Source organism: Massilia sp. TSP1-1-2 (assembly GCF_049896185.1).
GTDB lineage: Bacteria > Pseudomonadota > Gammaproteobacteria > Burkholderiales > Burkholderiaceae_D > Telluria_A.
On record NZ_JAFCTU010000028.1, the window covers coordinates 1 to 56,961 of the forward strand.

Annotated in this window: 51 protein-coding genes (1 of these 51 only partly in view); 15 read left to right on the plus strand and 36 right to left on the minus strand. The window is 62.1% G+C overall.

Going from position 1 to position 56,961, the window contains the following annotated elements; translation table 11 throughout:
* Positions 1-75: 75 nt before the first annotated feature.
* The 16 genes from ACP7BV_RS20525 to pstS all read right to left on the minus strand — a co-directional run bounded on the left by ACP7BV_RS20525 (position 76) and on the right by pstS (position 17,785).
* Positions 76-1,737 carry a hypothetical protein gene (locus ACP7BV_RS20525; protein ID WP_426106425.1) on the minus strand — a complete coding sequence of 554 codons (1,662 nt, stop codon included), beginning with the start codon at positions 1,735-1,737 and terminating at the stop codon, positions 76-78.
* Positions 1,730-2,962 carry an aKG-HExxH-type peptide beta-hydroxylase gene (locus ACP7BV_RS20530; protein WP_426106426.1) on the minus strand — a complete coding sequence of 411 codons (1,233 nt, stop codon included), beginning with the start codon at positions 2,960-2,962 and terminating at the stop codon, positions 1,730-1,732. The genes ACP7BV_RS20525 and ACP7BV_RS20530 overlap by 8 nt, the downstream gene beginning before the upstream one ends.
* Positions 2,963-3,023: 61 nt before the next feature.
* Positions 3,024-4,250, minus strand: a complete 1,227-nt coding sequence (locus ACP7BV_RS20535; protein WP_426106427.1) for an aKG-HExxH-type peptide beta-hydroxylase — start codon at positions 4,248-4,250, stop codon at positions 3,024-3,026.
* A 72-nt stretch (positions 4,251-4,322) separates the two neighbouring features.
* Entirely contained in the window at positions 4,323-5,534 is a 1,212-nt protein-coding gene (locus ACP7BV_RS20540) for a radical SAM protein (protein ID WP_426106428.1), read from the minus strand.
* A 73-nt stretch (positions 5,535-5,607) separates the two neighbouring features.
* A complete protein-coding gene (locus ACP7BV_RS20545) occupies positions 5,608-6,849 on the minus strand; it encodes a DUF6895 family protein (RefSeq protein WP_426106429.1) in 1,242 nt (413 codons plus the stop codon).
* Positions 6,850-6,853: 4 nt separating this feature from the next.
* Complete coding sequence (locus ACP7BV_RS20550; RefSeq protein ID WP_426106431.1) at positions 6,854-8,098, minus strand: aKG-HExxH-type peptide beta-hydroxylase; 1,245 nt, start codon at positions 8,096-8,098, stop codon at positions 6,854-6,856.
* Positions 8,099-8,135: 37 nt separating this feature from the next.
* Positions 8,136-9,368 (minus strand): radical SAM protein, encoded by a 1,233-nt coding sequence (locus ACP7BV_RS20555; protein ID WP_426106432.1) that lies wholly within the window; start codon positions 9,366-9,368, stop codon positions 8,136-8,138.
* Positions 9,369-9,592: 224 nt separating this feature from the next.
* Positions 9,593-9,775, minus strand: coding sequence for a hypothetical protein (locus ACP7BV_RS20560; RefSeq protein ID WP_426106434.1), 183 nt, complete (start codon positions 9,773-9,775; stop codon positions 9,593-9,595).
* Positions 9,776-9,983: 208 nt separating this feature from the next.
* On the minus strand, positions 9,984-10,163 hold the full coding sequence (locus ACP7BV_RS20565; protein WP_426106435.1) for a hypothetical protein: 180 nt from the start codon (positions 10,161-10,163) through the stop codon (positions 9,984-9,986).
* An 874-nt stretch (positions 10,164-11,037) separates the two neighbouring features.
* Positions 11,038-12,327 (minus strand): phosphate regulon sensor histidine kinase PhoR, encoded by a 1,290-nt coding sequence (gene phoR / locus ACP7BV_RS20570; protein ID WP_426106436.1) that lies wholly within the window; start codon positions 12,325-12,327, stop codon positions 11,038-11,040.
* Positions 12,328-12,444: 117 nt separating this feature from the next.
* On the minus strand, positions 12,445-13,134 hold the full coding sequence (locus ACP7BV_RS20575; RefSeq protein ID WP_426106437.1) for a response regulator: 690 nt from the start codon (positions 13,132-13,134) through the stop codon (positions 12,445-12,447).
* A gap of 5 nt (positions 13,135-13,139) precedes the next feature.
* Positions 13,140-13,847: a phosphate signaling complex protein PhoU gene (phoU, locus tag ACP7BV_RS20580; RefSeq protein WP_426106438.1), complete on the minus strand. Its 708-nt coding sequence runs from the start codon at positions 13,845-13,847 to the stop codon at positions 13,140-13,142.
* 28 nt (positions 13,848-13,875) lie between these two features.
* Entirely contained in the window at positions 13,876-14,670 is a 795-nt protein-coding gene (gene pstB, locus ACP7BV_RS20585) for a phosphate ABC transporter ATP-binding protein PstB (protein WP_426106439.1), read from the minus strand.
* 16 nt (positions 14,671-14,686) lie between these two features.
* A complete protein-coding gene (gene pstA / locus ACP7BV_RS20590; protein ID WP_426106440.1) occupies positions 14,687-15,544 on the minus strand; it encodes a phosphate ABC transporter permease PstA in 858 nt (285 codons plus the stop codon).
* Complete coding sequence (gene pstC, locus ACP7BV_RS20595) at positions 15,541-16,542, minus strand: phosphate ABC transporter permease subunit PstC (RefSeq protein WP_426106518.1); 1,002 nt, start codon at positions 16,540-16,542, stop codon at positions 15,541-15,543. The genes pstA and pstC overlap by 4 nt, the downstream gene beginning before the upstream one ends.
* Before the next feature lie 199 nt (positions 16,543-16,741).
* Entirely contained in the window at positions 16,742-17,785 is a 1,044-nt protein-coding gene (gene pstS, locus ACP7BV_RS20600) for a phosphate ABC transporter substrate-binding protein PstS (protein WP_426106520.1), read from the minus strand.
* A gap of 239 nt (positions 17,786-18,024) precedes the next feature.
* Between pstS and ppk1 the strand changes: the two genes are divergently transcribed.
* Entirely contained in the window at positions 18,025-20,094 is a 2,070-nt protein-coding gene (gene ppk1, locus ACP7BV_RS20605; protein ID WP_426106442.1) for a polyphosphate kinase 1, read from the plus strand.
* A 29-nt stretch (positions 20,095-20,123) separates the two neighbouring features.
* A complete protein-coding gene (locus tag ACP7BV_RS20610) occupies positions 20,124-20,594 on the plus strand; it encodes a SixA phosphatase family protein (protein WP_426106444.1) in 471 nt (156 codons plus the stop codon).
* A 523-nt stretch (positions 20,595-21,117) separates the two neighbouring features.
* Here the strand turns inward: ACP7BV_RS20610 and ACP7BV_RS20615 are convergent.
* The 8 genes from ACP7BV_RS20615 to ACP7BV_RS20650 all read right to left on the minus strand — a co-directional run bounded on the left by ACP7BV_RS20615 (position 21,118) and on the right by ACP7BV_RS20650 (position 29,617).
* Entirely contained in the window at positions 21,118-22,488 is a 1,371-nt protein-coding gene (locus ACP7BV_RS20615; protein ID WP_426106446.1) for a glutamine synthetase family protein, read from the minus strand.
* Positions 22,489-22,772: 284 nt separating this feature from the next.
* Positions 22,773-23,297: a peptidoglycan-associated lipoprotein Pal gene (gene pal / locus ACP7BV_RS20620; RefSeq protein ID WP_426106448.1), complete on the minus strand. Its 525-nt coding sequence runs from the start codon at positions 23,295-23,297 to the stop codon at positions 22,773-22,775.
* Positions 23,298-23,417: 120 nt separating this feature from the next.
* Positions 23,418-24,350: a serine hydrolase gene (locus ACP7BV_RS20625; protein ID WP_426106450.1), complete on the minus strand. Its 933-nt coding sequence runs from the start codon at positions 24,348-24,350 to the stop codon at positions 23,418-23,420.
* 62 nt (positions 24,351-24,412) lie between these two features.
* Positions 24,413-25,762: an ATP-binding protein gene (locus ACP7BV_RS20630; RefSeq protein ID WP_426106452.1), complete on the minus strand. Its 1,350-nt coding sequence runs from the start codon at positions 25,760-25,762 to the stop codon at positions 24,413-24,415.
* The gene (locus ACP7BV_RS20635) at positions 25,738-26,400 is read right to left on the minus strand and encodes a response regulator (protein WP_426106454.1); all 663 of its coding nucleotides are present in this window, start codon (positions 26,398-26,400) and stop codon (positions 25,738-25,740) included. The genes ACP7BV_RS20630 and ACP7BV_RS20635 overlap by 25 nt, the downstream gene beginning before the upstream one ends.
* Positions 26,397-27,626 carry a YbdK family carboxylate-amine ligase gene (locus ACP7BV_RS20640; RefSeq protein ID WP_426106456.1) on the minus strand — a complete coding sequence of 410 codons (1,230 nt, stop codon included), beginning with the start codon at positions 27,624-27,626 and terminating at the stop codon, positions 26,397-26,399. Before ACP7BV_RS20640 ends, ACP7BV_RS20635 begins: the two co-directional genes overlap by 4 nt.
* Entirely contained in the window at positions 27,619-28,833 is a 1,215-nt protein-coding gene (locus ACP7BV_RS20645; protein WP_426106458.1) for a cation:proton antiporter, read from the minus strand. Before ACP7BV_RS20645 ends, ACP7BV_RS20640 begins: the two co-directional genes overlap by 8 nt.
* Positions 28,826-29,617: a hypothetical protein gene (locus tag ACP7BV_RS20650; protein ID WP_426106460.1), complete on the minus strand. Its 792-nt coding sequence runs from the start codon at positions 29,615-29,617 to the stop codon at positions 28,826-28,828. Before ACP7BV_RS20650 ends, ACP7BV_RS20645 begins: the two co-directional genes overlap by 8 nt.
* 741 nt (positions 29,618-30,358) lie before the next feature.
* Between ACP7BV_RS20650 and ACP7BV_RS20655 the strand changes: the two genes are divergently transcribed.
* Entirely contained in the window at positions 30,359-31,609 is a 1,251-nt protein-coding gene (locus tag ACP7BV_RS20655) for a putative Na+/H+ antiporter (protein WP_426106462.1), read from the plus strand.
* A 248-nt stretch (positions 31,610-31,857) separates the two neighbouring features.
* Here ACP7BV_RS20655 and ACP7BV_RS20660 read toward each other — a convergent pair whose 3' ends face one another.
* The 3 genes from ACP7BV_RS20660 to alr are packed head-to-tail and all read right to left on the minus strand — an operon-like array spanning position 31,858 to position 34,691.
* Positions 31,858-32,178 carry a PilZ domain-containing protein gene (locus ACP7BV_RS20660; RefSeq protein WP_426106464.1) on the minus strand — a complete coding sequence of 107 codons (321 nt, stop codon included), beginning with the start codon at positions 32,176-32,178 and terminating at the stop codon, positions 31,858-31,860.
* A 37-nt stretch (positions 32,179-32,215) separates the two neighbouring features.
* The gene (gene radA, locus ACP7BV_RS20665; protein ID WP_426106466.1) at positions 32,216-33,592 is read right to left on the minus strand and encodes a DNA repair protein RadA; all 1,377 of its coding nucleotides are present in this window, start codon (positions 33,590-33,592) and stop codon (positions 32,216-32,218) included.
* Positions 33,585-34,691, minus strand: a complete 1,107-nt coding sequence (alr, locus tag ACP7BV_RS20670; protein ID WP_426106468.1) for an alanine racemase — start codon at positions 34,689-34,691, stop codon at positions 33,585-33,587. The genes radA and alr overlap by 8 nt, the downstream gene beginning before the upstream one ends.
* 128 nt (positions 34,692-34,819) lie before the next feature.
* On the opposite strand from alr, the gene lplT reads away from it, so the two are divergent.
* Positions 34,820-36,082, plus strand: coding sequence for a lysophospholipid transporter LplT (gene lplT, locus ACP7BV_RS20675; RefSeq protein WP_426106470.1), 1,263 nt, complete (start codon positions 34,820-34,822; stop codon positions 36,080-36,082).
* Between the two features lie 186 nt (positions 36,083-36,268).
* On the opposite strand, the gene ACP7BV_RS20680 is transcribed toward lplT, so the two are convergent.
* From ACP7BV_RS20680 to tsaB, 4 genes are read right to left on the minus strand one after another with little or no spacing between them, the layout of a single operon-like run.
* On the minus strand, positions 36,269-37,228 hold the full coding sequence (locus ACP7BV_RS20680; protein WP_426106471.1) for a DUF1853 family protein: 960 nt from the start codon (positions 37,226-37,228) through the stop codon (positions 36,269-36,271).
* Entirely contained in the window at positions 37,212-38,108 is an 897-nt protein-coding gene (locus ACP7BV_RS20685) for a uracil-DNA glycosylase family protein (protein ID WP_426106472.1), read from the minus strand. Before ACP7BV_RS20685 ends, ACP7BV_RS20680 begins: the two co-directional genes overlap by 17 nt.
* Positions 38,105-38,575, minus strand: a complete 471-nt coding sequence (gene rimI / locus ACP7BV_RS20690) for a ribosomal protein S18-alanine N-acetyltransferase (RefSeq protein ID WP_426106473.1) — start codon at positions 38,573-38,575, stop codon at positions 38,105-38,107. Before rimI ends, ACP7BV_RS20685 begins: the two co-directional genes overlap by 4 nt.
* Positions 38,572-39,273, minus strand: coding sequence for a tRNA (adenosine(37)-N6)-threonylcarbamoyltransferase complex dimerization subunit type 1 TsaB (gene tsaB, locus ACP7BV_RS20695; protein ID WP_426106474.1), 702 nt, complete (start codon positions 39,271-39,273; stop codon positions 38,572-38,574). The genes rimI and tsaB overlap by 4 nt, the downstream gene beginning before the upstream one ends.
* Before the next feature lie 67 nt (positions 39,274-39,340).
* On the opposite strand from tsaB, the gene ACP7BV_RS20700 reads away from it, so the two are divergent.
* Positions 39,341-39,766, plus strand: a complete 426-nt coding sequence (locus ACP7BV_RS20700; RefSeq protein ID WP_426106475.1) for a thioredoxin family protein — start codon at positions 39,341-39,343, stop codon at positions 39,764-39,766.
* 53 nt (positions 39,767-39,819) lie between these two features.
* On the opposite strand, the gene ACP7BV_RS20705 is transcribed toward ACP7BV_RS20700, so the two are convergent.
* Entirely contained in the window at positions 39,820-42,936 is a 3,117-nt protein-coding gene (locus ACP7BV_RS20705) for a bifunctional diguanylate cyclase/phosphodiesterase (protein ID WP_426106477.1), read from the minus strand.
* Positions 42,937-43,114: 178 nt separating this feature from the next.
* Between ACP7BV_RS20705 and ACP7BV_RS20710 the strand changes: the two genes are divergently transcribed.
* The gene (locus ACP7BV_RS20710) at positions 43,115-43,621 is read left to right on the plus strand and encodes a DUF1993 domain-containing protein (protein ID WP_426106478.1); all 507 of its coding nucleotides are present in this window, start codon (positions 43,115-43,117) and stop codon (positions 43,619-43,621) included.
* Positions 43,622-43,938: 317 nt separating this feature from the next.
* Here the strand turns inward: ACP7BV_RS20710 and ACP7BV_RS20715 are convergent, their stop codons facing one another.
* Together ACP7BV_RS20715 and ACP7BV_RS20720 are read right to left on the minus strand one after the other, a co-directional pair.
* Positions 43,939-44,151, minus strand: a complete 213-nt coding sequence (locus tag ACP7BV_RS20715; protein WP_426106479.1) for a DUF1289 domain-containing protein — start codon at positions 44,149-44,151, stop codon at positions 43,939-43,941.
* Positions 44,132-44,701 carry a DUF1415 domain-containing protein gene (locus tag ACP7BV_RS20720; RefSeq protein ID WP_426106480.1) on the minus strand — a complete coding sequence of 190 codons (570 nt, stop codon included), beginning with the start codon at positions 44,699-44,701 and terminating at the stop codon, positions 44,132-44,134. Before ACP7BV_RS20720 ends, ACP7BV_RS20715 begins: the two co-directional genes overlap by 20 nt.
* 438 nt (positions 44,702-45,139) lie before the next feature.
* Here ACP7BV_RS20720 and ACP7BV_RS20725 point away from each other — a divergent pair, with 438 nt between their 5' ends.
* The 4 genes from ACP7BV_RS20725 to ACP7BV_RS20740 all read left to right on the plus strand — a co-directional run bounded on the left by ACP7BV_RS20725 (position 45,140) and on the right by ACP7BV_RS20740 (position 50,152).
* A complete protein-coding gene (locus ACP7BV_RS20725; protein WP_426106522.1) occupies positions 45,140-46,516 on the plus strand; it encodes a transglycosylase SLT domain-containing protein in 1,377 nt (458 codons plus the stop codon).
* Positions 46,517-46,888: 372 nt separating this feature from the next.
* A complete protein-coding gene (locus ACP7BV_RS20730; protein WP_426106481.1) occupies positions 46,889-48,295 on the plus strand; it encodes a DEAD/DEAH box helicase in 1,407 nt (468 codons plus the stop codon).
* A 253-nt stretch (positions 48,296-48,548) separates the two neighbouring features.
* Complete coding sequence (locus ACP7BV_RS20735; RefSeq protein WP_426106482.1) at positions 48,549-48,971, plus strand: hypothetical protein; 423 nt, start codon at positions 48,549-48,551, stop codon at positions 48,969-48,971.
* A 77-nt stretch (positions 48,972-49,048) separates the two neighbouring features.
* Positions 49,049-50,152 carry an OmpA family protein gene (locus tag ACP7BV_RS20740; protein WP_426106483.1) on the plus strand — a complete coding sequence of 368 codons (1,104 nt, stop codon included), beginning with the start codon at positions 49,049-49,051 and terminating at the stop codon, positions 50,150-50,152.
* Positions 50,153-50,362: 210 nt separating this feature from the next.
* Here the strand turns inward: ACP7BV_RS20740 and senA are convergent, their stop codons facing one another.
* Complete coding sequence (gene senA / locus ACP7BV_RS20745) at positions 50,363-51,571, minus strand: selenoneine synthase SenA (RefSeq protein ID WP_426106484.1); 1,209 nt, start codon at positions 51,569-51,571, stop codon at positions 50,363-50,365.
* 24 nt (positions 51,572-51,595) lie between these two features.
* Between senA and senB the strand changes: the two genes are divergently transcribed.
* From senB to selD, 3 genes are all read left to right on the plus strand, one after another.
* Positions 51,596-52,570: a selenoneine biosynthesis selenosugar synthase SenB gene (senB, locus tag ACP7BV_RS20750; RefSeq protein ID WP_426106485.1), complete on the plus strand. Its 975-nt coding sequence runs from the start codon at positions 51,596-51,598 to the stop codon at positions 52,568-52,570.
* 25 nt (positions 52,571-52,595) lie between these two features.
* Positions 52,596-53,729, plus strand: a complete 1,134-nt coding sequence (locus ACP7BV_RS20755; protein WP_426106486.1) for a GGDEF domain-containing protein — start codon at positions 52,596-52,598, stop codon at positions 53,727-53,729.
* 113 nt (positions 53,730-53,842) lie between these two features.
* The gene (selD, locus tag ACP7BV_RS20760) at positions 53,843-54,901 is read left to right on the plus strand and encodes a selenide, water dikinase SelD (protein WP_426106487.1); all 1,059 of its coding nucleotides are present in this window, start codon (positions 53,843-53,845) and stop codon (positions 54,899-54,901) included.
* A gap of 113 nt (positions 54,902-55,014) precedes the next feature.
* On the opposite strand, the gene ACP7BV_RS20765 is transcribed toward selD, so the two are convergent.
* On the minus strand, positions 55,015-55,146 hold the full coding sequence (locus ACP7BV_RS20765; RefSeq protein WP_426106489.1) for a hypothetical protein: 132 nt from the start codon (positions 55,144-55,146) through the stop codon (positions 55,015-55,017).
* A gap of 137 nt (positions 55,147-55,283) precedes the next feature.
* Between ACP7BV_RS20765 and ACP7BV_RS20770 the strand changes: the two genes are divergently transcribed.
* Together ACP7BV_RS20770 and leuA are read left to right on the plus strand one after the other, a co-directional pair.
* Entirely contained in the window at positions 55,284-55,655 is a 372-nt protein-coding gene (locus ACP7BV_RS20770; protein WP_426106490.1) for a DUF1428 domain-containing protein, read from the plus strand.
* 359 nt (positions 55,656-56,014) lie between these two features.
* Positions 56,015-56,961, plus strand: partial view of a 2-isopropylmalate synthase gene (gene leuA, locus ACP7BV_RS20775; protein ID WP_426106491.1) — the 5' portion only. 724 nt of this gene lie beyond the right edge of the window; 947 of the gene's 1,671 nt are visible here — the first part of the coding sequence; its start codon is at positions 56,015-56,017; its stop codon lies beyond the right edge, outside the window.

A 56,961-nucleotide genomic window follows, 5' to 3' on the forward strand; every position in this document is an offset into this window, starting at 1 on the left:
CCTTGCTCCGCTTTTGTTCCTTGCCTCATGGCGATTTCGGAACATTTATAAACAACGAACTTCCAACTCAGGACACTAGCGCGGCGCCAGCAGGCGCGCGCGCACCGCCTCGATGTCGGCCGCATACCAGCGCGGCTGCGGCGGGACGGAACCGCAGTCGAGCAGCGCGCCGCTGCCATCGGCAAAGGCGAGCGGCAGTTTCGCCCGCTTGCGGCAGATGCTGCTCAGGCGCTGCCAGGTACGCGGATCCTTGAAGACGGGCAGGCCGGCGATCCGTTTCAGGTAGCTGGCGCCGCGCAGATGGCGGCAACTGTCCAACTGGTCGAAAATCACGCCATCTTGCTGCAGAAAGTAACTGCTCGCGCCGCAATCGCGCACCATCAAGCCTTCCACGGCGTGCTCTACCAGCACGTCTTTTTGTGCCTGGTTGAGCGGCCCTGGGCGGGCCAGCTTACTGTGCGAGAACAAATCGCGCCAGGCGCTGTGCATGCTTTGCTGGCTTCCCAACAGCGCCGGCAGCCAGCGCGCCGAGCACGGCGCCAGTGCGCCGCATTCGACCGTCCGGGCAAAATCGGGCTGTGCGCCCGCAGCCAGTTCGCGGTAGAACTGATTGATGCGCTGCAAGGCTGTCCCCGGACCCTGGCGCGAGCCCAGCGCGTAGACGTACAAGGGCAAACCGCAGCGGTATTCAAGGCGCCGTTGTGATTTTATCGCGGCCGCTACCTCGCCCCAGGGCGCCGCTCCCACGGCGAGCAGGCACTGCGCCAGCGCAGTGTCGAGTTCGCGCTTCGCCTGCGCCGGGCTGAGCCAGCCTTTTTCCAGGGCCAGCAGCCAGCGCAGCAATTCGGCGCCCCCTTCGTGGATCACCCTCGCTTCAGGGTAGACATCGACCGCGTCGCGCATCTGGAAGCGGTGGCTGAACTCATGCGAGACGAACATGGTTGCCAGCCTTTGGGTGTAGGCATCGGGCGTGCGCGGCCAGTTGTGCAGCACCAGGCGCACCACGTCCGACGCATCGCCCTCGACCCGCGGGCCGCCGGCGCCGGAGGGACGCGCCACGGCCAGCACCGGCATCCGGAACGGCGCGTCCGGCAAGGCGCGCCGATAGTAGGCGATGGTCTGCTGCGCCACCGTGCGGATTGCCGCGATGTTGGCGTCGCCCAAGGCGGGATCGAAATAGCTCAGCGGCATGTCGGGCACGCTTTCCAGCACGGTGCCCGAACGCAGCAGCAGCACCCCCACATCGCCCGCCCCTTCCAGCGCCGGCGTAAAAGCTTGGTAAAGCTTGCCGCCCAGTGCGATGTGCGCCGCCTTGAAACTGTACTGTAATGGGCCGCAGCGCTGGTCGAGCGCAAAGTTGCTGGTGTGAGTGAACGCGGCCTGCCCTGCGCCGAAGGAAAACGCGGCCGGGTAGCCGCTGGTCTTTTCCGTGCTCAAGGGCACCCGGAACCGGATCGCATCGCAGTCGGTGGTGCCGCGCGTCAATGCGCGGGCGTCAGCCGCGCCGCAGGCGTCTTGTGCGCGCCAGCCGGCACGCTCTTGCGCGGTCTTGTCGAATCGAAGGCTGGCGCAGTGCGGCGGCAGGCGATAGGTGATCAGCAGTGCATCCTCGGCGCCGGGCGCCGGCGCCTGGTCCGTGGCGAACGCCACGTCGATGCCGACCTGCGCCCCCGCCCTGGCTGTCAGCAGGCAGATGGCGAGGCCCGCGCACAGGCGCTTCCAGCAAGGCTTAGCCATCGTGGACGGCAGGCGCGGGCACCGGCGCCGGGCAGATCTCATGGCCGTGCCGGCGCAGCAACGCAGCCTGGGTCTGGAACAGGCGCACGCCCGCGTCGCTGAGCTGCGCGTTGCCATGCAGGTGGCGCGCCAGGCTGCGCGTATGGGCCAGCGTCGCGCCCAGTTCGGCGCTGTAGCGCGGCGCCGCGCTGCGACGCAACAGGTCGCACCATAGCAGGCTCATGTTGGCGCTCGCGTGAAACGCCAGCAAGATCAGGTAGAGCGGACGGTGCTGGCGTTTCAGGGAGGAGTAATAGAGTGCATCGTCGTGCCCGTTCCGGACCAGGGGGATGACGCTGTTTAGCAAAAGAAAGTGCTGGTGACTGACTTCGTGCACGATCGCTTCGGCCAGCGCCTCGCGGTTGAGCGGAAAGCCACAGCTGACGATGCCCGCATGGAAAATATTACTGCCGCTATTGTGCTGGTCCGGCTCGACCATCGGCGTGGCGCACACCCCGCGCAACATCGGCGCGATCCAGGCCAGGTAGGCCGGGTCAGCCTGGTCCAGCAAGGCCAGGGCGTCCTCCAGCGCGGCCGCCGGCGCGCGCAATGCGCTGGGCGACGCGCCCGATTGCCTGCGCGGCCAATCGATCACGATCTGCGCATTGGCGTCAATACCGGCGCCGTCCCAGCGCTGCAGATAGATGTGCGCCAGCGCGTCGCTTTGCAGAAAGCATGGCGCACTGTAGCGCCATGCGGCGTCGATTGGCGCGCCGCCTTCCAGGCGCCATCCGTGCGCGCCGTGCAGCAACGCCAGCGCCGACAGGTTGGCGCGTGTGAGCACCACCCGCCGCGCGCTGGCCTCCACCGTTACCGCGCCGTAAAGCTCGAACACATGGCCGCCCATGCTAAAGCGCTCCGGGGCGCCCAGCACGCAGTGCCAGCGCGCGCCGATACCGCGCGCATGCAAGGCCAACAGCAGTTGCATCACCGCCTCCAGCATGGCGGCCTGGCCCAGATGCTTGAGGACGACACCGATCTCCGGTTGCCACCAGAGCACATCGGCGGCCAGCTTGAGCTCGCCAAGCCGGCAGGTATCCCACAACGCTTGCGCGCTCGGCTGTGCGGCCAGTCGGGTGCGCAGGCGCTTCATGACGGCGATCTGGAACGCCCCCGCCAGGGCAGCGCCGCCGGCGCCGCCGTCAAACGTGTGCGGCGACGCCGCCTGCATCACCAAGTGCTGCATCGTTGCCATCCTCCATGACACCTGCATGCGCAAAGCCAGGCACAGCGCACCGCTCGCACGGCTATGCCTCGCCCATCACGATCCCGCGCTCGCGCAGCAGGCGGCACTGCGATTCAAACATGCCGACCCCGGCTTCGGTCATGTCGTCCGAGGTGCGCAGCACCTTGACCAGTCCGTGCCCGTGCTTGAGCATCAAGGCCATCTGGTCCCGGTTGGCCGGGTCGGCGTCGCCCGTATTGGTAATGAAGTCGTGCCAGAACAGCACCATGTTCGCCACCGCATGAAACGTCAGCAGGATTTTTTCAATGTTCCGGTTCTTGCCTTTAAAGGAAGAAAAATAAATTTCCTGGTTCCGGCCGGCCTTTACCAGCGGCACCACTGCGTCGGCCAGCATGAAATGCTGGTGGCTCATTTCATGGACGATGACTTCGGCCAGGAACGGGGTCGACAAGGGAAAGCCACAGCTAAAGACGCCTGGATGCCATGAAAAACTGCCGCTCTGGCGCTGATTGTTGTCCACCAGCGGGCCCGGACCCATGCCGCGGAACAAAGGCTTAATCCAGGGCAGGTAATACGGCGCCGTTTGCGCGAGCAACTGCATGGCTGCGGCGATTTGCGGCGCCGACCGCGCCGCGAACTGCGCCATGTCCCCTTCCAGCTGGCGTACCGGCCAATCGATAATCATTTCCGGCACATCGTCGGCGCTCGGTTCGATATACGACTGCAGGTAGACGCTTTCAAACCCGCTCTGGGTCAGAAACACGGGCGCACTATACTTCCAGGCCAGGGTCGTGGGGCGTTCGCCCTGCAAGCGCCAGTTGCCTTCCTGGCGCTCGAAGACGAGCTTTTCCAGGCCACTGTCGTGCCGCACAATGGCGATCTGATCGGCACTGGCCTGCACTGAAAATGCGCCGTCGACGTCGAACAGATGGCCTGCCATGCTCAAGCGTAGCGGCGCCGCAATGCGGTGCCCCCAGTGCGCACCCACGCCCAGCGCGTGCAGTGCGAACAGGCCGTGGATGACGGCGTGTTCGACATTGTTCGCGCTCATGCAAGCCAGTACCGCGCCAATTTCCGGCTGCCAGCAACGGGCCGTGACGGGCAGCGCGGAGTCGCTCAGTGTCTTGTACAAGGCGAACAGCTCGGCCGATGCGCGCGATCCGTCCGCTTCGGCCAGCTTGGCCAGGCGCTTGGTGACGCCTTTGTGGTATGCCGTGGCCAGCATATCGAGGTGCTGGTCGGTCCCGTACAGGTGTGGGGCGTAGCTGCCGATAACCAATTCTTTCATCGCGATGCTCCTCCAGTTTCTAGTCAGATGGTATCAAAGGGTGCTGCTACTCGTCTGCGCTACTCGCCTGCACTACTCGTATGCCATTTCCAGGCGCTGCTCCATGGCGTCGGCGCCGATGCCGCCCTTGATCAGACTGTCGGCGAGGTAGGCGTACACGCGTTTGAGCGACTTGCAATAGACAGAGGGGTTGTCAAACCCGCGCGCCCCGGAAAACCGGTTCTGCGGCGCGCCGCCGCGGCAAACGCTGCGCCACACGCAGCTCTGGCATGGCTGGGGCAACTGCCGCTGCGCCCGCGCCAGCTCCTGCCACTGGCTACTGGCGGCCAGCTCGGGCAACGTATTGCGCCCCACCTGAAAGCCCGTTTCCCGAAAGCGCGGCGCGAGCGTGCGCACGATGTCGTCCGGCGCGATGTCACCATTGCTCGACACCGTCATCAGCACGAAGGGATTGTATTTCCCCAGTGCCGAGGCGCGGCAGACTTGATCGTCCAGCAGCGGCCCGATGATCTCCTTGATGAAGCGAATCTCCACCCCGCGCCGGGCCCCGTCGGTCAGCCAGGCGTGGCAGATCTCGATCATGTAGTCGCCCACCGCGTCGATGAACGCAGCCGTCGCCTCGGGCGAATCGTGGTTCACATCGGGCATCAAGAAATTGATGTTGGTCGTGGCCAGGTCGTTCACAAAGTGGGCGTAAGTCTTGCGGGCCGACTGGCCGGGGGCGATCACGCACAACACCCCGGGGTTGGGCATGCGCCCCTCGTTCCCCGCCGCGTTCATCACATCCCAGCCGCGCCGCGTTTCGGTGTACGTGCCCCGCCCCTTTTTGGTAATGCGCGTCAGGTTATGAATCTCTTCCGGTCCATCGAAGCTCACGCCCATCTGGATCTGGTAGCGCACAAACAGTTCGACCCATTCCGGATCGACCAGCACGGCATTGGTCTGCATCATGAACTGCAGCTTGCAGCGGTGCGCCAGCGCCTCTTCCAGCCGCGTGCACATGCCACGGAACGTTTCCTTGCGCAACAGCAGTGGTTCGCCGCCATGAAATCCGATGTTCACCTGCTGCACAGCGCTATTGTCGATGGCTTCGCCCACGAATTCAATCAGGCCGTCGATGGTGTCGCCAAGGATGGTGGCGGGATGAATTTTAAACGTATCATCCCCGGCAAAAAAGAAGTAACAATAGGGGCATGCAAGGTTGCAACGTTCCGTCACTTTCAGCACGATGTAAAGCGATGTCGCGTTTGCCGCAATGACTGCCGGTGCGCCGGATGTGTCCACTGAAACTCCTCGTCGGTTAAATTGCACTGCTTGCCAGCCCGGCTGCGCCGGACCGCTGCTCTGTTGCGAACACTCATGCGCCATGGCCGTGCTCCTGGTAGCGCCGCAAGAATGTTTCACACGCGAGATCGACCGGCGCGAGTACGGCGCGCATGTCGATCTGCGCGTTCGATGTCGACATCTTGTGCATCTCATCGACCAGGTGGCCGAAATGACCGTCCCGGCGCTGGTTCAGGCGCACGAAGGCGGCCACGGCGGCCATCAGGCCGGCATCGAGGGGCACCTGCGCGTCCAGTCCGTTCAAGTGCGCCAGGCCGCTGACCAAATGGTATTGATGCAGCGCCGACAGGCACGATCCCATCGCCATCGCGCCCTCGCGCTCGCGCGCAGCGCTGTCGCGCCAGGCGGCGCTGCCGAACTCTTCCAGCAGCAACAGCGCCAGGCCCGCCACCAGCATGGCGTGGAACTTTTCGGCCCACTCGGCTTCCTCCGGGCACACCGCGAGAAAAGCTGCCACATCGATGCTGCGCTTGCGGCCCACGGTGCAGCCCTGGGTCAGCAACTCGGTGAGCAACTGGTCGAGCAGGATGAACGATTCGGCGCCCGGCTCAATGCCGTGTATCAGTTGCACCATGATTAGTTCAAGACCGAGATCAAGATCGTTGCAGGCCAGCGCGCGGCACAGCGCGCCCTTGACCGACAGCGCCAGGCCTGGATGTGTGGCGCCGGCGCAGTCCGGTAGCAGGAACTGATAGAACGCGGCGTGGGTCACGGCATAAAAGGCGTCCCGGTCGCCATATATGGGAGAAGGCGGCAGCGCCAGCGCCGACACCTTGAACAGATCGGCCGGGTCGAGCGGCGGCGCCACGGCGGCGTAGTGACACCCCAGCACCAGGTCAAGCTGGCGGAAGACCGTGCTGTCGAGGCTCCAAGCATACGGTCCGCTCAATGCCTGCCGCACGACGCTGACCTGGCGCTGGTCGAGCAGGCCGCTGTGCACCGCATAGCCCAGTGCGCAGGAATACATCAGCAGCCGTTCCGGGCGCCGCAGCGCCATGCTCACGTAATCGTCATTGATGCCCGCAGCGACGAGGTGGCGTATTTTTCCAATCGATTCAAGCTGGCGGTGCGGCAAGCGCTCTTGCCACATCAGGTACAGCGCCAGTTCGTTGAAGCATTTGCGGCGAAACAGCAGTTCGCCCGGGCTGTTTTGCTTGACAGGGTCGACCCGCGCGGCGGCATCGGCCAGCCAGGCTTGCACGGTTTCACGCGCCAGCCTGATGCGTTTGAACAGTTCCTGAGATGGCGTCTCCATCGGTTCAGGCCGCGCAGCCGAGCAGATCACCGCGGTTCAACAAGCCGCGCTCCTTCAACAGATCGCGCTGGGTCTCGAACATGGCTGCGCCGGCCGCGGTCAGCCCCGCGCTGGAAGCGATGACCGAACCCAAGCTATCGGTGTGATACAGCAGCTTGGTCAATTCGTCGGCGTACAGCGCAACCGATACGCCCGAATTGGCGTGCAGGTCATGCCAGAACAGCGCCATGTTGGCGGTGGCGTGATACGCCAGAAAGATTTTTCCCAGAGGCCGTTGCTTCATCTTGAATGAGGAGTAAAACAAGGGCTGCTCGTCCTGTTTTTTTACAAGCGGCGTGACCGCGTCCAGCAACAAGTAATACTGATGACTGAACTCGTGCACCAGGATTTCCGCCAGGTACGCCGCCTTCAGTGGAAAGCCGGCGCTGATGACGCCCAGATGATTGGGGAAACTGGCGCTGACCCGGACCCCCGGCTCATACACCGGACAAGCGGCAATGCCACGCATCACCGGCCGCAGCCACGGCAGATAGCGCGCGCCGGCAACGTTGAGCATGTCGAGCGCCTCGCCCATTTGGGCGGCCGCCTGCTGCGCCAACTGGGTGCAGTGCGCATCGGCCGGCTGCGGCGGCCAGTCGACCATCAGGTCGTCGCCGGGCTGGTGGCCGCCAGGTAGCAGCCATGGTTGCACATAGCATGTCTCAAAGCCGGCGTAGCCGACAAAGGCGGGGGCCGCGTAGTCCCAGGGCGCCTCTGCCGTCCCCTCAAGGCGCCAGCGACCACCCTGATGCGCGAACCGGAGAGGCGCGCAGGCGCCGTCCGCAACGCTACAGTGCAGGCGCGCGCCGTCGCCCGCCACCTCCACCGTCCCATGCAGGTTGAAGATATGCCCGCCCATGCTGACCCGGAGCGGCGCGGCCAACGACAGCGACCAGGTGCCGGGCACGCCGAGCGCGTGCAGCGACAGCAGTGCGTGCACCACCGCTTCAAGCGGCTGGCCTTGTTTCATGCGCTCCATGCAGGCGCCCAGCTCGGGCTGCCAGCAATTCACGGTGCGCAGCTCCGCGCGGCCCAGCATCTCGGTGCAGCATGCGAACAAGGCTTGCGCGGCCGGGTCGGCAGCGACACAGCGCGCCAGGCGCTTGATGACGCCTTTGGCAAAGGCTTCGGCAAAGGCCGCGAGCGACGCATCGCTCTGGTAAGCCTGCGGCGCGCTGCTGGACTTGATCAACGATATCAACGAACTCATGTTTTCCCTGACTGTGTTCTCTGGCGCGACTGTGCGCTTACGCCCATTGGGTTTCCAGGCGGCGCTCAATGTGTTCGATCGGGTAGCCCGATGCCACGACCTGCTTGGTCACGTGCGCAAAAAACCGTTTCAGCGAAGGGCAATAGACGGACGGGTTGTCGAAGCCGTTTTTCTCGGAGAAGCGGTGCTGGTAGGCGCCGCCGCGGCAGATATTTTTCCACACGCAGCTCTGGCATTGTTGCGCCAGTGTGCGCTGCGCACCGTCGAGTTCCTGCCATACGGGACTGTTTTGCACTTCGTCATACTGGCTGTGTTCTACGTTAAAACTGAAGGTGCGAAAGCGCGGATCGAGCCCGCGGATCACGTCGTCGGGAGAGATTTCGCCATTCGACGACACGACGAACTGGCCGAGCGGCTCGTATTTCGATGTTGCCGACCTGCGGCACAGCTCGTCGTCCATGAGCGCGCCGATGATTTCGTCGATCCAGCGCACCGTCACTTTGATTTTGCGGCTGGACAGTTCGGCCCAGGCATTGAACACGTCGATCAGGAAATCGCCGCACCCGTTGATATAGCGTTCGTTCGCGTCAGGCGAATCATGGGTCATGTCGGGCAGCAGAAAGTTGACACCGGTAACTTGCAACTCTTCCGCGAAGTGTTTCAGGATTTTCGATCCGGACTGCTGCGGCGAGACGACGCACAGGATGGTCGCCGACGGGATCACGCCGTCCGCCATGGCGCGGTTGAGCAGGTTCCAGCCGCGCCGCGTCTCGGCGTAGGTGCCCTTGCCTTTTTTGGTAATGCGGAAGATATTGTGGACGGCTTCATCGCCGTCGATGCTGACCCCGACGCGTACTTGAAAGCGCGAAAATACAGCGACCCACTCGTCGTTGACCAGTACCCCGTTGGTCTGCACCACCAGCATCAAGTCGCACAGGGGATCGAGGGCGGCGCGGAACTGCGCGCACAGCTCGGCAAATTTGTCGACCTTGAGCAGCAGCGGTTCGCCGCCGTGCAGGCCGAGCCGCACTTGCCACACGCCCGTCTCGATCACTGCCTTGCGGATGAACGCGATCACCTCGGTAACGGTACCGCCGGCGATGACGGGCGGGTGCGCCTTGTAACTTTCATCACCACTGAAAAAGAAATAGCAGTAGGGACAGGCCAGGTTGCAGCGCTCGGTGACCTTCAGGATCACACTGAGGAAATGCGGTTTAGCGGGAGCTGCCAGGTTGGCGTCGCAGCGTTCGGACAATGTCAAATTATTCAACAGAAACCTCTGAGAAATGAAATAGTCAACCACGCCGCGAACCGACGACGCCTCATGAACCCGGCTCGGTGGCCAGTCAGAACGACTTATAGGTAGTGCCTCTACAGCGCGCATGTCCGGGCGGCGGCCGGTCAGTCGAATGAGCCCGGCAGTCCCGGGGCGCCCGGGTGACATCCCTGCCTTCAGGCGGAAACGGCAGAGATGCCATTTCCGCCGCTTGCTAATTATTCAGCTGTTGGCGAACGCGTTGCGTTTTTCGAGTGGGTGGCGCCGATCTGCGAGTAGCCACCGCCGGCCACGTTATCGAGCTCAGCTTCTACGATGTCGCTCAGCGACTCGATATCGACTGCATTGACGTCTTTGTTCTCTTCTTTCGAGTCTTTGATTTCTTTGTTCAGATTGGACATCTTGAATCTCCATAAGTAAAAAAAACAGGCCGCGGCCCGACGTAATTCCCGTCACAGAATGCGATGGGAAGATTGCTCATGCAAAGCATGTCACCACCTGGGAACCGCCCGCATCGCGACGCTGCCCGCGAAGGCAAACGGGCGCTGTTCAGCCGGCATCCCATCCTGATGGCGCAAGCAACGTGCGTCGCTTGCGCCGGCAGACTTGTTATTCAGCTTCCATCGATACTGCATTTTTCGAGTGCGTCGCACCGATCTGCGAATAGCCGCCACCGGCGACGTTGTCCAACTCCGCTTCCACGATGTCGCTCAACGACTCGATGTCAACGGCGGTCACTTCTTGATTGCTTTCTTTCGAGCTGTCGATTTCTTTGTTCAGATTGGACATCTTGTATCTCCATGTGGTGAAAAAAAGGCCGAAGCCCGGCGCAGACCCGGCGCGTAATGCGACGGGACTATTACTCAATACTGAGCAATTCGAAATAAGGAGTTAGGGTGTCGCCGCGCCGGATGGTGTCGACTGGCCGCGGCCGCGCTTGGCGTGATTTCTTTTTTTACACAAACTGGACATCTTGCTCTCCATTGCGGTGAAAAAAATAGGCCGGAGCCCAACACACTTGCATCGCAGGACGCGATGAAGGTAGTGCTTGAAACGAAAGCGGTGCGACTCCAGGACACTCGGCACTGATGAGAGCTGCGCACGTTTTCCCTAGAAGGCAAGGCCGTGCGATTGCGCTCAATGCTCGAGCAATTCCAGGTGGGGGAAGGATTACAGTGTCAGCGCGACGGCGTAGATCGATCGGCGGGAGCCGCTGTTGGCGCGAATTCTTTTTTTACACAAACTGGACATCTTCATCTCCATTGCGGTGAAAAAAACAGGCCCGAGCCTGACGCCACTCCCGTGCCCGATGGACCGAGATTGCGGCTGAACGCTCAATTCGACAACGCATGCCCGAGGCGTGAGGCCCGCGCTATTGCGTTGCTATCTACTCATGTGAATGAAACTTTAACATTGGTACTTACATAAATCAAGAAGGTTAAATAGAAATTTTTTTCATTTAACAACGCGATTTCTGCCAGTAAAAATGTCAAGATTACCTTCCAGGCAGCATTGCTACTCTGCGAAATATTAGGCTGAAAAATCTTATGATGCAAGCATTTTATTTATATAACATTTCCGCGTACACCAATGGAATTCGGGTCGCAGTTGTGGTATGGACACGCCCCTCATGCGCGGGCACCCGACAACATGGCGGCGACGCTTATGCGACGGCGCTTTGCGCAAGCGTGACGATGAAGCTGCTGCCCTTGCCCGCTTCCGACGTGATGGTCAGCACACCGCCATGGCGCAGCAGCACATGCTTGACGATCGCCAGCCCCAGCCCGGTGCCCTGCGTCTCGCGCGAGCGACTCTTGTCGACCCGGTAAAAGCGCTCGGTCAAGCGGGCAATGTGCACCTGTTCGATGCCGATGCCGGTGTCCGAAGCGATGAACTGCGGCCCCTCCGCCGAATTTCTCCAGGTCAGATGAATGCGCCCGCCCGCCCCCGTGTAGCGCACTGCGTTCGAGGCCAGGTTGCCAAAGGCGCTGCGCAACTCCTCGGCGCTGCCCTTGATGTCGGGCCCCTCGACGCTGAACGTGACGTCATGCTTGCCGGCCGACAGCGCCCGCGCTTCGTCGGCGACGTCGTCCATCATCTGCTGCATGTTCACCCGCTCAGGGCGCAGCGGATAGTCGACCGATTCCAGGCGCGAGAGCGTGAGCATGTCTTCGATCAGGCGCTGCATGCGCCGGCCTTGTTCGGTCATCAGCTTCAGGTGCGAGGCGCGCGTGGGCGCGTCCAGATCCGGTTCGAGGGAAGCGATTTCCAGAAAGCCAACGATCACGGTTAGCGGCGTGCGCAGTTCGTGCGAGGCGTTGGCGATGAAGTCGCGCCGCATTTCCTCGATGCGCTGGGTTTCGGTGGCGTCGTGCGTGACCAGGATCTGGCGCCGGTTTTCAAACGGGATGATCTGGCAAATCAGCTTGCGGTCGCGCAGCGCCAGCGTCAGCGGCTGCTCGTAGCGGCCGAGGATGATGTAGTCGATAAAGGCGGGATGGCGGATCAGGTTGGTCACCCGCATGCCCTTGTCCTTTTCCAGCGTCAAGCCGAGGTGGCGCTCGGCGGCCGGGTTGCACCATTCCAAAAATAGCACGTCGTCCATGATCGCCACGCCGTCGGGCAGCAGGTGCATGGCCTGGCGAAAGCGCGCCAGCCATTCGGTCAACTCGGACTGGTTGCGTTCATCGTCGCGGCGCAGGCGGTACAGGCGCGAGAAGATGTTGGTCCACGAGCCCCAGCCGTCAGGCAGCGTGGCACTGTGCGGGTGGTCGAGCCATTCGCCGAGCTGGTTCAGGTAGTTGAGCTGGGTGACCAGCATCACGAACATGGCGACCAAGGCCAGGCCCAGGCCCCAGGCCGCGCCGAACAGCCAGCCCGCCACGGCGGCGCCGAGCAGGGTAAAGGCCAGGCGCAGCAGTGCGGGGATCCAGAAGGTGAGTTTGGGGTTCATGGGGGCTTAAGTAAAATCATCCGCCATATCGTCCTCGCGAAGGCGGGGACCCATAGAACATTTGCTCAGAGCAACCGTTCTATGGGTCCCCGCATTCGCGAGGACGATGTGAGGGCGCTATTTTTGGGACAGCATGTAGCCCACACTGCGCACGGTGCGGATCAAGCCTTCGGCTTCTTTCAACGCCTTGCGCAAGCGTAGCACGTGGACGTCGACGGTGCGCTCCTCGATCACGGCATGGTCGCCCCACACTTTGTCGAGCAACTGGCTGCGCGAGAACACGCGTTCCGGGTGCGCCAGCAAAAACTTGAGCAGCTTGTATTCGGCATGCCCGATATCGATCTTGCAGTCTTCGATAAACACGGTGCAGCTGACCGGATCGAGCTTGACGGCGCCGGCGCTCAGCGGCGCTTCGGCATGCTCCGGACTCTTGCGCCGCAACAGCGCCTTCGAGCGGGCCAGCAGTTCGCGCGGCGAAAACGGCTTGGTGACGTAGTCGTCAGCGCCCGTGTTCAAGCCGGCGATCTTGTCCTCTTCCATGCTCTTGGCGGTCAGCATGATCACGGGAATGGCTTCGAAATTGCGGTCGGCGCGAATCCGCGCCAGCAAGCGCAGGCCGGTCTGGTCGGGCAGCATCCAGTCCAGCAGCACCAAGTGCGGCGCCTTGTGCAAAATAAATTCCCAAGCGTCGGCCACGTTTTGCACCGAGCACACATTCCAGCCCGTTTCGCGCAGCGAGAAGGTCACCAGTTCGATAATGGCAGGCTCGTCTTCGACGATCAGGACGGTAGTTTTTTCAAGCGCCATCGTACTCAAGCCGCCGGTTGGTCTGGAACGGGCGCGGCCAGCTTGGTATGCCGAATATCCTTGCCTTCAACGACGTAGATGACGTATTCGGCGATGTTCTTGGCATGGTCGCCGATCCGCTCGATGGCCTTGGCCACCCACAGCGTGTCGAGCGCCGACGAAATGGTGCGCGGGTCTTCCATCATGAAGGTGATCAGGGTGCGCATGATAGACTTAAATTCGTAGTCCACCACGGCGTCCTGCGCGATCAGTTGCAAGGCTTGCTTGCCGTCCAGCCGCGCAAAGGCGTCCAGCGCATCGTGCAGCATGTCGGACGTGGAGGTAGCGATCGCGCGCACCATTTCATAGTGATTCAAGCCGGGCACGCCGCGCGAGTGCAAGCTCTTGGCCGTGCGCGCGATTTTCGACGCTTCGTCGCCGATGCGCTCCAGGTCGGTCAGCACCTTGACGGTGGCCATCACGGTGCGCAAGTCGTTCGCGGTCGGCTGGCGGCGAACAATCAGGTGGCTGCAAGCATCGTCGAGGGCCACTTCGAGCTGGTTGACTTCGTCGTCGTCGGCAATCACCTGGTCGGCGCGCTCCGGGTTACCAATGCGAAAACAGGTCATGGCCTCAAGGAACTGGCGCTCGACGATGCCGCCCATCAGCAATACCTTGGAGCGGATGGTTTCTAGTTCGTGGTCGTACTGTTTGGATGAATGCTCGCCAATCATGCTGCTCTCCGTATTATTTTGTAGTCAATCAGCCGAATCGGCCGGTGATGTAATCCTGGGTTTCCTTGCGCGCCGGGTTCATGAAGATCTGGTCGGTCTCGCCGAATTCAACCAGTTCGCCCAGGTACATATAGGCCGTGTAATCCGAGCAGCGCGCCGCCTGCTGCATGTTGTGGGTGACGATGGCGATCGTGTAATCCTGCTTCAGTTCGCTGATCAGTTCTTCCACCTTGGCCGTCGAGATCGGGTCCAGCGCCGACGTCGGTTCGTCGAGCAGCAGCACGTCCGGCTTGACGGCAACGCCGCGCGCAATGCACAGGCGCTGCTGCTGGCCGCCCGACAATGACAGGCCGCTCTTGGTCAGCTTGTCCTTGACCTCGCCCCACAGGGCGGCTTTTTTCAGCGCCCATTCGACGCGCTCGTCCATTTCGCCCTTCGACATGTTCTCATACAGGCGCACGCCAAAGGCAATGTTATCGTAAATCGACATGGGAAACGGGGTCGGCTTCTGGAACACCATGCCGACCTTGGCGCGCAGCATGTTCACGTCCTGGCTGGCGTCGAGGATATTCTTGCCGCGGTAAATGATAGAACCCTCGGCGCGCTGGCCGGGATACAAGTCGTACATGCGGTTGAGCGTGCGCAGCAGGGTCGACTTGCCGCAGCCGGACGGTCCGATGAAAGCGGTTACCTGCTTGTCGTGGATGTCCAGGTTGACGTTGGTCAGGCTCTGCGTTTTACCGTAGAAGAAATTCAGGTTCGAGATCTCGATCGTCTTGCTCTTTGGCGACTCGGTAGGGATCGGTTTTGGCATTGGGCTCATGGCAATTTTCATCGGATTAATGCGGGGTTTTCTGGCTGAACATCGTGCGCGCCAGAATATTTAGCAGCAGCACGCTGAAGGTCAGCAGCAAGGCGCCGGCCCAGGCCAGTGCGCGCCAGTCGTCGTACGGGCTCATCGCAAACTGCAGAATCACGACCGGCAGGTTGGCGATCGGTGCGTTCATGTCGGCGCTCATGAACTGGTTGTTCAGCGCCGTGTACAGCAGGGGCGCCGTTTCGCCGGTGATGCGCGCCACGGCCAGCAACACACCGGTGATGACGCCGGCGCGCACCGCCTTCAGGCGCACCAAGGTTGCCACTTTCCAGCGCGGCGCGCCCAGCGCAAAGGCGGCTTCGAGCAGGCTGTTGGGCACCAGGCGCAGCATATTGTCGGTGGTGCGCACCACCACGGGCACGGCGATCAGCGAGAGCGCGATCGAACCGGCGTAGCCCGAATAGTGCTTGGCCACGTCGACATACATGGCCCACACGAACATGCCCAGCACGATGGACGGCGCCGACAGCATGATGTCGGTAACGAAGCGGGTGACCTGGGCGAAGCGGTTTTCCTCGCCGTATTCGGCCAGGTAGACGCCGGCCAGCACGCCGATCGGGGTGCTGATGAACGTCGACAGGCCGACGATCATCAAGCTGCCAAAAATGGCGTTGCGGATGCCGCCTTCGGAACCGGGCGCCGGCGTGTCCTTCAGGAACAGGTCGAGCGACAAGGCGCCAAAGCCTTTGATCAGCAGCGTCGAGAGAATCCACAGCAGGAAAAACAAGCCCACCAGCATCGCACCGACCGACAGGGCGATGCCGATGCGGTGGCGCAGCAGGCGCTTCCGATAGACGGGATTGACAACAGCTTGCTTCATTTCACGCCTTCCTTGCGGGCCATCGCGGCCAACATCAGTTTGGCCGCCGACAACACGGTAAAGGTAATGATGAACATGATCAGGCCGAGCGCGAACAGCGAGGCCACGTGCATCGGGGACTGCGCTTCGGCAAATTCGTTGGCCAGCGTCGAGGAAATGCTGTTACCTGCCGAAAAGAGCGACCACGACAGCTTGTTGGCATTGCCGATGACAAACGTCACCGCCATCGTTTCACCCAGCGCGCGGCCCAGGCCCAGCATGACGCCGCCGACCACGCCGGTCTTGGTGTATGGCATGACGATCTTGCGCACCACTTCCCAGCGCGTGCAGCCCAGGCCGTACGCCGATTCTTTCAGTACCGCAGGCACGATCTCGAACACGTCGCGCATGACCGAGGCGATAAACGGGATGATCATGATTGCCAGAATCAGGCCCGCGGTGAGGATGCCGATGCCCATCATGGGGCCGGTGAACAACTGGCCGATGATGGGCAGCGGGCCGAAAGTCGATTTCAACACTGGCTGGACATACTCGGCAAACAGCGGTGCGAACACGAACAGGCCCCACATGCCGTAGATGATGGAGGGCACGCCGGCCAGCAGTTCAACGGCCGTGCCCAGCGGACGGCGCAGCCAGACGGGGCAGATTTCGGTGAGGAACAGGGCAATGCCAAAGCTGATCGGGAAGGCGACGATGAGGGCGATAAAGGCGGTGGCCAGGGTGCCGACGATGGCAATTGCCGCGCCGAACTGGTCATTGACGGGGTCCCACTCGACGGTGGTGAGGAAACCGAAGCCGAATTCTTTGAAAGCGGGCGCTGCGCCAATGAACAGGGAAACGATGATCCCGAGCAGGACGATCAAGACCGAAGCGGCGAACAGCAGCGTAATTTTGTGAAACAAGAAATCCTGGAGGCGCTGGTTGCGCATCGTCTTGTGCATGGCGGCTTGCTCGGCGACGAACTCGGCTGAGCGCGGCGCGGGCTTGGCCAAATCCATGGGGACGCTTAAGTTGGAACTAGTCATATTCATTTCATCGATGTCCGAACGTCAAACAAACCACCACATCGTCCTCGCGTACGCGGGGACCCATGGAACACTTGCTCGTAGAAAGAATATTTTTCAACGGACTTTAGGTTCCATGGGTCCCCGCTTTCGCGAGGACGATGTGGTGGCTGAAGCGATTTTTCTTGCGTGATTACCAGATTGCCTTGCCCGAAGCATCTTTCAAATTTGCTTTCCATGCCTCAACTACCAACTTGGTGACCGAATCAGGCAGCGGTACATAGTCCAGCTCGGCAGCAGCAGCGTCGCCGTTCTTGAACGAGTAATCAAAAAACTTCAACACTTCCTTGCCCTTGGCGGCGTCAACTTGCGCCTTGTACATCAGGATGTACGACACACCCGTGATCGGCCAGCTGGCCTTGCCTGCCTGGTCGGTCAGCACAATGCCGAAACCTGGCGTCTTGGCCCAGTCAGCCGATGCGGCGGCCGCTTTGAAAGCGTCGTCGTCAGGCTGCAGGAAGCTGCCATCCTTGTTTTTCAGCTGTGTGTGTGCAATTTTGTTCTTCTTGGCAAACGCCCACTCGACGTAACCGATCGAACCCTTCATGCTTTTCACGTTGGCAGCGACGCCTTCGTTGCCCTTGCCGCCTACGCCAACCGCCCATTTCACAGCTGCATCGGCGCCGATCTTGGTCTTGAATTCAGGGCTGACTTTTGACAGATAGTCGGTGAACAGGAAGGTGGTGCCCGAACCGTCGGCGCGGTGCACAACGGTGATTTCATCGGCCGGCAACTTCATGCCCGGGTTCAGTGCGGCGATCTGGGGATCGTTCCACTTGGTGATCTTGCCCATGTAGATGTCGGCGACAACCGGACCGGTCAGCTTCATGGCGCCAGGCGCGATGCCGTCCAGGTTGATGACGGTCACGACGCCGCCCATGATGGCAGGAAACTGCATCAGGCCCGCTTCGTTCAGTTCTTCTGCCTTCAAAGGCTTGTCGGACGCGCCGAAGTCGACCGTTTTGGCCTTAATCTGCTTGATGCCGGCGCCGGAACCGACGGACTGATAGTTCAAGCCGTTGCCGGTTGCCTTCTTGTAGTTCTCCGCCCATTTGGCATAGATAGGGTACGGGAAAGTCGCACCGGCGCCGGTCATGTCGGCGGCAATAGCGGAGGACAGCGCTGCAAAAGCGGATGTGCCAACAATGATGGATGCTACCAACTGTTTCAAACGCATATCAAATCCTTGGGTTGGGGTTGATGACCAAACAATACTGCTTCGGCCGATGCTGCGCAGTCTAGCCGGTGATTGTGACACGATTATGACACGCAAAAAATACATGCAAATCATAAATTTCCCGAGCATGGTACCCTTCATTGACACATTCATTACCGTGGGCTCATGTCACGGGTCACGGTCCTGTCATATTCATAAATTACACTAAGGTGGGCAAAATTACCGGTAAATTTAAAGAGATGACAACAAAAGCGCCACTTGAAGTAGCGAAAAGCGCCGTATTCCTGGACCGCGAATTGTCGCAACTAACATTCAACCGCCGCGTGCTCGCGCAGGCCGAAGATAATTCGATACCGTTATTGGAGCGTCTTCGCTATTTGTGTATCGTATCAAACAACCTCGATGAATTTTTCGAAGTGCGCGTGGCCAGCCTGCTCGCCCAGGGCAATCTGGCTGAAAATCCCATTCTTGCGGCCAATCTGGCGCGCATCAGTGGCGAATGCCACTTGCTGGTCAAGCAGCAATATGCCGTACTGAACAACGAAGTGTTGCCCGAACTGCAGGCCCAGGGCGTGCACCTGGTGCGCCACAGCGACCGCAACGAAGCGCAGCGCGCCTGGGTCAAGGATTATTTCGAGCGCGAAGTGCGCCCGCTACTGACCCCGATCGGACTCGACCCGGCCCATCCGTTCCCGCAGGTCGTGAATAAAAGTCTCAACTTCATCATTTCGCTCAGCGGCAAGGATGCGTTCGGCCGCGGCAGTGCGATTGCCATCGTCAAGGCGCCGCGCGTGCTGCCGCGCGTCATTCGCCTGCCCGACAACCTGTCCAAGAACAGCGGCGCCTCGTTCTGCCTGCTATCGTCGATCATCCACTCGCATATAGAAGACTTGTTTGCAGGCCGTGACGTGGTGGCCTACTCCCAGTTCCGCGTCACCCGCGACAGCGACCTGTGGGTTGACGAAGATGAGGTCAAGAACTTGCGCCAGGCCCTCAAGGGCGAGCTGCAGGGACGCCAGTTCGGCACGTCGGTGCGCCTGGAAGTGGCCAAGAACTGCCCGCCGGAGCTGTCGCAGTTCCTGCTTGACCAGTTTGCGCTCGACCCCAGCCGCCTGTACGCGGTCGACGGGCCGGTCAACCTGGTGCGCTTGCAAGAGCTGGTCGGGCTGGTCGATCTGCCAGGCTTGAAGTTTGCACCGTTCGTGCCCGGCATGCCGGCCAAGACGGTGACTAACGATATTTTCGAGCAGTTGCGCAAGCACGATATGCTGCTGCACCACCCTTTCCAGTCGTTCCAGCCGGTGGTCGACTTCATCCAGGCAGCGGCCATCGACCCGCAAGTGGTGGCCATCAAGCAGACCATTTACCGCACCGGCATGCATTCCGAACTGATGGAAGCGTTGATGACGGCCGCCCGCATGGGCAAGGAAGTGACGGTGATTCTGGAACTGATGGCGCGCTTTGACGAAGAAGCGAACATCAACTGGGCCGACAAGCTCGAGCAGGCGGGCGCGCAAGTCGTTTATGGCGTGGTCGGCCTCAAGACGCACGCCAAAGTGGCGCTGGTGATCCGGCGCGAGGAAGCGGGACTGCGGTTTTACGCCCACCTGGGTACCGGCAACTACCACCTGACCACCACCCGTTTTTACACCGATTTCGGCCTCATGACGGCGCACCAGGAAATGTGCAACGAGGTCAACGAAGTCTTCATTCACCTGACCAGCCTGACCAAGCCGCACGCCTTCAAGCACCTGTGGCTGGCGCCGTTCGCGCTGCAGAGCGAGATCATCAAGGCGATCAAGAATGAAGCCAAGCTGGCCAAGGCCGGCAAACCGGGGCGCATCATCGTCAAGGTCAATTCGCTGGTGGACGAGTCGGTGATCCGGGCGCTGTACGCGGCCTCGCACGACGGCGTCAAGATCGATCTGATCGTGCGCGGCGCGTGCACGCTGCGTCCGGGCGTGCCTGGCCTGTCCGAAAACATCAAGGTACGCTCGATCATCGGGCGCTTCCTGGAGCACAGCCGGATTTATTATTTCCGCAACGACCTCAAGCATGACGTGTATCTGGCCAGCGCCGACTGGATGAGCCGCAACCTGTTTCGCCGCATCGAAGTGGCGTTCCCGGTGCTTGACAAGGCGCTCAAGAAACGCGTCATCGAAGAAGGTTTGAACCCCTACCTGAAAGACAACTCGAACGCTTGGGAACTGGACCAGAACGGCCAATACCACCGGCGCAAGCCGCGCGGCAAGCAGTTGGTGTACTCGGCGCAGCATCACATGATGGCACTACTGGGAACACCGACATAAATGACAAGGCAGACATGAGGAGCAAGCGCGTGGATCTGATCTTATGGCGGCATGCAGAAGCGTTCGATGCGCAGGAGGGCGAGAGCGACATGCAGCGCGCGCTCACGCCCAAGGGGCAAAAGCAGGCGCGGCGGATGGCCGACTGGCTGACGTCGCAATTGCCCGAAGCTTGCCGCATCCTGGTCAGCCCGGCGCTGCGCACCTTGCAGACGGCCGAGCCGTTGGGGCGCAAGTTCAAGATCATGCCGGAACTCGCGCCCGGCGCGCGGCCCCAGGACGTGCTGCAGGCGGCCAACTGGCCGCATGCGCGCGAGCCGGTGCTGATCGTGGGCCACCAGAACACGCTGGGCCAGGTGGCAGCGCTGTTGCTATCGGGACGGGTGCAGGATTGGGAGATGAAAAAGGCCAACGCCTGGTGGCTGGTGCAGCGCGATCCGCAAGATGCGTCCAGCATGTACCTGAAGGCCGTGATGGCGCCGGATCTGGTAATGAAGGCTTGAATTCTTCCCAAGCAGTGCTACAGTTTAAGGGTATCAACTAAAGAGGGATCGCTGAAGGGCGACCTGGGATCATGCTAAGTGCGCTTATTTTTGCCATGTTGGGAGGAATGGTGGGGCTTGTTGCGTATGAACTCGTTGAGGAAGTACGCGGCGGAAAACACCAGTTGAAAGACCACGATCACGAATAGTGGGTGGCTCTGCGAGGGGCGAACAGAAAACGGCGACCTGAACGGCTCGCCGTTTTTGCATTGAGGGGCCCGCAATACCTGCTACAGCGTCCTCGCGCACGAGGCTGTTGCAAAAGGGGTAGGTCGGAAAAGCGAAGCGCATTCCGACGTGCGCGCGTCTCGTCAACGCCTGTCGGAATGCGCTTCGCTTTTCCGACCTACGGTCCACGAAGCCCCTTCTGCAACAGCCTCGTGCGCGAGGACGATGTTGTTTAGGTCTTTGGGTTTCCAACTGTCGGTGGCTCGCAAAAGGTCTTTCAACGCCCTTATTCGGGAGAACAAGGTGGGCGGCCCGGCTACACATGCAACAACAAATGCTCCCGCTCCCATGGACTGATCACTGTCATGAATTCCAGATGCTCCTGGTCCTTGATGGCCGCATACACATCAATAAAGCGCTCGCCCAGCACCGTGCGCAGCTTGTCTTCGGCGCGCAGCTGGCGCAGCGCTTCGGGCAGCCCTTGCGGCAATTCAAAATCGCGCCCCTGCCCGCTGCCCATCAGCGGCGCCGCCGGGTCGATCTGTTCCGTCATGCCCAGGTAACCGCAGGCCAGCGTCACCGCAAACGCAAGGTAGGGATTGGCGTCTGCCCCAATCACGCGGTTTTCAATATGCCGCTCTTGCGGCGCCGCCTCGGGCACGCGAAAACCCACCGTCCGGTTGTCATGCCCCCATTGCACGTTGATGGGCGCAGTCGTATTGCGCACCAGGCGCCGGTAGGAATTGACATACGGCGCCACCAGCGCCATGGCCGACGGCATATAGCGCTGCAAGCCGCCAATAAAATAATGGAAATAGCGCGACGGCGAGCCATCCGGATTGCTGAACAAATTACGCTCGCCCGCAACATCGTGCACGCTCTGGTGCAAATGCATGGCCGAGCCCGGCTCGTCGGCCAGCGGCTTGGCCATGAAGGTGGCGTACATATCATGCTTGAGCGCCGCTTCGCGCAGCATGCGCTTGAAAAAAAACAGTTTGTCGGCCATCGCCAGCGGTTCGCCGGTGAGAAAATCCATGCCGATCTGCCCTGCCCCGATCTCGTGAATCAAGGTGTCGACATCCAACTGCATCAGGTCGCAATAATCGTAAATATCCTCGAACAGGGGATCGAATTCATTGACGGCATCGATGCTGTAGATCTGGCGGCTGGTTTCGGCCCGGCCGCTGCGCCCGACGGGCGATTTGAGCTGCTGGTCCGGGTCCGGGTTGCGCGCGGTAAGGTAAAACTCCACTTCGGGCCGGATCGCCGGCGCCCAGCCACGGGCCGCATACAGCTTGAGCACGCGCCGCAGCACGCTGCGCGGCGCAAAGTCGACCAGCGTGCCGTCGGCAAAATAGCAATCGTGAATCACTTGCGCGGCCGGCTCCACCGCCCACGGCACCATGGTGATGGTGGCCGGATCGGCCTTGAGTACCATGTCGCGGTCGGTGACGGAAATGGCGCGAAAATAAGCGGCGTCGGTAGCGGGATAGTTACCCGTCACGGTCATGCCGAGCACGGCTTCGGGAATGCGCATGCCCCGCTCGTCGGTAAATTTTGCGCGCGGCATGATCTTGCCGCGCGCCACGCCGGTCAGGTCGGGCACCAGGCATTCGATTTCGGTGACCTGGCGCTCGTTGAGCCACCGGTCCATGTCGGCGTAGGTAAAGTCTTTCCGGCGAGCCATCCGCACCTCCGCGAAGCTTTGGTATTTACATCAACTTTATCAGATTTTTTCAGCGCCTGCGCGCCACGCGCCCAGCAGCCTGTCGCCATGCTGCGCGCTAAAAAATACCTCCTTAGAAGGAGGTACAAAAGGCTAATGCCCATGAAATCTGCGGCGGCTCATTTTCGTGTTGCTCTTCGACGCCAGTCCGGTACGCCCGATCGACCAGCCGGCAGCCACGGCCTGCGCGGCCGCCGCGCGCCGCGGTATGTCCGCTTACTGCTCGACGAGCGGCCTCGAACGCGTCAATAGACGATATCGGCACGGCGGTTTTTGGCCCAGGTGGCCTCGCCGGCTCCGGTTGCCACCGGTTTGTTCTCGCCCAGCGAGACCGCTTCCATCTGGCTCTCGGCAACGCCCAACGCGGCCAGCGACTTGCGCACCGCCTCAGCCCGTTTTTGCCCGAGTGCCACATTGAATTCGGTGCCGCCGCGCTCATCGGTGTTGCCTTGAATGATGATGCGCCGCCCACTATTCTTGCCGAGATAGCTGGCGTGGTTCCCCACCACGGCGCGACCGTCGGGACGCACCAGGTAGCTGTCGTAGTCGAAATACACGCTGCGTTGCGCAAGTGCGCCCTGCGGATCGTTCAGCGGGTCGGTCGAGCCGGTTTGCACCGACAGCACATCGCGCGCGCTGGCGCCTGGTACGGCGGCCGTTGCCGCAATCGGCCGGTCGGCCACGGCCGTCTCGCTCAACTTTACCGGCGTACTGCAAGCGGCCAGCGCAGCGGCCGCGAGCAGGCATACGACGTTTCTTGTTCCAATCATTTATCGCTCCCCATAGTGCAATTCTTGTGCCCATGTTGCCGGGCCCGTCAGCGCCTGACTGTTCAGGTATCGTACAGTGAGACACTTAGCAAAAGCTTAGCAAAAGCTTAGCAAGCGGGCTCAGGGCTGCCTTGCTTGTCGATTACTGACCAGCCAGGAACGGACTTGATTGGCGTCGCGCGCGCGCGAAAATTTGCCGTGCGCATCCAGAAACACCATGATCACGGCCCGCCCTTTCACCACAGCATGCAGCACCATGCAGCGCCCCGCTTCCGAAATATAGCCCGTCTTTTGCATCCCGATATCCCAGCCGGCGCTGGCAATCAGGCGGTTTGAATTGCGGTATACCGTGCGCGCGCGTCCTTGCGCAATGGTATGGTCGGGATCGGTTGAATACGCGCGGATCAAGGCTTGCTGCTGCGCTGCCAGTACCAGCCGGGCCAGGTCCGCGGGCGTAGCCACGTTTGCGCTTGACAAGCCAGTGGGCTCGACAAAACGGGAATCGCGCATTCCCAGCGCGCGCGCCTTGGCATTCATTGCCATGACCAAGCGCGCGCTGCCGCCCGGATAATGGCGACCAAGCGCCGACGCCGCACGGTTCTCCGAACTCATCAGGGCAATATGCAGCATTGCCGCGCGCGTCAGGCGCGTTCCAATGCGCAAGCGCGAGGATGAATACTTCAGCCTGTCGACGTCGGCGTCGGTAACGGTCAGCAGCTCGCCCATCGCCTGCCCCGCTTCAATTACGACCAGCGCGGTCATCAGTTTCGTGACGGAGGCAATCGGCATGACCATCTGGGCGTTTTTCTGATACAGCACCTGGCGCGTAATGGGGTCGAGTATCAATATGGCGCTGGAGCGCAGCGCCGTCATCGTGGGCGCGCGGGAGCGATGGGCGCGCGCGCGTTTTGTCCGCTTGAGCTTGACATCGCCGGTGGCGCCTCGGGTGAGCGCTTCAGCCGCCGCTGGCGCGCCGCGCGCCGCCGCTGGCGTGGCCAAAGCGGCCAGCGCAAGCGCTGCTGCAATGAGGAGACTTGGGAAAGGTAGTTTCATCGTTTTTCTGCTTGCCTTAATTTCATGCTGTGGGCGGCCGGCTCGGGCAAGTAAAGCGGCCGTCAGCGCGCTTGCTTGAACGTCACCAGGACGCGCAAGCCCGTTTGCGGCGGGCGCGAGTCGGACAGTTCAATGGTCGCCGCGACACTGTCGGCCACGGTGCGCGTGATGGCCAGCCCGAGTCCGGATCCGATTTCGCCATTGCCCAGTACCCGGTAAAACGCGTCGAACACGCGCTCGCGTTCTTGCGGCGCGATGCCCGGCCCGGTATCGTCGACCTGCAGGGTGACGAGGCCGTCCCCGCTGCGCACCGTGATATCCACGCGGCCGCCGTCGGGCGTGTAGCGCACCGCGTTGTCGCACAGATTTTTGACCAGCACTTTCAGGTCGACGAAGCGGGCGTGCACGTGGCCGTCCGCGGCGCCAATCACACCCAGGTCGATATGTTTGGCTTGTGCAATCGGGACCAGGTCCTCCAGCACTTCCCGAATCACGTGCTGCAACGAAATAACGCTGCCTGGATCGCTGCGCGACTCCTGGGTCCTGGCCAGGGTCAGCAACTGGTCGAGCAGGATGCGCGTGCGCTGCAGGCCCGCACTCAGGGCCTCGAGCCGGATGCGGGCCTCGCCCGGCATGTCCGCCGCGCTCAAGCGTTCCGCTTGCAGCGACATCGCCGTCAGCGGCGAGCGAAGCTCATGTGCGGCGTCGGCGATAAACCTGCGCTGCACGGCCAGCGAACCGGCCACTCTCAGTAGCAGCGCGTTAATTGCCACCACAAATGGCCACACTTCCGATGGCAAGTTGGTGTGATGTAAAGGTCCCAGGTCGGCGTCGGTGCGCCTGCCCAATTCGTCGGCCAGCGTTTTTAGCGGCTTGAACATCTGACGCAACAGCACGCCCACCAGCAACACCAGGGCGGGAACCAGGATCAAAATCGGTGTCAACGTGCGCAGGGCGCTGGCGCGCGCCGCCGCGTTGCGCACCGAGGTTTGCTGGCCCACCGCAACGCGGACGCCCTCGTCGCTGGTTTTGACAAAAACGCGCCATTGCTCGCGCCCGACGAATACCGTCTGCAGGCCGTCGCTGAGCAGGCTCGAAAACACGGGCGGACGCGGCGCCGTGGCGGCAGGCAAGCCCTGGTTTGTGCGCAGGAAGCGCACCACCACCCGCGCATCGAAATCGACGTCGCCGGCCCGCTCGCGCGCCAGCGGCGACGAGGGCACGGCGTCTAGCTGGCTGATCAGGTGCCCGGTCTGGCGCAACTGTTGGTCCTGCATCCGGTGCGCTTCATCGGTGGCCAAGACGAAGGAGATCACACCGGCGACTGCGGCGATAGTGACGATCACCAGCGTGAGCCAGAGCGACAGCCGGAACCGCAGCGAGGCCGCTACTGGCCCTTGGAAACCATCCATCCCACTCCTCGCACGTTCTTGATGATCTCGGCGCCCAGTTTCTTGCGCAAAGCATGAATCAGGAACTCGACAGCGTTGCTTTCGACTTCCTCGTTCCAGCCATACAGGCGGTGTTCCAGCTCCGAGCGCGACAGGATGGCGCCGGGACGCAGCATCAGCGCCTGCAGCAGCGAAAACTCGCGTGCAGTCAGGCGCACCTCGGCGCCATTGACGCTTGCCTGATGGGTTGCCGGATCCAGCGTGACGACGCCGTTGGACAGGGTCGGCCCAATCGCGCTTTCCTTGCGGCGCGTGAGTGCACGCATTCGTGCCAGCAATTCGCTCATGGCGAAAGGCTTGACCAGGTAATCATCGGCGCCGCCGTCGAGCCCGGCCACGCGGTCATCGGTCGCGTCGCGCGCCGTGAGCACCAGGACCGGCACGGCGTTCTTGGCGTGACGGATTGCGCGCAGCACTTCCATGCCATCCTTCTTGGGCAAGCCCAGGTCCAGCAAAACCAGCGCGTAAGACAGCGCCGCGATGCTGGTCAATGCTGCCTGGCCGTCGCATACCCAGTCGACTGCATAGCTCGCGTCGCGCAATTCCTGTTGCACCACATTGCCGATCATCAGATCGTCCTCGACCAGCAGCACCCTCATGTGCGCGCTCCCGCTGCCGGTGCAAGCACGCCGGGCTGGCGATACTCGAACATTTCGCTCGCCACCCGCGACAGGTCGTTCATCCCGGAGCCGGCGTCGATGTGCGAGCGCAGCCAGCGCGCCTGACCGCCGCCTTGCATCAGCGCTTCGATCATGCGGCAGGCCTGGCCAAATCCCGGGTCGGTGCTGCGCCGCGCGAGCCGTTCCAGGTCATCGAGCACGACTGCTCTTACCGGCAGCGCGAGTCCGGTGCATGGATTGATCCAGCTCGCCTCGACACCATCCTTGGCCGCGTTGAAGCGATTCCAGGCATACAACTCGGGCGAATCGTTCAGTGGCCACCGTCCTTCGGCTTCGGCCATTTCAACGCACAGTTCGCGCGCATAACAGGCCAGCGCGGCCGCGTAGGCCGGGTGCAGGGGCGTGTCGAGCACGCGCAGTTCGATCGTGCCGTATTCCGGCTTGGGCCGTACATCCCAGTAAAAATCCTTGATGCTGTTGACGATGCCATGCCCGGCCAGGCGCGCGAAATGCCCTTCGAAATCGCGCCAGGTCCGGATGTGGGCAGGCAGGATACCGCTCATGGGAAAGGCGCCTACAACGTTGCTGCGCGCACTGCAAAACCCGGAATCCTCACCTTGCCAGCAAGGCGAATTGGCCGACAGTGCGATGAACAGCGCAGCGCGCTGCGTGAGCCAGGCACAGATCCGGATGGCGTCGTCGGCGTCGGGGATCCCGATGTGCACATGCATGCCAAAGACGGTAAACATCTTGGCCAGGTAGCCGTATTTCTTGGCCGACTCGCGGTAGCGCTCTTTGGGATAGATGCGCTGCTCATTCCATTTCTGGAACGGGTGCGCCCCGCCGCCGGAGATGGCAGCGCCGACCTGGAATGCCGCGCGCTGGACGCTGGAACGAATCTCCTCAATCTCGGCGGCGGCGCCGTCGTAGCCGCTCAGGATCGACGTGGCAACCTCGAGCATGGAGGTGGTGATCTCCGGTGTGGCGACCCATTTTTTACTCTGCATGTCGAGCAGGCGCAAGATATCGGGCGCGGCGGGCATCAAATCGTAGGTCAGCCGGTCGAGCACCATCAATTCAAGTTCGATACCCATCGTGCCGAGCTGCGACGCCATGAACGGCGGAAGATAGGCCGGTCCGGTGCCGGAAACGGCAAGTGCCTGCGCAGCGTCGAAACGCGCTTGTTCGGCGGTGGCGTCAGCCATGTTCATCTCCTTGGTGCGTCTCGTCGGCGAGTTTGAGGCCCCACCAGGTCAGCCCCGGCCCGACCAGTACGTTCAGCGCCAGCAGCGCGGCCATCACGCTCGCGGCCGCGTCGCTCATGTATGAGGCGCCGCTCATTGAATTATCCACCACCAGCGACCCGAAACCGACCAGCGAGCACAGCGACAGCGCAATCGCGTGCTTTTTGTTGCCGCTCCAGGCACCGCTGGGCATCAAGGCAAGGCGGGTCAGCCCGATACGCGAGGCAAACACCAGGAGCGCTGCCATCAGTGGCATCCATTGAAACAGATGCTGCACTTGCACCAGGGCGGCGGACATCATGAACAGCAGCGCGTACCCGATATCCTGCGCAGTCTTCACTTGCGCCTGGAACACATTCTCGCGCGTCTCCGCATTGCGCAACAGCAGTCCCATCAACAGCAAGGACAACAGCGCGCTCGAGGATGTTACCGAACACAGTCCAAGATCCATCATGAGGGCGGCAAGCAAGATTGCCGGGCGCGCGCTGGCCTGGGCCTTCGAAATGCGCGTCGCCATCGCGTACAGACCATAACAGACAACGGCAATGCCTGCACCCAGCGCGAGCTTGCTCCCTTGACGCAATAGCTCACCGGAAAAACCGAATTCGGCATTGATGTTGTGGCTGCGCATCCACGCCAGCGACACGGACAGGGCCAGCAGTGCCACGAGATTGCTGATGCCGACCGTATTGGCTGCGGCATAGGTCGCCACACCACTGGCATTCGCGTCCGAGACCATCGATGTAAACACGACCGGATTGACTGCGATGAGGATGGCGGAAATGAAGGCCGCTTCCCCCCAGCCAAGGCCAAAGGCAAGCAGGATCGCCCATGCGCCCAGGCCGCGCAGCACGCAGCCGAGCACCAGCACGGCGCCCTCACGGCCGCTGCGCCACAGCCACGCCAGGTCCATCTTGCGCCCGACTTCGAACAATACCAGGGCCGAAGCGGCATTGAAGAGCTCTTGGAATTGCATCAGCAGCGCCGCGTCTACCATGCCCAGCCCGCTTACGCCGAGGATCAGGCCGGCGATCACGGCGCCGTACAGCTTGGGCAAGCCGCGCGACTGCATCAGCACGCCGATCACTTGGGAAAGTAGCAGGCCGGCGCCGACGACGGCGAGCGGCGAGAGCATCCATAGGGGGAGACCGGCGAACTCGTCACTCATACGCGATTGCCCAGCGCGACGCCAGTCCCCTCAGTTCGCCTTGCACCACCTGCGCGGCGCGCCCGATGGCTTGCTGATCGGGTTGCCCCCCTGCAGCGACCGGGAGTGCCGTCGTGATGCGCAGGCGCACCAAAGGGCCATCGCCCTTGGTCGGAATCCAGAGCTGTCCTTTCAGGGTCGCGTGCTCGCGCCAGATGGCAAAGAATTTGGCGCCGCCGCGTGCGTGCGCCGCCGCCGGCAGCAAGGTAAAAGCGGTCAGCCAGCTTGCTTTCGGATAGCGCCGCGCAAGCTGCAGCTGCATGGCTGCACGCTGCTCGAGTCGGCTGTCGTCGACGGCATAGGGCAGCTGCATGATTTGCTGACCGAGGCCGGCGCCATCCACACTCAGGCACAGAGCGTCGGTCTGCCAGCGCCAGCCGTTGCTGCCGATTTCGCCAACGCGGGTGCCCAGATTGGCCTCCAGAACGGCGCGCAGCATGCGTGCTTCGGCTGGGCCCTGTTCCGCCTCCCCTGGAGCGCGCAATTGATGCGCGCGCGCGGCCAGCAGCTTCCAGCGGCTCTCCTGCCAGCGCCGGGTGGCGGCGCGCGGCGATGGATGCCAGCGCCACTCCGTGATGTTCCACGTGCTGTCTGGCATGCGCTGCAAGATGACGATGCGTTTTTTCAGGCCGCGCTCGTCGACGATGCTGTGACTGGCCCAGCTTGTGCGCCAGGCCGCCTGCCCGCCCATCACAGGGGTGGACGTCGCCCGCGCCCACGTCCACCATTGGGCCTGGGTGCTCACGCAGCCCCCCTGTATGGGCCTGTCCACCCCGCTCCATCGGCGCATGCGCAAGCGACTTTGCCAAGTGCATTGGGCAACGCCCCCGACCCCAGCGGTGCGCGGCGGGTCGCTGTCCTCCCGGTCGAGGCAAGTCCAGGGGCGTTGCTGAGCCAGCATTTTGAACTCAAGGGCGACATCGTCCGCCTGCGCCGCAAGCTGGCGCGGCGCCGCGCGCGACGGCGCTGCAACGAGCAGGGTCAAAGTGCATACGCAGCCCAATGCTAGAACTGTGCCCGCGGCACGAAGTTGTTGAAACACTGTACTGGTCTCCTGCAGCATGAAGTGCATGGCATCCAGAAAGCGGCGCCGTCCCGATAAGTGTAGCGGGGCACACTTAGCGAATACTTAGTGAAATGCATCTCTTCTCGCAGCGTGCGATGCTGATTGGCTGCGAACGATGGCGGCACCGGTTGAGTGCAGCGAACCAGCGAGCTGTTTTATAATGCAAACGGGTGCGCACACAACCGTGTGACGCAGGAACAGCGTCGGTCGGGCCGCCACGCGGTATTCGTTCGCCCCCATGCATTCTATTGGCACCGACCCGCTTGTACCCATGAATGTTGACAGTGGCGCCAGCGCCAACCCGCCTTCACCGCAGCCACCAAGGAAATGTGGTGTTTCTCCGTGTCCGAGCGCTTGCGCTTGCGGATGGCGTGCACACCACCGCGCCGTTTCAATCTAAATTTTTAGTGGAGACTCGTTATGACCGACATTAATCTCATTGCTGCAATCCTGTTTGCCTTGGCCTTGGTCCACACGTTCGCCACCAAGCGTTTCGAACGTTTGGCCGACCGGCATCCCCGTCATGCCGGCCTGTTTCACTTCTTCGCGGAAGTTGAAGTGGTATTTGGCCTGTGGGCGCTGGTGCTGATCGTCGCCATGGCGATCGTCTCCGGGGGAGAGCAGGCGATCGGGTATGCCGAAAGCAGAACGTACACGGAGCCGCTGTTTGTGTTCGTGATCATGGTCGTGGCCGCCTCCAAACCCGTGCTCGAGTCCATCCGCGCGCTCATCGCCGCTCTGGCGCGCATGACGCCGCTGCGCACGGCCTTGATGCGGGTGTGGCTGTGCCTGGCGCTGGTGCCGTTGATCGGTTCGCTTATTACGGAACCGGCCGCAATGACGCTGGCCGCGCTGATGCTCGGACCGCAGATATTTCGCCAGGATCAGGGCATGCCCGAGTGGCTCAAGTATGGCGCGCTCGGGGTGCTTTTCGTCAACGTGTCCATCGGCGGTACGCTCACGTCCTTTGCCGCGCCGCCGGTGCTCATGGTCGCCTCGACGTGGTCGTGGGACAGCGCCTTCATGGCCACAAGCTTTGGATGGAAGTGCGCCATCGCAGTGGTAATCAATGCTACCGTCATCTGCTATGTCATGCGCCGCCACATCCTTGACGAGCACGACGCGCCGGCACCCGATTGCATCCCGGTGTGGGTCAGCGCGATCCATCTGGCCTTCCTGGCGTGCGTGGTCGCTTTCGCGCACCACCCCGTCATTTTCATCGGACTGTTCATGTTCTTCATCGGCTTTAGCAAAGCATACGAGCAGTATCAGAACCCGCTGATTTTAAAGGAGGGCTTGCTTGTTGGTTTTTTCCTGGCGGGACTGGTGGTGCTGGGGGGCATGCAGCAATGGTGGTTGCAGCCGATTGTTTCAAGCCTTGAACCGACCGCGCTGTTCTTCGGGGCCACGGCGCTTACCGCGATCACCGACAACGCTGCCCTTACCTATCTTGGTTCGCTGATCGAGGGCATGAGTGATCAGGCCAAGTATATGCTGGTCGCCGGCGCCGTCGCCGGGGGCGGGTTGACGGTGATCGCCAACGCGCCCAATCCGGCCGGCGTGGCGCTGTTGCGCGAGGGGTTTAATGATGAGTCGATCGGTGTTGGCGGTTTGCTGCTCGGTGCATTGGCGCCAACGGCAGTGGCCATGCTCGCGCTGTTTTTCCTGTAGCACGACGCTGCAGTTCACTTGCTGGAATGTTTCAAACATTGCCGCTGCGGGTCACCGATGGCAATCCGTGCCCCCGTGCAAATTGCAGGCTAGTGTCCTCAGTGGGAAGTTCCTTGCTGATACATGTTCCGAAATCGCTGTGAGGGAAGGAACAAAAGCGGCGCAAGGCCGGGGCCTTGCGCGCATTGTTAACGTAGCATCGGGGGGATGGTCGGCATATTTATACAATGAACTTCCCACTTAGGACACTAGTGCAAGTACCTGGCCAGCGACGCCATGGCCGACAACTCCAGATTCACGAAGCGAAAGCCGACCTTGTATTCGCCATTGGAAAGGATACAGTACTGGACGGCGGCGCGCACCGCGATCGACTTCACCTGGCCTTCATGAAACAGGTCAAAGCGCACCAGGCCGATCGCGCCCTGCTTGAGTGACTTGCCCACCATCAGGCACAGGCCGTCGCCGCCCACGTCGGCCGTGCGCGCCATGATGGTGTCTTCGCCTTCCATTGCCAGCAAGGCCTTGACCTTGAGGATTTTACGCTTCGATGATCGTGATTCGTTAGGCACAGTTGATCCAATGTTTTGCATGTTTTCCACCCATCGATTAGTCCAGTTCCCGTAATTTATTGAATGCTTCGTCGATCCGTTCTACCGCCACAATGGTCATTCCCTCTATCTTTTGCTTAGGCGCATTTGCCTTTGGAATCATCGCAATCGAAAACCCCAGCTTGGCCGCCTCGCGCAAACGCTCCTGTCCGCGCGGCGCGGGCCTAATTTCTCCGGCCAGCCCCACTTCGCCAAACACCACCAGGCCGCGCGGCAAGGGTTTGTTACGCATCGAAGAATTTATTGCGAGCAATACTGCTAGATCGGCAGCCGGCTCGGTAATCTTTACCCCGCCCACCGCATTGATAAACACATCCTGGTCAAAAGCGGAAATTCCCGCGTGCCGGTGCAGCACCGCCAGCAGCATGGCCAGCCGGTTTTGCTCCAGCCCCACCGACAGGCGGCGCGCGTTGGGCAGGTGGCTGGTGTCGACCAGCGCCTGGATTTCCACCAGCAGCGGACGGGTGCCTTCCTGCGTCACCATCACGCACGAGCCCGGTACCTGGTTGTCGTGCTGCGACAGGAACAGCGCCGACGGGTTCGAGACGCCCTTCAAGCCTTTTTCGGTCATTGCGAACACGCCCAGCTCGTTGACGGCGCCAAAACGGTTTTTAATGGCGCGCACCAGCCGAAAGCTCGACTGCGTGTCGCCTTCAAAATACAGCACCGTGTCGACAATGTGTTCGAGCACGCGCGGGCCGGCCAGCGCGCCTTCCTTGGTCACGTGGCCGACCAGGATGATGGTAATGCCGGTCTGCTTGGCCACGCGCGTCAGTTGCGCCGCGCATTCGCGCACCTGGGCCACCGAGCCGGGGGCGGACGTCAGCGCGTCCGAATACACGGTCTGGATCGAATCGATGACGGCCACTTCGGGCTTCAGGTCGGCCAGCGTGCCCAGGATTTTTTCGAGCTGGATTTCGGCCTGCAGCTTGAGGTCGCGCCCGTCCACTTCCAGGCGTTTGGCGCGCATGGCGATCTGGGCGCCGGATTCTTCGCCGCTGACATACAAGGTGCTCTTGATATGCGAAATGCTGGCCAGTGCCTGCAGCAGCAGCGTCGACTTGCCGATCCCCGGGTCGCCGCCGATCAGCACCACCCCGCCCGGCACCAGGCCGCCGCCGAGCACGCGGTCGAATTCCTCGATGCCGGTGCCAAAACGGGGCACGTCGATCGCTTCGATGTCGGCCAGCGACAGCACGGGTGCGGTCTGCGCCAGGCTCTTGTGCTGCTGGTTCGACAAGCGGTTCAGGCTGGGGGCCTCGAGTACGGTCTCGACCAGCGTGTTCCACTCGCGACAGGCGGAACATTGCCCGGTCCACTTGTTGCTGATGGAGCCGCACGCACTGCAGGTGTAATGGGTCTTTTCCTTAGCCATGCTGTTCCAGGTTGCCTTCTTGCATGCGCACACGGGGGGCCACCGCGCACATCAATTCATACCCAATGGTGCCGGCCGCATTGGCCACGTCGTCGATCGGCAAGCCGGCGCCCCACAGCACCACGCGGCTGCCCACGCGCGCGCCGGCAATGGCGGACAAATCGACCGTCATCATGTCCATCGACACGCGCCCGACCAGCGCGGTGGCCACGCCATCGACCAGCACCGGCGTGCCGTGCGGCGCGTGGCGCGGGTAGCCGTCGGCATAGCCGCAGGCCACCACGCCGATGCGCATGGCGCGCTCGGCCGTAAACCGGCTGCCGTAGCCCACCGTGTCGCCGGCGACGATGTCCTGGATGCCGATGATCTCGCTGGCCAGCGTCATGCTCGGCAACAGGCCGAAATGGGCCGCGCTCTTGCCGCCCGGCGTGCCGCCGTACAGCATGATGCCCGGGCGCACCCAGTCATCCTTGAGTTCCTCGGTCAGGTCCGCGTGGTGCAGCACCCCGCCCGAGTTGGACAGGCTGCGCGGCCCGTCCAGATGGCCGGCGCCGGCGCGAAAACGCGCCACCTGTTCGCGCATGGTCAGGCGCGGGTGCTCAAGTTCGTCGGCGTTGGCGAAGTGCGTCATCAGGGTAATCTTGCGCACCGCGGGGATGGCGCGCAGGCGCGCGTGGGCGGCGGCGAACGCCCCCGGCGTGAAACCGAGGCGGTTCATGCCGGTGTTCATTTTCAGTTGTACATTAATGGGCGCTTGCAAGGATGCCTGCTCCAGCATGGCGATCTGCTCGACTGTATGGACCGTGCTGTCGATATCGTGCTCAGCTAGCAGGGCTGCGTCGGCCTGGTCGAAAATTCCTTCGAGCAGCAAGATGGGCTTGGTCCAGCCCAGTTCGCGCAGGCGCACGGCGCCTTCGATTTCGATCAGTGCCAGGCCGTCGGCGGCGGCAAAGCCGCGCAAGGCGCGCTCGAGGCCGTGCCCATAGGCGTTTGCCTTGACCACCGCCCACAGACAGGCGCCGGGCGCGCAGGCACGCGCGCGTACTAGGTTATGCTGCATGGAATCGATGTGGATGGTTGCGGTCAACGGCCTTGGCATAGGGAAACAGTCAGCTTGTAAAAGACTTGTATTTTACCGGACCGCAGCGTTCGCGCGTCCTTGAATTCTTTGGCTTCAAGCCCATTCATGGTATAAAGCAACCCACACTAGTTTTTAGAACTTTACGAATGAATCGTGGTTTCTACACCATCATGGCGGCGCAGTTTCTCTCGTCGCTGGCGGACAACGCCCTGCTGTTCGTGGCGATTGACGTCCTGATCTCGATGAAGGCGCCAGATTCGCTCAAACCGCTTCTGAAATTATCGTTCGTGCTGTTCTACGTCTTGCTGGCCGCCTTCGTCGGCGCCTTTGCCGATGCGCTGCCCAAGGGGCGCGTGATGTTCATTGCCAACCTGATCAAAATCGCCGGTTGCGCCCTGATATTTTTCCACGTCCATCCACTGCTCGCTTACGCGGTGGTCGGCTTTGGCGCGGCCGTGTATTCACCGGCCAAGTACGGCATTCTGACCGAATTGCTGCCGCCCGAAAAACTGGTGGAAGCAAACGGCTGGATCGAAGGGCTGACCGTGATGTCCATTATTTTTGGCACTGTCATGGGCGGCGCGCTGGTCAGCAAGGCAGGTTCTGCAATGATGCTCAGCATCGACTTTCCGTTTTTCGACACCATGATTGACACCACCACCGAAGCGGCGCTGTCGGTCATCGTGTTCATTTACGTGCTGGCGGCAATTTTCAACCGCCGCATTCCGGACACGGGCGCCGTCTACGAACACCAGGAGCGCAACCCGGCCAAGCTGATCGCCGATTTCGCCAACTGCTCCGCCATTTTGTGGAAAGACAAACTGGGACAGATTTCGCTTGCCGTCACCACGCTGTTCTGGGGCGCGGGCGCAACGTTGCAGTTCATCGTGCTCAAGTGGGCCGAAAAATCGCTGCACATGAAACTCGACGAGGCCACCAGCCTGATCGGCGTTGTGGCGCTGGGCGTGGCGGTGGGCGCGGCCGCGTCGGCCAAGATGATTCCACTGAAAAAATCGCTGACCGTCATTCCACTGGGCATTGCGATGGGCGTGGTGGTGATGCTCATGGTGTTCGTGAAATCGGTATGGCTGGCCTATCCCCTGCTCATCTTGATTGGCGCCCTGTCCGGGTTTTTCGTGGTGCCGATGAATGCGCTGCTGCAGCACCGGGGGCACGTGCTAATGAGTGCGGGGCACTCGATTGCCGTGCAAAATTTCAACGAGAATCTGTCGATTCTGACCATGCTGGCCTTGTACGCCGTGATGATCACGATGAATCTGGATTTGAATGTGATTATTGTGCTGTTCGGCGCGTTTGTTGCCGGGACGCTGTTCATGATCATGCGCAAGCACGCTGCCAACCAAAAAGAGCATGATTCGCTCGCGCTCATTGGCGAGCACAAGCACTAGCCGATCGTTGCTGCATCATTCTTGCTAACGAGGCAGTCGCAAAACGGCCGACAGAGCAGCAGAGCTACATCGTCCTCGCGCACGCGGGAACCCATGGAACGGTTCATCTGAGCAACCGTTCCGTAGATCACCGCGTGCGCGATGATAATGTAAGGATGTGCAACTGAGTTGGCAAACGCCATTGTTTCAAGTATTTTGCGAGATCAGCTTTTGGCGGAACGCGGCGCGCGCGCGCCAATCGTCGGGAACAATAAACCCGCGCGCCGTTTCCACCAGCAGGCCATCCCCTTCTTCCTGCCGCACGGCAGCGACCAGCACGGGCATCGGCGCCGTCTCAAAGCGCGCCGCCAGATGCGCGCGCAACTGCGCGCGACTCAATACATCGGCATGGCCACGGTATGGCGCCAGCCACTGCAACCGCGGCAGCACCACAAACGCATCATCGTCGAGCAAATCGACGTCCCCCACCGCGCACCAGAACCCGCGGCAATGCTGGGCCGAGATGCCGTCCATGCCCCCCCCCGCGCCGGCCGGATAGAACAGCCAGCCCTTGACCAGCGCGCGCGCGCGGACCACGGGCCGCGGCAGCACGGCCTGCGCCGCCGGATGGCTGCCCAGCGCCAGCTGCCTGTCAAAAATCTTGCGCATCTTGGCGCCAAGGCTGTCGGCCAGGTTAGGCCCGACAAAGGTGTCAAAGCGCGAGGCGGCCTCGCCTTCGAGCAGGTAGAACTTGGTCGCAAACTCGATATGCTCCACCGCGTCCGGCCCGGCATCGAGCAGGAAATCAAACTCGCCCACCGTGTCGTTACGCGCGGCGCGCACCTGTAACCCGTGGGCGACCAGCATGCCGTGCTCGCGAAAATAAAAGGCCATCAGCTTTTCGGCATACAGGCCAAGGCGGGTGTACACCCGCTCGCCCAGTTCGGCGTTCAGGCTTGACGGATCCTGGTCCACGCGCGCCAGCCAGGCGTCGGTGTCAAGCGGCAGGGCGCCCAGGCTGGCAACGCGCCCTTCCCAGTGCGGATCGCGCGGATCGAGCAGGTCCGGCGCGTCGAGCAGCCACGCCAGGGCGCGCACGTGCGGCTGCACCAAGTGAGCCCAGCGCCGCTGAAAATGCGCCTGGTAGGTGTCAGCCACGGCCGTCATGCGCGCGCGCCAGACACAGGTCGGCCCAGGCCAGCGCCTTGTCGGCTCCGCGCCGCAGCAATTCGCCCGGATGCAGCGTGGCCACCAGCTTGACGCCGTTGATCTCATGCACCTGCCCGCGCGAACCGGCCAGCGGCTCTTGCAGCGGTTTGCCCTGCAGCGCATTGGCCGCGATCTGGCCCAGCGTGAGCACCATGGCAGCGCCGGTCAAGGCCAGTTCACGCTCCAGGTACGGACGGCAGGCGTTCGCTTCTTCGAGCGTGGGCGCGCGCTCGCCTCCGTTGGCGCTGGCTGGCCGGCACTTGATGAGGTTGGTCGTATACACCTCGGTATCGCGCGCAAGGTCGACCGCGGCCAGCATGTTGACCAGCAGTTTGCCGGCGTCCCCGGCGAGCGGCGTGCGCTCCTTTTCGTCGGCGGCGGTAGTAGCGCCCGCAGCGACCAGCCACCTGGCCTGCTGCGCACCGCTGCCGTAGACCGGTTTGCGGCCCTTGCACAGGTCGCAGCGCTGGCAGCTGGCGATGGCCGCCTTGAGCTGGACCCAGTCCATGGCGGCGATCTCCTCGTCCGTGACCGCCGGCGCCGCAGGCTCGTCGCCCCATGCCGAATCAAGCACGGGCGTGGGAGCGCGCGCGGGCAAGTGCGCTTCGGAATACGGCACCGAAGGCGGCGGCGTACGGGCCGGCAGGTGGGCTTCGGAATACGCGACCGGCGCCGGCGCTGGCTCGGCTACCGGCTGGCGAACTGGCTCGACTATCGGCTCGCTTATCGGCTCGCTTATCGGCGCCGCAACTGCGTCTGGTGCCCCGCGCAAGCTCCAGAGCGGCGTGATGCCCATCTCCTGGAGGAAGGCGGCGCTGCGGCTGTCGATACCGTTCATAGGGTGAACCTCATCACGATGGCGTCCTCGCGTTGCCCGTTGTGGGCCGGGTAGTAAGCCTTGCGGCGACCAATTTCAGTAAAACCGTATTGTTCATACACTTTCAGCGCGCGCAGGTTCGACGGGCGCACTTCAAGCAGGATCGACGCCATCGACAGCCCGCGCGCGCAGGCGCACACCTTGTCGAGCAGGTACAGACCCAGGCCTTCGCGCTGGCGCGGCTTGGCCACCGCCACGTTGAGCAGATGCGCTTCGTCGACGATGGGCATCAGCAGAAAATAGCCGACCAGGAGCCCGGCATCCTCGCGCAGCGTCCAGCTGTTGTAGCCGCTGGCGAGCGAGTCGATGAAGTTCCCGCGCGACCACGGGTGCGGGTAGACGCTGGTCTCAAGTGCAAACACCTCGTCGACGTCGCCCACCACCATCGGCGCGTAGACCAGCTGATCAGGGTCGCGCAGCATGCTCATGCGACGGCCTTGGCGGCGTTAATCGCCAGCCGCTCGGCGCTGGTGTAGGCGATCTTGTTGCGCAAATAAAGCGGCTGGGCCTGGGCTGCCGGCACGGCCAAGCCGGCGGCCAAAGCGTCCAGCGCCAGCTCGGCCAACTGCCGCGCGTGCGGCATGATGTCGGTCAGCGCGGCGGCGGCGTACGCTCGCCCTTGAAAGGCATCCGGATAGGCGGCAAAGCCGTTGCCGCAAGCGGTCAAGGGGCCATCGGTGACAAGCGGTGCAACAGCGGCCGGGGCGCACAAGGCCGGACCGGCGACCAGCTGCGCGCCGCGGTACTGGGCCCAGTAGACTTCACCCATGCGCGCGTCGAGCACGGCCAGCACGTCGGCCGCGCCCGTTTGCTGGCGGCAGGCGAGCGCCATGGCGTCCAGCGTGACCAGCGGCAGTACCGGCAGGCCCGCGCCGTAGGCCAGGCCCTGGGCAATGCCGCACGCGGTGCGCACGCCCGTAAAAGAGCCGGGGCCGGCGCCAAAGGAGATGGCGTCGCACTGGGCCAGGCTGATGCCGGCTTCGGCCAGCAGTTCCTGGACCATCGGCAGAATCGCCTGGGAATGGGTGCGCACGCCCGACGATTCGCGCGACAGCACGGTGGCGCCGTACAGCAGAGCGCACGACGCGGTCTCGGACGAGGTTTCAATAGCGAGGATGATAGGCATCCCCGTATTTTAACCCGACCGCGCGGCGATCGAGCAGTGCAATGCCGGGCAAGGTAGAATGCGGCTCATGCACAGCCACACACTTGACGAGCGCAACCGCGGCACCACTTCCCAGGCCCTGGCCGGGGGCGAGTGGCTTGTCGCCTGCCTGTGCGCGGCCTGGTGCGGGACCTGCGGGTCGTACCGGGCCGCGTTCGAGGCGCTGGCCGCGCGCCACCCGGACAAGCATTTCGTGTGGATCGATATCGAAGACCAGGCCGATGTGGTCGGGGACCTGGATGTGGATAATTTTCCGACCTTGCTGATCCAGCGGCATGACGTGGTGGCGTTTTTCGGGACCGTGCTGCCCGATCCCGTGCTGGCCGAGCGGATATTGCTGTCGCAGGTGGCGCAGTCGGATGCGGAATTGGCACGCCAGGCGCAGGGCAGCGAGGAGCGGCGCACATGGCAGCGCGAGTGCAACTTGCGCACGCTGCTGGGAAACGCACCCTGAGCACGGCCGTAGGTCGGAAAAGGGGGCCGCCCAGGCTCGCGCTTTTCCGGTATCTACGGTTTCCAGTTCGTCAGCAGCACTGCAGGCAATAGCGGCCGGCTGTAGAAATACCCCTGCGCCAGGTTGCAACCATGGCGCAGCAGGAACGCCGCCTGCTCCTCGGTCTCCACACCCTCTGCGATCACCGACAAATTCAAGCTCTTACCAAGCTGGATAATCGCGATCGCAATCGCTTCGTCGTTCACATCCGTCGAAATATCCTTGATGAAGCTGCGGTCGATCTTGAGCGTTTGCACCGGCAGCTGCTTGAGATAGGCCAGCGACGAATAGCCGGTCCCAAAATCGTCAATCGCCAGCCCCACCCCAATCGAGTGCAGGTCGTTGATGAACACCAGCGCGTCGCCGGTATTCATGATCACCGACTCCGTCACTTCAAGCTGCAGGCGCTGCGGCTCGAGCCCCGTCTCTTTGAGTATCTCGCTCACCATGTTGACAATGCTGCCGCGCTCGAACTGCTTGACCGACAAGTTGACCGCGATCTTCGGCACGTACAGCCCCGCCTCCTGCCAGCGCACCATCTGCCGGCATGATTCGTACAGCACCCACTTGCCCAGCTGGTTGATGAAGCCCGTGTCTTCGGCCAGCGGAATGAAGCGCACCGGCGGCACGGTGCCGAGCTCCGGATTATCCCAGCGTACCAGCGCTTCCACCCCGATCAGGCGGCCGGTATCGATTTCAATCTGCGGCTGGTAGTTGAGGTAGATTTCGTTCTTGTCGATCGAGCGGCGCAGCATCGCTTCCAGGCGCAAGCGCTCGACGCCCTCGCCCGTCATCGACGGCGCGTAAAACTGGTAGCCGTTGCGCCCGCGCGCCTTGGCCTGGTACATGGCGACGTCGGCGTTCCGGATCAGCATATTCAGGTCGGCGGCGTCGTTCGGATACAAACTGATGCCCACGCTGCCGGTGACGAACAACTCGTAGTCCGACACCATGAACGGCTCCTCGAACATGGCCATCAGCTTTTCGGCCACGTGGCCGGCGCCGAACTGGCCGTCGACGTTCTCGAGCAGGACGATGAATTCGTCGCCGCCCAGGCGCGCCAGCGTGTCGCCGTCGCGCAGGCGGCCCGCCAGGGCGGCCGCCACCTGTTTCAGCAGCTCGTCGCCCACGTGGTGGCCGAGCGTGTCGTTGACGTTCTTGAAACGGTCCAGGTCAATGAACAGGACGGCCAGCTGGCGATGGTCGCGCCCGGCGCGCTGCAGCGCGTGCTGCAGGCGGTCGTGGAACAGCAGGCGGTTGGGCAGCGCCGTCAGCGGGTCGTGGTGCGCCATGTGATCGAGCTTGTCCTGCGACTCCTTGACCTTGGTGATGTCGCTAAATACGCCCACATAGTGGGTGGTCGCGCCGCTGTTGTCGCGCACCGCCGAAATGGTCAGCCACTCCAGGTACAGCACGCCGTTCTTGCGCCGGTTCCAGATCTCGCCGCGCCAGAAGCCCGTTACGGCCAGTTCATTCCACAGCACCGTATAAAAGGCGCTGTCGTGGCGCGAGGAGCGCGTGAGCGTCGAGTCCTGCCCCAGCGCTTCCATCTCGGTGTAGCCGGTGATCTGGGTGAACGCGGGGTTGATAGCGATGATGCGGCCATCGAGCCCAATGACCATCACGCCGTCGGCGATGTGTTCGAGCACCGTGGCCGACAGGCGCAGTTTTTCTTCAGCCTGGCGGCGCTCGGTGACGTCGGCGTAGACCCAGATGCTGCCGTCGGACGGATGCAGCGGGTCGAGCGCGCGTCCGCTCAACAGGCACCAGAACAGCGTGCCGTCGCTGCGCCGGTACTGGCGCTCTTCGCTGAAGTTGCGGTCCAGCGCCAGCGCGGCGTACTGCACCCTGCCGGCCGTTTCATACGCTTCCTGGTTGGCGAACACCATGGCCGTCGACTGGCCCACCATCTCGCTGTTGGTGTAGCCGAACAGCTCTTCGCAGCGGCGGTTGACCGAGACCACGCGCCGTCCGCGCACGAACATCACGCCGAACATGACGTTGTCGAGGATGGCCGACTGCTCGGCCAGCAAGCCTTCGATGCGCATCTCGTTGTGTTTGCGCTCGCTGATGTCGGAGATGATGCCGTCGATCCAGTCCGCGCCGCCGGCCGGGTCTTTCTGCGGCTGGCCGTGTTCGGCCACCCAGCGCTCGGTGCCGGAAGCGTCGGTGATGCGGTATTCGATGGTGTAAGGGCGGCCATCGGCGAGCGCCCCCTTCACCGTGCGCGCGTGCATGCGGCGGTCTTCCGGGCAGACGATGTCGGACCATTTGTCCGACGAGGTGCGCATCAGCAGCGCGGCCGGGTAGCCGGAGATGTCTTCGATGGCGTCGCTGACAAAGTCGATCGGCCCGCCCGGACGCACGCGAAACACGGCGCCCGGGACCTGGGTAACGATGGTGCGAAAGCGTTCCTCGCGCCGGCCGATGTCTTCGAACAGGCGCTTGATGGCGACCCGCATTTCTTCCATCTGGCCGGCCAGGCGTCCGAGCTCGTCGCTGCCGCTCAAGTCTAGCCGCGTTTCAAAGTCGCCGTGCGAGAGACGATCCGAAAAATTCATCAGTTTGCGCAGCGGGACCAGCAGCCGACGGTTCAGGAACAGCACGATGAGCAGCAGCGAAATGGTCAGCTGGAAAGCGAGCACAAAGGCATAGTTGCTCTGCTTGTTGTGCAGGTCTTGCTGGCTGCGGGCGTCATCCATCTCGACGACGATGCGGCCGATGCGCTCGCCGCGCACAAGAATGTCGCGCTCGGCGCGAAACACATTGCCGATCGGGCGATTGGGCGAATGCACGTTCATGAACTGGGTATCGGACTGGCCGATCACCTGGATCTGCAGCACCGACGGGTCGCGCATGACCGACTCGACCAGCGACTGGGCTGAATCGGCGTTCATGTTCCAGAGCGACTCCTGCATGCCGAGCGCGAGGATGTCGGCATTGCGCTGAAGCGATTCGTTGAGCGCCGTCTTGGCCGACTTTTGCTCCTGCACGCCGATCAGCACATAGCTGCCGACGATGGCAGGAATGACCAGCCCGCCAAAGACGACCAGCAGCAGCGCGCCATAAATTGACAGGCCGTACAGCGCACCGAGCCGGGCGCGAAGACGTTGGTAGACGGTATCAGGCATTCAAGAAGGGGATCAACGTTTTTTTCATGGATAAGCGCGGCAAGTTATTCCAAATGGATTATGCACGGAAAGTGACGCCGAAGCCATGAAGCAAGCGCCATCCAAACGGAAACAGCCCATGCCGAGCGGGATGGGCTGCAACTTGTTATGATCGCAGCACTTTTCAAAGGGGAATTCCATGACTTTTTCCATGTACGAGGCATCCGTGCCGGTTTTCAAGCAGATCCTGACCAGCCTGTCCGCCATCCTGGACAAGGCAGAAGCGCACGCAACCGAAAAAAAGATCGAGCCGAACGCCTTGCTGCAAGCGCGTTTGTACCCGGACATGTTCCCGCTGGCGCGCCAGGTGCAGGTGGCGTGCGATTTTGCCAAGGGCGCATCGGCCCGGCTGGCCGGCGTGGATGTGCCGCGCTACGATGATACCGAGCAGTCGTTTGCAGATTTGAAGGAACGCATTGCCACGGTGATCGCGTTTATCGACGGTTTGCCGCAAGATGGGATCGAGGCCAGCGCGCAGCGCGATATCAGCACCAGCAGCGGGGCCAATGCCAAGCAGTTCAAGGGGCAAGTGTATTTGATGCATTATGCGCTGCCGCATTTTTACTTCCATGCGACGACCGCGTATGCGATTTTGCGGCATAACGGGGTGGAAGTGGGCAAGAAGGATTTTATTGGCAGTTTCTAACTGCACCTCTCTATAGAGGTGTAGCGACATCGTTCTCGCCAATGCAGCGGTCCGATGGTCCCATGGAGTATTGAACCCACATCGTCCTCGCCCACGAGGCTGTCGCAAAATGGTCGGATATCGCGTAGGTCGGAAAAGGGCAAGGCCCGCATTCCGACATGCGCCGCCGAGACGCATGGCGGAATGCGGGCCTCGCCCTTTTCCGCCCTACATTGACGGGGCTCGCGACCAGCGCCAATGCGCGCAAACGTTTTGCCGCAGCCTCGTGCGCGAGGACGATGTGCGTTTCTGCGTGAATGTGCTTACTGTTATTACTGTTAAGTATTCCGGCGCGGATAACCCTGGCTCAGGATTCTCTGCCACACCAGTTCCTTCTCCTGCGCACTCATCGACACCCAATGGGCCACCTCGATCACGGTGCGCCCGCAGCCGCGGCACACATCATCAAAGGTCGTTGAGCACACCGCCACGCACGGCGTATCGGCCCTTTCGGGCACGCTCACGGGCGCCTCATTTGGCAGGGCCGACATCGAGCTTGTCCCAGCCGTCATGGCCCAGTTTTTGCAACGTCTCGATATTCTTGTCGAAAATATCTTCGGCCTCGGGAAACGCCTCGACCGCGCGGCTGATGCTCTCCTCGCGCAGCAAGTGCAGAATCGGGTACGGCGAGCGGTTGCTGTAGTTGCCGATATCGTTCACATCACTGTCGGCGAACTGATAGTCAGGGTGGAAACTGGCCACCTGCAACTCGCCATCCACCTGCATGTCTTCCACGGCAGCATCCGCCACGTCCAGAAATTCGTTGTAGTCGAGAAAATCGTTCAGTACAAAAGGATGAATCAGCAGGGTCGTGTCAGTCACTTCCGGGGCCGTGTCCGAGAGCCGTTGCAGTTCGTCCATCAACGTTTCCAGCAAGGCTTCAGGGGTCGTCGCGTTCGAGACGACATAGCGCACTTGCTGCTTGACGTGGACCGCTTTGGCAAAGGGGCAAAGGTTCAGGCCGATCACGGCTTTTTCAAGCCAGTTGCGGGTGGCGGCGATGATCTGGTCATCGTCGGCGTGGGGATTGGGGGTGTTCATGGGATGCTTTCGTCAAGTCTGGCAGGTTGCGCCGTCCCTAAATTGTAACCATTCTTTGCGGGTACTCATAGTTTAGCAACGGAGCGGGAGTACTTTAAAGACGGACGCGGCGTTGAATTGGTATTGCCGGATAGAATCTTACCTATTCATCAACAGCTGCAAAAAGCGCCCTTTCCAACGGGGGGATAATGCAGATACTCCCCCTCAGTATCGTGTTTCACGCATGCGAAAATGACACGTATGTTTGCCATTTTTATCGCATACTCCCGCCAATTGGTCTGTGCCGCGGCAGCCGGACCGGGCCAAATAGTTGCCATAAAATTTACCGTCGTTACAATCAATTGGCTTGACTCGACAAGCGAACGCTACGTACACTCCGAACTTATCTGTCGTCAGTCCAAAGTTCCAGGACGCAACTATGGAAGTGCCATGACCGAAATGACTCGCACCAAAGCAGCGCTCGCAGTATTGGCTTTCACGTTCGCACCGGCTCTTTGCCATGCGGACAGTACCCCGGCTACCGCCCTTGCCGCGCCTGCAGCTGTCGCGCCCGCCAATGCCACGCCATTCGCCGCCGCCAAGCCACTGCAGTTGCCGCAGTTTTCGTCCCTCAAGGTGGATGAATTCAAGGAAACCGACGTCTGGGGCCGCATCCGCACCGGTTACGCCATCCCGGATATCAGCAATGCGCTGGTCGACAAGCACGTCAACTATTACAGCTCGCGCCCGGAATACCTGGCCCGCATCTCGACCCGCGCCAACCGCTACATGTTCCACGTTGTCCAGGAACTGGAAAAGCGCAACATGCCGACCGAGCTGGCCTTGCTGCCGATTATCGAGTCCGCGTTCAATCCGCAAGCCTATTCCAGCGCCGACGCTGCCGGCATGTGGCAATTTGTGCCGGGCACGGGTCGCGACTACAACCTCAAGCAGAACATGTTCAAGGACGAGCGGCGCGGTGTCGTTGCCTCGACCGACGCCGCCCTGACTTACCTGCAAAAGCTGTACACCATGTTCGGCGACTGGCCATTGGCCCTGGCCGCCTACAACTGGGGTGAAGGCAACGTGCAAAAAGCCATCAAGCGCAACCAGGCGATGGGCAAACCGACCGACTACGAAAGCCTGTCCGAGCTGATGCCCGCTGAAACGCGCAACTACGTGCCCAAGCTGCAAGCGGTCAAGAACATCATCGCCAACCCGGCCCAGTTCAACGTGTCGCTGCCGGCGATCGACAACACGCCGTATTTCACCGCCGTCGACAAGACCGGCGACATCGATCTGACCCTGGCGGCGCAATTGGCCGAACTGTCGGTCGACGAATTCAAGGCGCTCAATCCGCAGTTCAACCGCCCCGTCATCACCGGTGGCGAGCAAACCAAGATTTTGCTGCCGCAGCATAATGCGGAGAAATTCCGCCTGAACCTGGCATCGTGGGGCCGCGCCCTGTCGACCTGGACCACGCACAAGATTTCCGGCGCGCGCGAAACAATCGCCTCGCTCGCGTCGCGCTTTGGCACCACGCCGGAAGTGATTCGCCAGGCCAACAATATTCCCGGGAAATCGGGCGTCAGCCTGGGCTCGACCATCCTGGTGCCCAAGACGTCGGCCTCGGTCAATGTCGATATTGCCGAGCACGTGGCCGACAGCGCCGTCATGTCGCTGCAGGCCGAGCGCACGGCCCGCCCTGCCCGCGCGCAAAAGATGAGCAACGCCGAACGCATCAAGGCCAAGATGGCTTCGCTGTCGGGCCGCGTCTCGAAAGGCGCGCTCAAGACCGCGGCGGACAGCCCGCGCCGCAAGTCGCGCAACGGTTGATTGTGCCAAAAGTAAAGGCCGGCCGCGCTCACCCGCCGCCGGCTTTTTCCGTTTTTGGTGGCCACACGCAACGCATTACCCTATACAACTACAGTGAAAGTACTGTATAGTCTTGTTTGTGCGCTGCAGTATGTTTTGTTGCAGCCGACTTAAGCAGTAAAAAACTAGCAGCTTCGCAAGCCTGGGCATATCCACCGGATTGCCCGTATAAAGCCCTCCCGCCTTTGGTGTCGCACCTGACACCGTCCCGGCGCAAAGCTTTTGTGCCGAAATTTCTTTCATCCTGAGTCATTTCGTTGTTGTGGTTGGCGTTGCTATTTTGCGTCCGGAGCATCTGCTCGGGCGCTGATTTCTATCGAAAGAAAAGAACACATGAGTTTTGAAGCACTAGGCCTCCACGCGTCTATCGTAAAAGCAGTGACCGATGCCGGTTACACCAAGCCGACCCCAGTTCAGGAGCAAGCCATTCCTGCTGCGATCGAAGGACGCGACTTGCTCGTGTCGTCGCAGACCGGTTCCGGCAAGACGGCAGCATTCATGCTGCCAGCACTCCACAAATTCGCTGTCGCCGAGCAATCAGCAGCCGCCAAGACCGCAGCCCAGGAAGCGCAATCTGCGCGCGCCCGCGGCGAGCGTCCACGTTTCAAGGCAGCCCAGCCTAAAATGCTGGTACTGACCCCAACGCGCGAACTGGCACTGCAAGTGACCAGCGCCACCGAAAAATACGGCACCCAGATCCGCCGCATCAAGGCTGTATCGATCCTGGGCGGCATGCCTTATCCTAAGCAGATGCAATTGCTGGCCCGTAACCCGGAAATCCTGGTCGCGACCCCTGGCCGTCTGATCGACCATATGGAATCGGGCAAGATCGATTTCTCGGAACTGGAAATCCTGGTCCTGGACGAAGCTGACCGCATGCTGGACATGGGTTTCATCGACGATATCGAAAAGATCATCGCCGCCACCCCGTCGAACCGCCAGACGATGCTGTTTTCGGCAACCCTGGACGGCATGGTCGGCAACATGGCGCGCCGCATCACGACCAACCCGCAGATCATCCAGATCGCCGGTTCCGCTTCCAAGCACGAGAACATCTCGCAGCGCGTTCACTTCGTCGACGATTTGTCGCACAAGAATCGCCTGCTCGACCATTTGCTGCGCGACGAAACGCTGGACCAGGCCGTGGTCTTCACCGCCACCAAGCGTGACGCCGACACCATCGCCGACCGCCTGAACATCGCCGGTTTCTCGGCCGCAGCACTGCATGGCGACATGCACCAAGGCGCGCGTAACCGCACGCTCGACGGTCTGCGCCGCGGCCAGGTCAAGGTACTCGTTGCCACCGACGTTGCCGCGCGCGGTATCGACGTGCCGAACATCACCCACGTGTTCAACTACGACCTGCCAAAGTTCCCCGAGGACTATGTGCACCGTATCGGCCGCACCGGCCGTGCCGGTCGCAATGGCCTGGCGATCTCGCTGGTGAACCATGCCGAAGGCATGAACGTCAAGCGTATCGAGCGCTTCACCAAGCAGCTCATTCCGGTCAACGTCATCGAAGGCTTCGAGCCGAAGAAGACGGCGTCCGCGCCACGTTCGGCAGCGCGTCCTGGTTCGTGGAAGCCGGGCGACAACCGCGCGGCCGCGGCCAAGCCGGGCCAGCGTACCTTCAGCAAGCCTAGCGCTCCGCGCAAGGAAGGCGCAACGGCCGGCGGCGGCTACAAGGGTTCGAACCCGCGCTCGACCGACGGCGCCCGTCGTTCGTACGGCGATCGTTAATCGATGCCATGAGCTCTCGCGCAAGCGGGAGTCTCCATCAAGACGGCTGCTTCGGCGGCCGTTTTTTTCGCCTTGTGAAAAGATTGCCGGTGCTACGCAAGTGATAATATGTATTCAAGGAAATTTAATCGGGGAGAGCGGTGCGTCTCGAACGTTTTTGTGCCGTCATGTGCCTGGCCGCAGCCCGCGGCGAGAACGCAGAGCGCATGAAGCCGCGAACAGGTAAGACGGCCGCCACCGCAGTTGCGGGAAAATGGCGCTGCTGGCACTGGCGTGTGCGCTTGCGGGCGCCGCGCAAGTGGGCAGCGCTGTTGCCGGCGAGATGTACAAGTGCCGCTCCGTTCAGGGAAAGCTCGCCTATTCGCGCCAGCCTTGCCCTGGTAACGACAAGGTTATCCGACAGTTCACCGTGCCCGCACCTGCCATCGACGAAGGCGACCGCGACCGCGCTGTTGTCAGCGCGGCGCAGCGCACGCGCAATAATACCCAACAATTATTCATTCTGGAGCTGAACCGGCACCGTCGCGAACAGGAAGACGAGCGGCGCGCCGCGAACCAGCGCAACGAGGCACGCAACGCAAAGTGGCAGCGCGAAATCGATGGTGCGAATGCCAAGGCGCTTGCGCAGCGACGCGCCAACGGGTATGTGACTTGCATGGCGCCCCATGGGTGCTGAGCGCTGGCGGTCCACTACCCTTGCCGCCTAATTTGTGATAATGTTGCAAATTATTTATCTATTTAGCGAGCCAGCACATGTCCACACCATTTAAACCCGCCCTGTGCCTGACGCTCTGCGTTGCGCTTGCCCTGTCCGCTTGCAAGCCGAAACCGGGCGAGCCCACCGCGGAGCAAAAAGCGGCGGCGGCGGCAGCAGCAGCGGGGACGCCCGCTCCTGCTGCAGCTCCTGCTGCCGCGCCCGCGGCAGTGCCGGCGGCCGTGCCCGCACAGGCCAGCTCGGCGGCAATAGCCGACCTGGACAAGGTCGCCGTGATCGCAAAGCCGCTGCCACCGTTCCCGTATATCGACTATCCGCCCGCCGTGGACGAAAGCGCGCGCGAAACCAAGGAATCGGATTTCGACCAGGTTGGCGTTGTCGTCGGCGACAAGGTGCTGATGGTCGAAGGACGCATGAAACTTAGCGGCTTTTTGCTGCGCGACGCAAAAATCTCGGAGTTTCAGGCAAGGCGCGACTATACAAAAGCAGCGCTTGATATGGGCGGCGTAAAAGTCAACACGCTGGCGCCGAAGGAAGACGCTTTTTATGCAGCCAATGGCATGGGCGGCGAGCGGACCGAGGCCATCGACCAGAAGCGCTATGAGCTGGATAAAAAAACGCACTACCAGGCGCCGCTGTCCTACGACGTGTATTTCCTGCCTACGGCGGCGGGTCGCAGGTGGCTGGTGTTGATGTTTGGCGATGACCGCGTGCGCATGCTGGCGCTCGAAGAAAAGACGACCGCCTCCTCGGTCAAGCTGGTGGCCGCCGCCGCCATCAAGTCTGCGCTGGACAGCAAGGGTCACATCGCGCTGTACATTAATTTTGACACCGACAAGGCCGTGCTGCGCGCCGAGGGCAAGCCGGCCGTGAATGAAATCGCGACGCTGATGAAAAAGGAAAGCACGCTCAAGCTGACCGTGGAAGGACATACCGACAATGTCGGCGAGGCCAAGCACAACGTGGCGTTGTCGCGCGCGCGGGCGCAAGCGGTGGTCGATACGCTGGTCAAGGATGGTATTGACGGCGTGCGGCTGACCGCTGCAGGGCTCGGTGCGGACAAGCCGATTGCCGATAATGGCAGCGATGAGGGGCGGGCAAAAAACCGCCGTGTCGAGTTGGTGAAGGTTGTGAAGGGATAAGCGACAGCTAACGTAGGCAGCTAACGTAGGCAGCTAACGTAGGCAGCTAACGTAGGCAGCTAACGTCGGCAGCTAACCCAGCCAGTTGGCGTACCGACCTGCGGTACAAGCTGTGAGAGACGGGCGCAGGCTCCTCGCGGCCTTGCTGAACAAGGTCCGCGATGTCGCTTCAACGTCAGTCCTGATGCCGCTTTTGCACGCCCGGCGCTTTCAATAGGCACAAGTCCGAAAGCCGGCAAAGATATCGTCGCGCTCGGGCAGGTAAAAATTGCGGTACCTGGCCGACGCCATCCTGGCCTGCGTGGCGAACGACGCGCCGCGCAGCACTTGGTGCGTGGTGAACCACGGCGCTGAATATTCGCGGTAACGGTCCGCCACAAAGCCCGGATACGGCTCAAAGGGCGAGGCCGTCCACTCCCACAACTGCCCCCACCGAAAGCCGGCCTGCCCCGACAGCGCCGCATACTCCCATTCCGCTTCGGTCGGCAAGCGGCGCCCGATCCAGGCGCAATAGGCCTGCGCTTCGTACAGATTCACATGACGCACCGGTTCGGCGGGCGCAAGGGTCGACAAACGTCCCATGCGCATGCTGCGCCAGTTGGCGCCGTCGCGCTGCCAGTAGCGCGGCGACGAGCGCTCCTGCTGCATCAGCCAGGCGCTGCCGGCCACGCTCCAGAACTGGCGGTTCTGGTAGCCGCCGTCGGCCATGAACTCGGCAAACTGCGCATTGGTCACCACCCCCGAATCGACCTCGAACGGGGCCACGTAGCACTGGTGCGCGGCCCGCTCGTTGTCGAACGTAAAACCGCCCTCTTGGGCGCCGAGCATGATGGTCCCGCCGGGATAGCGAATCGCCGCGCCCGGCGTGTGCGACGGCTCGTCGCGCGAGAGCGCCAGCGGCACTTGCACCCCCAGCGTTTGCAAGGTGATCAGCAGCGCTTCGCCGTGCATGTCTTCGTGCGCCAGCGCCAGCCGGTACGGATACAGCGCGGCGTCGGTGCCCGGCTCGCGCGCCAGTTTGTCGAGCACGCGGTCGTGCACTTCGTGGCAGTAGGTTTTCAGCGCGCCGGCACTTGGCAGGTCGAGCGTCCAGCGCGAGCGGTGCGGCACCAGGTTCGAATCGAACCAGTCGTCGCCGCGCGTGAGCAGGCAATGGTGCTGGGCATCGGCCGGGTGGCTCGAGCGCGCCTCGCGCAAAATGAACCATTCGGCGAACCAGGCGGTGTGGCCCAGTTCCCACAAGGGCGGATTGATGGTGGCGATGTGGGGCACGCGCGCCAGCGCCTCAAAGCCGGCCTCGGCGCAGCAATCGAACAGGCTCAGCGTATAATTTCTCGCCCCTTGCAACGCGTCGGCCAGCTGCTGCCCCTTGGCATGCCGGAACGACGGCGATGTCGGTGATGTTATAGAGTTCATCATTCAATTGTAGCGACTTTTCCGAGGATGCCGGTGTCAACCAAGCACGTGCTGATCGTCAGCCCCGCCCTGGCGCGGGAAAATAACGGCAATTGGCAAACCGCCAGGCGCTGGTGCCACTTCCTGCGCAGCCGCTACCAGGTAACGATCGCGTCCGACTGGAACGGCGACGCCAGCGCGCCCGACCTGCTGATCGCGCTGCACGCGCGCCGTTCGGCCGCCGCCGTGGCCGCTTTTGCCCGGGCGTATCCGGCCCGCCCCTGCGTGCTGGTGCTCACCGGGACCGACCTGTATCGCGACATTGACACGGCGAGCGAGGCCCAGGCCTCGCTCGCGAGCGCGGGCGCCCTGGTGCTGCTGCAAAGCGACGGCATGGCGCAGCTTGCGCCCGCTTTGCGTGCCAAGACGCACGTGATTTACCAGTCGGCGCCAGCGCTGCGTCCGGTGGCGCATGGCGCGCAGCGGCGCTATTACGATGTCTGCATGATCGGCCATTTGCGCGCCGAAAAAGACCCGCTAACCTTCATGCGCGCCAGCACGCTCGTCACCAGCGCCAAGGCACGCCTGCTGCACATCGGCGGCGCGCTTGAGACCGCCCTGGGCCAGGCCGCCAACGCCACCGTCGCCAGCAATGCGCGCTACCGGTGGCTGGGCAACCTGGCGCACGGCGTCACCCGCCGGCGCCTTGCCCGCAGCCACGCGATGGCAATCTGTTCGCTGATGGAAGGCGGCGCCAACGTCATCATTGAAGCGGTAACCAGCGGCGTACCGGTGCTGGCCAGCGACATCAGCGGCAACCGCGGCATGCTGGGCGACGACTATGCCGCTTATTTTCCGGTCGGCGACGCGGCCGCCCTCGCCCGCCTGATCGATCGCAGCATCGACGACCCGGCGTTCCATGCCTTGCTAAAGGCGCAATGCGCGGCGCGTGCCGCCTTGTTCGCTCCGGAAAAGGAACGCAACAGCTTGTTGCAATTGGTAGATAATATGTTCCGAGGATAATTTTTTGCCTGAGGAAAAATAAGCCATGAATACGGCACGGATTCCCGCCGCGGCAAGTACCTGGCAGCGCCTGGTCACGCTCGTGTTGACCGACGACTTCCGCCAGCGCCGCCGCATCGTCATGGTCTTGATGACGGCGGTGCTGTATATGGTGTGTCTCGCGCTGCTCACTTACGGGGTAGTGTTTGGCATTTTCGCCGGCCAGGGTGTGATCGTGCTCGGCATCCTGTGCGCATTGACGGCGACTGTTTTTTACGCGCTCGTGCGCAGCGGCCTGAACCTGCGGTTTTCCGAACCTTCGCTGGCCTTTCCCCAAGCCATGGTCGCGCAAACGCTGGTAGCCACCGCCTACGCGGTCAGCGGCCCGGCGCATGCCGCCAACCTGATCTTCCTGGCCATGGTGATGTTTTTCGGCATGTTCGACATGCGCCTGCGCAACGTGCGCATCCTGATGTTTTACACAATTGGTTTGATTGGCGCGGTGATGGCGTGGAAATCCCATGTCGACCCGCTGGTCTACCCATGGGTGCTGGAGCTGATCTACTTTGCGACGGCCACCACCGCCCTGCCCGCGATCTCGTCGCTGGCGGTGCAACTGACCAAGATGCGCAACCGCCTGCGCAGCCAGAAACAGGAGCTCGAAGCGGCCCTGGCCCACATTCGGCAAGTGGCCACCCACGACGAATTGACCAAGCTGGCCAACCGGCGCCACATGATTGCGCTGCTGGGCGAGCACATCACCCGCCACGCGCGCGGCGGACCCGGCTTTTCGGTCGCGCTGGCCGACATCGATCACTTCAAGAACGTCAACGATACCTACGGGCACCGGGTGGGCGACGAAGCGCTGGTCGCCTTTGCCGCCCAGGCGCGCGCCCACTTGCGCAATACCGACATCATCGCGCGCTGGGGCGGCGAGGAATTTTTGTTGCTGTTGCCCGAAGCGCCGCCCCCGGGCGACCCGAACGTGGGCATCGAACGGCTGCGCGCGGCGCTGGCCGTGGCCGAGGCCAGCGCACAGGCGCCGCACTTGCGCATCGCGTTTTCGACCGGCATCACGCGCTATATCGACGGCGAACAGATCGACGACATGATTGAACGCGCTGACCGCGCCCTGTATGCCGCCAAGGCCGGCGGTCGCAACCGGACCGCACTTCTGTAAGCACAGCATCAGGCGCGCCTGCCGGGGACGGCACCAAGATGCGTGAATCTGCCGGCCGACGCCGTTTCGGTCATAATCTCACGCATTGATATTACTTCAGAGATGAACACACCATGAGCAATACGCCCGAACAAGCCATCAAACTGACCTCGTTCTCGCACGGAGGCGGCTGCGGCTGCAAGATCGCGCCCGGCGTGCTGGCCGAGATCCTGAAAAATTCGACCGGCTTTCCCGTTCCCAAGGAACTGATGGTCGGCATCGAAACGGCTGATGACGCCGCCGTCTACAAGCTCAACGACGAGCAGGCGCTGATCGCCACCACCGATTTTTTCATGCCGATCGTCGACGACCCGTATGATTTCGGCCGCATCGCCGCCACCAACGCCATTTCCGACGTGTACGCCATGGGCGGCACCCCGATCATGGCGCTGGCCCTGGTGGGCATGCCGATCAACAAGCTGCCGCTGGAAACGATCGGCCTGATCATCCGTGGCGGCGAAGCCATCTGCGCCGAAGCGGGCATCCCGATCGCGGGCGGACACACCATCGATTCGGTCGAGCCGATCTACGGGCTGGTGGTGCTCGGCCTGGTGCACCCGTCCAAGGTCAAGCGCAATGCCGACGCCCGCGCCGGCGACGTGCTGGTGCTGGGCAAGCCGCTCGGCGTGGGCGTGCTCTCGGCCGCCCTCAAGAAAGATGCGCTGGGCGCCGACGGCTACGCGGCGATGATCGAGAACACCACCAAGCTGAACAAGCCGGGCAAGGCACTTTCCGAAATGGCCGGCGTGCATGCGCTGACCGACGTCACCGGTTTCGGCCTGCTGGGGCACTTGCTGGAACTGGCGCGCGGCGCCAAGCTGACGGCGCAACTGCAGATGGCGCGCATTCCCTTGCTGCCCGGCGTCGAGCAACTGGCCCATGACGGCTTTTTTACCGGCGCCTCGGGTCGCAACTGGGATGCGTACGGCAAGGACATCACGCTAGCTCCGGCCATCACGCCGGCCCAGCAAGCCTTGCTGACCGACCCGCAAACTTCGGGCGGGCTGCTGGTGTCGTGCGACCCGGGCAGCGTGGACGAGGTGCTCGCACTGTTCACGCGCGAAGGCTTTGCCAGCGCCGCCGTGATTGGCAGCATGCAGGAGGGCGCCGCGCGCATCGACGTCCAGGTCTGATCTGGCGCCAGGCCATCTCGCCCGTTGGCTTTTTGCCGTGCTCGGCTCCGGGTGGAACCAGCTACGCGCGCCCCCACGCCCGGCTTGCCCGGGCGCTGGCCGGGTAAGCCGGCTCAGCGCCGGTCGCGCCGCCTTTGGCCGCGCAGCATGTCGAGCCTGCCCTGCGCCTCGGCCAGACCGTGGGCCACGTACAGCACCACGCCGGCGCCGCCAATTGCTGCAACTGCCATCAAGATGATTTCCATGATTACATTCCTTTTCAGTGAGCAATATCAACCTTCATCCCACTTTGCCACCAGGTTCCTTCACTCGGCTTGATCAATCGCAAGCGTTCATATCAAGCGTGCGCGGCGCGGGGGGGGGGTATGATCAAGATCTCACTTTGAAGGAGAACACGCCTTACATCGATGGATTTGTCCTTGCAGTCCCCAAGAACAAGCTGGACGAGTACCGCAAAGTTGCCACCCGCTGCGGCGAAATCTGGCGCGAACACGGCGCCTTGGCCTTTCGCGAAAACGTCGCCGACGACGTCAAGCCGGGCAAGCTGACCTCTTTCCCCCAGGCGGTCGACCTGCAGGAGGGCGAAACCGTCATCTTTTCCTGGATCGTCTACGCCTCGCGCGCCGCGCGCGACGAGATCAACGACAAAGTCATGAAAGACCCGCGCATGACCGAGCTGTTCAAACCTGAAAACATGCCCTTCGACGGCAAGCGCATGATCTACGGCGGCTTTGAATCGCTGATCGACATGTAGGTTTGTATAGATGAGTTTGTGCAACTAAGCGTTGACAAACAAAGCGGGCCTCACGTACAGTAGGACCATGACTTTCCCCCTGCACCTGTCGTCTTTCCTACTGCAAGCTGGCGCGCTATCGCCAGCTTCGCTACTAGCTGCACGCGCTTAAACAGCGCCGTGCACCGCCGGCTCCCAGCCGTCGATCAGTCGATTAGTACTTTTACCCCCGGAAAAGACCCATGTTCGCACCCATCACCACCCTGCTGCTACTGCTAAAGCTACCGATCGGTTGCCTGGCCTAGCGTTTCGTGGCCGCCCGGCAGCCTCTCGCCACACCGCGTCCCCTTTTTCGCCAGTCCCAACCGGAGCACCCAGACATGATTAGCAATCCAGCAGCCAAATATCGCGCCTTTCCCGCCATCGACTTGCTCGACCGCCAGTGGCCGACCCGGACCATCACGGCCCCGCCAATCTGGATGAGCACCGACCTGCGCGACGGCAACCAAGCCTTGATTGAACCGATGAGCACCGAAAAAAAGCTGCGTTTTTTCGACATGCTCGTCAACATCGGCTTCAAGGAAATCGAAGTGGGTTTTCCGTCAGCCTCGCAGACCGATTTCGATTTCGTGCGCACCCTGGTCGAAGAAAACCGCATCCCCGACGACGTGACGATCATCGTGCTGACCCAGGCGCGCGATGAACTGATCCGTCGCACGGTGGACTCGGCCGTGGGCGCCAAGCGCGCCATCGTTCACCTGTACAATTCTGTGGCCCCCGTATTTAGGCGCGTGGTGTTCAACATGACGCGCGAAGAAATTGTGGCCATTGCCGTCAACGGCACCACGCTGGTCAAGCAACTGGTGGCCAATCACCCGCAGACCGAGTGGGGCTTTGAATACAGCCCGGAATCGTTTTCCACCACCGAACTGGATTTTTCGCTGCAAATTTGCGACGCCGTCAGCGCCGCGTGGCAGCCTACACCGGCGCGCAAAATGATCTTCAATTTGCCGTCGACAGTGGAATGCAGCACCCCCAACATCTACGCCGACCAGATCGAATGGATGTCGCGCAAGCTGGCGCGGCGCGACGCCATCGTATTGTCGGTGCACCCGCATAACGACCGCGGCACCGCCGTCGCGTCGGCCGAACTGGCCGTGCTGGCCGGCGCCGATCGCGTCGAAGGCTGCCTGTTCGGCAATGGCGAGCGCACCGGCAACGTTTGTCTCGTGACGCTGGCCATGAACCTGTACACGCAAGGCGTGCACCCGGGCCTGGACTTTTCCGACATCGATAGCGTGCGCCAGCTGGTCGAGCAGTGCAACGA

Excerpts from the sequence above, each read along its gene's own strand:
- ACP7BV_RS20525 (WP_426106425.1), bottom strand. The coding sequence starts at position 1,737 with ATGGCTAAGCCTTGCTGGAAGCGCCTGTGCGCGGGCCTCGCCATCTGC.
- ACP7BV_RS20530 (WP_426106426.1), bottom strand. The coding sequence starts at position 2,962 with ATGCAGCACTTGGTGATGCAGGCGGCGTCGCCGCACACGTTTGACGGC.
- ACP7BV_RS20535 (WP_426106427.1), bottom strand. The coding sequence starts at position 4,250 with ATGAAAGAATTGGTTATCGGCAGCTACGCCCCACACCTGTACGGGACC.
- ACP7BV_RS20545 (WP_426106429.1), bottom strand. The coding sequence starts at position 6,849 with ATGGAGACGCCATCTCAGGAACTGTTCAAACGCATCAGGCTGGCGCGT.
- ACP7BV_RS20550 (WP_426106431.1), bottom strand. The coding sequence starts at position 8,098 with ATGAGTTCGTTGATATCGTTGATCAAGTCCAGCAGCGCGCCGCAGGCT.
- ACP7BV_RS20560 (WP_426106434.1), bottom strand. The coding sequence starts at position 9,775 with ATGTCCAATCTGAACAAAGAAATCAAAGACTCGAAAGAAGAGAACAAA.
- ACP7BV_RS20565 (WP_426106435.1), bottom strand. The coding sequence starts at position 10,163 with ATGTCCAATCTGAACAAAGAAATCGACAGCTCGAAAGAAAGCAATCAA.
- phoR (WP_426106436.1), bottom strand. The coding sequence starts at position 12,327 with ATGAACCCCAAACTCACCTTCTGGATCCCCGCACTGCTGCGCCTGGCC.
- ACP7BV_RS20575 (WP_426106437.1), bottom strand. The coding sequence starts at position 13,134 with ATGGCGCTTGAAAAAACTACCGTCCTGATCGTCGAAGACGAGCCTGCC.
- phoU (WP_426106438.1), bottom strand. The coding sequence starts at position 13,847 with ATGATTGGCGAGCATTCATCCAAACAGTACGACCACGAACTAGAAACC.
- pstB (WP_426106439.1), bottom strand. The coding sequence starts at position 14,670 with ATGAGCCCAATGCCAAAACCGATCCCTACCGAGTCGCCAAAGAGCAAG.
- pstA (WP_426106440.1), bottom strand. The coding sequence starts at position 15,544 with ATGAAGCAAGCTGTTGTCAATCCCGTCTATCGGAAGCGCCTGCTGCGC.
- pstC (WP_426106518.1), bottom strand. The coding sequence starts at position 16,542 with ATGGATTTGGCCAAGCCCGCGCCGCGCTCAGCCGAGTTCGTCGCCGAG.
- pstS (WP_426106520.1), bottom strand. The coding sequence starts at position 17,785 with ATGCGTTTGAAACAGTTGGTAGCATCCATCATTGTTGGCACATCCGCT.
- ppk1 (WP_426106442.1), top strand. The coding sequence starts at position 18,025 with ATGACAACAAAAGCGCCACTTGAAGTAGCGAAAAGCGCCGTATTCCTG.
- ACP7BV_RS20615 (WP_426106446.1), bottom strand. The coding sequence starts at position 22,488 with ATGGCTCGCCGGAAAGACTTTACCTACGCCGACATGGACCGGTGGCTC.
- pal (WP_426106448.1), bottom strand. The coding sequence starts at position 23,297 with ATGATTGGAACAAGAAACGTCGTATGCCTGCTCGCGGCCGCTGCGCTG.
- ACP7BV_RS20625 (WP_426106450.1), bottom strand. The coding sequence starts at position 24,350 with ATGAAACTACCTTTCCCAAGTCTCCTCATTGCAGCAGCGCTTGCGCTG.
- ACP7BV_RS20630 (WP_426106452.1), bottom strand. The coding sequence starts at position 25,762 with ATGGATGGTTTCCAAGGGCCAGTAGCGGCCTCGCTGCGGTTCCGGCTG.
- ACP7BV_RS20635 (WP_426106454.1), bottom strand. The coding sequence starts at position 26,400 with ATGAGGGTGCTGCTGGTCGAGGACGATCTGATGATCGGCAATGTGGTG.
- ACP7BV_RS20640 (WP_426106456.1), bottom strand. The coding sequence starts at position 27,626 with ATGGCTGACGCCACCGCCGAACAAGCGCGTTTCGACGCTGCGCAGGCA.
- ACP7BV_RS20645 (WP_426106458.1), bottom strand. The coding sequence starts at position 28,833 with ATGAGTGACGAGTTCGCCGGTCTCCCCCTATGGATGCTCTCGCCGCTC.
- ACP7BV_RS20655 (WP_426106462.1), top strand. The coding sequence starts at position 30,359 with ATGACCGACATTAATCTCATTGCTGCAATCCTGTTTGCCTTGGCCTTG.
- radA (WP_426106466.1), bottom strand. The coding sequence starts at position 33,592 with ATGGCTAAGGAAAAGACCCATTACACCTGCAGTGCGTGCGGCTCCATC.
- alr (WP_426106468.1), bottom strand. The coding sequence starts at position 34,691 with ATGCCAAGGCCGTTGACCGCAACCATCCACATCGATTCCATGCAGCAT.
- lplT (WP_426106470.1), top strand. The coding sequence starts at position 34,820 with ATGAATCGTGGTTTCTACACCATCATGGCGGCGCAGTTTCTCTCGTCG.
- ACP7BV_RS20680 (WP_426106471.1), bottom strand. The coding sequence starts at position 37,228 with ATGACGGCCGTGGCTGACACCTACCAGGCGCATTTTCAGCGGCGCTGG.
- ACP7BV_RS20685 (WP_426106472.1), bottom strand. The coding sequence starts at position 38,108 with ATGAACGGTATCGACAGCCGCAGCGCCGCCTTCCTCCAGGAGATGGGC.
- rimI (WP_426106473.1), bottom strand. The coding sequence starts at position 38,575 with ATGAGCATGCTGCGCGACCCTGATCAGCTGGTCTACGCGCCGATGGTG.
- tsaB (WP_426106474.1), bottom strand. The coding sequence starts at position 39,273 with ATGCCTATCATCCTCGCTATTGAAACCTCGTCCGAGACCGCGTCGTGC.
- ACP7BV_RS20700 (WP_426106475.1), top strand. The coding sequence starts at position 39,341 with ATGCACAGCCACACACTTGACGAGCGCAACCGCGGCACCACTTCCCAG.
- ACP7BV_RS20705 (WP_426106477.1), bottom strand. The coding sequence starts at position 42,936 with ATGCCTGATACCGTCTACCAACGTCTTCGCGCCCGGCTCGGTGCGCTG.
- ACP7BV_RS20710 (WP_426106478.1), top strand. The coding sequence starts at position 43,115 with ATGACTTTTTCCATGTACGAGGCATCCGTGCCGGTTTTCAAGCAGATC.
- ACP7BV_RS20715 (WP_426106479.1), bottom strand. The coding sequence starts at position 44,151 with ATGTCGGCCCTGCCAAATGAGGCGCCCGTGAGCGTGCCCGAAAGGGCC.
- ACP7BV_RS20720 (WP_426106480.1), bottom strand. The coding sequence starts at position 44,701 with ATGAACACCCCCAATCCCCACGCCGACGATGACCAGATCATCGCCGCC.
- ACP7BV_RS20725 (WP_426106522.1), top strand. The coding sequence starts at position 45,140 with ATGACTCGCACCAAAGCAGCGCTCGCAGTATTGGCTTTCACGTTCGCA.
- ACP7BV_RS20730 (WP_426106481.1), top strand. The coding sequence starts at position 46,889 with ATGAGTTTTGAAGCACTAGGCCTCCACGCGTCTATCGTAAAAGCAGTG.
- ACP7BV_RS20735 (WP_426106482.1), top strand. The coding sequence starts at position 48,549 with ATGGCGCTGCTGGCACTGGCGTGTGCGCTTGCGGGCGCCGCGCAAGTG.
- ACP7BV_RS20740 (WP_426106483.1), top strand. The coding sequence starts at position 49,049 with ATGTCCACACCATTTAAACCCGCCCTGTGCCTGACGCTCTGCGTTGCG.
- senA (WP_426106484.1), bottom strand. The coding sequence starts at position 51,571 with ATGATGAACTCTATAACATCACCGACATCGCCGTCGTTCCGGCATGCC.
- senB (WP_426106485.1), top strand. The coding sequence starts at position 51,596 with ATGCCGGTGTCAACCAAGCACGTGCTGATCGTCAGCCCCGCCCTGGCG.
- ACP7BV_RS20755 (WP_426106486.1), top strand. The coding sequence starts at position 52,596 with ATGAATACGGCACGGATTCCCGCCGCGGCAAGTACCTGGCAGCGCCTG.
- selD (WP_426106487.1), top strand. The coding sequence starts at position 53,843 with ATGAGCAATACGCCCGAACAAGCCATCAAACTGACCTCGTTCTCGCAC.
- ACP7BV_RS20765 (WP_426106489.1), bottom strand. The coding sequence starts at position 55,146 with ATGGAAATCATCTTGATGGCAGTTGCAGCAATTGGCGGCGCCGGCGTG.